The organism is Paracoccus wurundjeri (assembly GCF_030678915.1).
In the GTDB taxonomy this organism is placed as follows: Bacteria; Pseudomonadota; Alphaproteobacteria; order Rhodobacterales; family Rhodobacteraceae; genus Paracoccus; species Paracoccus onubensis_A.
On record NZ_JAUUTZ010000024.1, the window covers coordinates 1 to 57381 of the forward strand.

At 60.3% G+C, this 57381-nt stretch carries 52 protein-coding genes (1 of these 52 only partly in view); 23 read left to right on the plus strand and 29 right to left on the minus strand.

What is annotated here, in order from left to right; translation table 11 throughout:
• Positions 1–208 precede the first annotated feature (208 nt).
• The 9 genes from recR to Q0601_RS19275 form a co-directional block, all read right to left on the minus strand.
• Positions 209–808: a recombination mediator RecR gene (gene recR / locus Q0601_RS19235; protein ID WP_305291537.1), complete on the minus strand. Its 600-nt coding sequence runs from the start codon at positions 806–808 to the stop codon at positions 209–211.
• A 4-nt stretch (positions 809–812) separates the two neighbouring features.
• A complete protein-coding gene (locus Q0601_RS19240) occupies positions 813–1157 on the minus strand; it encodes a YbaB/EbfC family nucleoid-associated protein (protein WP_305291538.1) in 345 nt (114 codons plus the stop codon).
• 3 nt (positions 1158–1160) lie between these two features.
• Positions 1161–2954, minus strand: a complete 1794-nt coding sequence (locus Q0601_RS19245; protein WP_305291539.1) for a DNA polymerase III subunit gamma/tau — start codon at positions 2952–2954, stop codon at positions 1161–1163.
• A 56-nt stretch (positions 2955–3010) separates the two neighbouring features.
• A complete protein-coding gene (locus tag Q0601_RS19250; protein WP_305291540.1) occupies positions 3011–4495 on the minus strand; it encodes an inorganic phosphate transporter in 1485 nt (494 codons plus the stop codon).
• A gap of 107 nt (positions 4496–4602) precedes the next feature.
• Positions 4603–5628, minus strand: coding sequence for an oligopeptide/dipeptide ABC transporter ATP-binding protein (locus Q0601_RS19255; RefSeq protein ID WP_305291541.1), 1026 nt, complete (start codon positions 5626–5628; stop codon positions 4603–4605).
• Positions 5625–6650, minus strand: coding sequence for an oligopeptide/dipeptide ABC transporter ATP-binding protein (locus Q0601_RS19260; RefSeq protein ID WP_305291542.1), 1026 nt, complete (start codon positions 6648–6650; stop codon positions 5625–5627). The genes Q0601_RS19255 and Q0601_RS19260 overlap by 4 nt, the downstream gene beginning before the upstream one ends.
• 1 nt (position 6651) lies before the next feature.
• Positions 6652–7575, minus strand: a complete 924-nt coding sequence (locus tag Q0601_RS19265) for an ABC transporter permease subunit (protein WP_305291594.1) — start codon at positions 7573–7575, stop codon at positions 6652–6654.
• 6 nt (positions 7576–7581) lie between these two features.
• Positions 7582–8505 (minus strand): oligopeptide ABC transporter permease OppB, encoded by a 924-nt coding sequence (oppB, locus tag Q0601_RS19270; RefSeq protein WP_305291543.1) that lies wholly within the window; start codon positions 8503–8505, stop codon positions 7582–7584.
• A 113-nt stretch (positions 8506–8618) separates the two neighbouring features.
• Positions 8619–10223: a peptide ABC transporter substrate-binding protein gene (locus Q0601_RS19275; protein ID WP_305291544.1), complete on the minus strand. Its 1605-nt coding sequence runs from the start codon at positions 10221–10223 to the stop codon at positions 8619–8621.
• A gap of 126 nt (positions 10224–10349) precedes the next feature.
• On the opposite strand from Q0601_RS19275, the gene cobU reads away from it, so the two are divergent.
• The 5 genes from cobU (at position 10350) to Q0601_RS19300 (ending at position 15156) form a co-directional block, all read left to right on the plus strand.
• Positions 10350–10880, plus strand: a complete 531-nt coding sequence (gene cobU / locus Q0601_RS19280) for a bifunctional adenosylcobinamide kinase/adenosylcobinamide-phosphate guanylyltransferase (protein ID WP_305291545.1) — start codon at positions 10350–10352, stop codon at positions 10878–10880.
• Entirely contained in the window at positions 10867–11820 is a 954-nt protein-coding gene (cobT, locus tag Q0601_RS19285; protein WP_305291546.1) for a nicotinate-nucleotide--dimethylbenzimidazole phosphoribosyltransferase, read from the plus strand. The genes cobU and cobT overlap by 14 nt, the downstream gene beginning before the upstream one ends.
• Entirely contained in the window at positions 11813–12526 is a 714-nt protein-coding gene (cobS, locus tag Q0601_RS19290) for an adenosylcobinamide-GDP ribazoletransferase (RefSeq protein WP_305291547.1), read from the plus strand. Before cobT ends, cobS begins: the two co-directional genes overlap by 8 nt.
• Positions 12527–12655: 129 nt before the next feature.
• Complete coding sequence (locus Q0601_RS19295) at positions 12656–13297, plus strand: TRAP transporter small permease subunit (protein ID WP_305291548.1); 642 nt, start codon at positions 12656–12658, stop codon at positions 13295–13297.
• Positions 13294–15156, plus strand: a complete 1863-nt coding sequence (locus tag Q0601_RS19300; protein WP_305291549.1) for a TRAP transporter large permease — start codon at positions 13294–13296, stop codon at positions 15154–15156. Before Q0601_RS19295 ends, Q0601_RS19300 begins: the two co-directional genes overlap by 4 nt.
• 164 nt (positions 15157–15320) lie before the next feature.
• Here Q0601_RS19300 and Q0601_RS19305 read toward each other — a convergent pair whose 3' ends face one another.
• Positions 15321–16151, minus strand: coding sequence for a phosphogluconate dehydrogenase C-terminal domain-containing protein (locus tag Q0601_RS19305; protein ID WP_305291550.1), 831 nt, complete (start codon positions 16149–16151; stop codon positions 15321–15323).
• Between the two features lie 98 nt (positions 16152–16249).
• Between Q0601_RS19305 and Q0601_RS19310 the strand changes: the two genes are divergently transcribed.
• On the plus strand, positions 16250–17638 hold the full coding sequence (locus Q0601_RS19310) for a four-carbon acid sugar kinase family protein (protein ID WP_305291551.1): 1389 nt from the start codon (positions 16250–16252) through the stop codon (positions 17636–17638).
• Positions 17639–17680: 42 nt separating this feature from the next.
• Here Q0601_RS19310 and nanR read toward each other — a convergent pair whose 3' ends face one another.
• From nanR to Q0601_RS19345, 7 genes are all read right to left on the minus strand, one after another.
• Positions 17681–18400, minus strand: coding sequence for a transcriptional regulator NanR (gene nanR / locus Q0601_RS19315; RefSeq protein ID WP_305291552.1), 720 nt, complete (start codon positions 18398–18400; stop codon positions 17681–17683).
• A gap of 33 nt (positions 18401–18433) precedes the next feature.
• Positions 18434–20185 (minus strand): hypothetical protein, encoded by a 1752-nt coding sequence (locus tag Q0601_RS19320; RefSeq protein ID WP_305291553.1) that lies wholly within the window; start codon positions 20183–20185, stop codon positions 18434–18436.
• A complete protein-coding gene (locus Q0601_RS19325; RefSeq protein ID WP_305291554.1) occupies positions 20182–21204 on the minus strand; it encodes a Gfo/Idh/MocA family protein in 1023 nt (340 codons plus the stop codon). The genes Q0601_RS19320 and Q0601_RS19325 overlap by 4 nt, the downstream gene beginning before the upstream one ends.
• Before the next feature lie 14 nt (positions 21205–21218).
• Positions 21219–22286: an ABC transporter permease gene (locus tag Q0601_RS19330; RefSeq protein ID WP_305291555.1), complete on the minus strand. Its 1068-nt coding sequence runs from the start codon at positions 22284–22286 to the stop codon at positions 21219–21221.
• Positions 22283–23851 (minus strand): sugar ABC transporter ATP-binding protein, encoded by a 1569-nt coding sequence (locus Q0601_RS19335; protein ID WP_305291556.1) that lies wholly within the window; start codon positions 23849–23851, stop codon positions 22283–22285. Before Q0601_RS19335 ends, Q0601_RS19330 begins: the two co-directional genes overlap by 4 nt.
• Position 23852: 1 nt before the next feature.
• Positions 23853–24497 carry a DUF2291 family protein gene (locus Q0601_RS19340; RefSeq protein WP_305291557.1) on the minus strand — a complete coding sequence of 215 codons (645 nt, stop codon included), beginning with the start codon at positions 24495–24497 and terminating at the stop codon, positions 23853–23855.
• A 74-nt stretch (positions 24498–24571) separates the two neighbouring features.
• Positions 24572–25519 (minus strand): D-ribose ABC transporter substrate-binding protein, encoded by a 948-nt coding sequence (locus Q0601_RS19345; RefSeq protein WP_305291558.1) that lies wholly within the window; start codon positions 25517–25519, stop codon positions 24572–24574.
• Positions 25520–25652: 133 nt separating this feature from the next.
• Here Q0601_RS19345 and oiaX point away from each other — a divergent pair, with 133 nt between their 5' ends.
• Positions 25653–26912 carry a 3-oxo-isoapionate-4-phosphate decarboxylase OiaX gene (gene oiaX, locus Q0601_RS19350; RefSeq protein ID WP_305291559.1) on the plus strand — a complete coding sequence of 420 codons (1260 nt, stop codon included), beginning with the start codon at positions 25653–25655 and terminating at the stop codon, positions 26910–26912.
• A 246-nt stretch (positions 26913–27158) separates the two neighbouring features.
• Here the strand turns inward: oiaX and Q0601_RS19355 are convergent, their stop codons facing one another.
• Positions 27159–28961, minus strand: coding sequence for an ABC transporter transmembrane domain-containing protein (locus Q0601_RS19355; protein WP_305291560.1), 1803 nt, complete (start codon positions 28959–28961; stop codon positions 27159–27161).
• A gap of 70 nt (positions 28962–29031) precedes the next feature.
• Positions 29032–29664: a 5'-methylthioadenosine/S-adenosylhomocysteine nucleosidase gene (locus Q0601_RS19360; RefSeq protein WP_305291561.1), complete on the minus strand. Its 633-nt coding sequence runs from the start codon at positions 29662–29664 to the stop codon at positions 29032–29034.
• Positions 29665–29763: 99 nt separating this feature from the next.
• Here Q0601_RS19360 and zapE point away from each other — a divergent pair, with 99 nt between their 5' ends.
• The 3 genes from zapE to pnp all read left to right on the plus strand — a co-directional run bounded on the left by zapE (position 29764) and on the right by pnp (position 33543).
• Complete coding sequence (zapE, locus tag Q0601_RS19365) at positions 29764–30876, plus strand: cell division protein ZapE (protein WP_305291595.1); 1113 nt, start codon at positions 29764–29766, stop codon at positions 30874–30876.
• Between the two features lie 140 nt (positions 30877–31016).
• Positions 31017–31286 carry a 30S ribosomal protein S15 gene (gene rpsO / locus Q0601_RS19370; protein WP_305291562.1) on the plus strand — a complete coding sequence of 90 codons (270 nt, stop codon included), beginning with the start codon at positions 31017–31019 and terminating at the stop codon, positions 31284–31286.
• 112 nt (positions 31287–31398) lie between these two features.
• On the plus strand, positions 31399–33543 hold the full coding sequence (gene pnp, locus Q0601_RS19375; protein WP_305291563.1) for a polyribonucleotide nucleotidyltransferase: 2145 nt from the start codon (positions 31399–31401) through the stop codon (positions 33541–33543).
• A 51-nt stretch (positions 33544–33594) separates the two neighbouring features.
• Here the strand turns inward: pnp and Q0601_RS19380 are convergent, their stop codons facing one another.
• Positions 33595–34500, minus strand: a complete 906-nt coding sequence (locus tag Q0601_RS19380; protein ID WP_305291564.1) for a glycosyltransferase family 8 protein — start codon at positions 34498–34500, stop codon at positions 33595–33597.
• Positions 34501–34620: 120 nt separating this feature from the next.
• On the opposite strand from Q0601_RS19380, the gene Q0601_RS19385 reads away from it, so the two are divergent.
• Both Q0601_RS19385 and Q0601_RS19390 read left to right on the plus strand, forming a co-directional pair.
• A complete protein-coding gene (locus Q0601_RS19385; RefSeq protein WP_305291565.1) occupies positions 34621–35400 on the plus strand; it encodes a hypothetical protein in 780 nt (259 codons plus the stop codon).
• Positions 35397–36224, plus strand: a complete 828-nt coding sequence (locus tag Q0601_RS19390) for a glycosyltransferase family 2 protein (protein WP_305291566.1) — start codon at positions 35397–35399, stop codon at positions 36222–36224. Before Q0601_RS19385 ends, Q0601_RS19390 begins: the two co-directional genes overlap by 4 nt.
• Positions 36225–36297: 73 nt before the next feature.
• On the opposite strand, the gene Q0601_RS19395 is transcribed toward Q0601_RS19390, so the two are convergent.
• The gene (locus tag Q0601_RS19395; protein ID WP_305291567.1) at positions 36298–36954 is read right to left on the minus strand and encodes a peroxiredoxin; all 657 of its coding nucleotides are present in this window, start codon (positions 36952–36954) and stop codon (positions 36298–36300) included.
• A 179-nt stretch (positions 36955–37133) separates the two neighbouring features.
• Between Q0601_RS19395 and Q0601_RS19400 the strand changes: the two genes are divergently transcribed.
• Positions 37134–38579, plus strand: coding sequence for an aldehyde dehydrogenase family protein (locus tag Q0601_RS19400; protein ID WP_305291596.1), 1446 nt, complete (start codon positions 37134–37136; stop codon positions 38577–38579).
• A 78-nt stretch (positions 38580–38657) separates the two neighbouring features.
• Here the strand turns inward: Q0601_RS19400 and Q0601_RS19405 are convergent, their stop codons facing one another.
• On the minus strand, positions 38658–39311 hold the full coding sequence (locus tag Q0601_RS19405; protein WP_333473094.1) for an OmpA family protein: 654 nt from the start codon (positions 39309–39311) through the stop codon (positions 38658–38660).
• Between the two features lie 264 nt (positions 39312–39575).
• On the opposite strand from Q0601_RS19405, the gene hisD reads away from it, so the two are divergent.
• Genes hisD through Q0601_RS19420 form a run of 3 tightly spaced genes read left to right on the plus strand, consistent with a single transcriptional unit; the run spans position 39576 to position 41842 of the window.
• Positions 39576–40889, plus strand: coding sequence for a histidinol dehydrogenase (gene hisD, locus Q0601_RS19410; protein ID WP_305291568.1), 1314 nt, complete (start codon positions 39576–39578; stop codon positions 40887–40889).
• The gene (locus Q0601_RS19415) at positions 40886–41365 is read left to right on the plus strand and encodes a UPF0262 family protein (RefSeq protein WP_305291569.1); all 480 of its coding nucleotides are present in this window, start codon (positions 40886–40888) and stop codon (positions 41363–41365) included. Before hisD ends, Q0601_RS19415 begins: the two co-directional genes overlap by 4 nt.
• 3 nt (positions 41366–41368) lie before the next feature.
• Positions 41369–41842, plus strand: a complete 474-nt coding sequence (locus Q0601_RS19420; RefSeq protein WP_305291570.1) for an arsenate-mycothiol transferase ArsC — start codon at positions 41369–41371, stop codon at positions 41840–41842.
• 14 nt (positions 41843–41856) lie between these two features.
• Here the strand turns inward: Q0601_RS19420 and Q0601_RS19425 are convergent, their stop codons facing one another.
• The gene (locus Q0601_RS19425; RefSeq protein WP_220475286.1) at positions 41857–42066 is read right to left on the minus strand and encodes a DUF1127 domain-containing protein; all 210 of its coding nucleotides are present in this window, start codon (positions 42064–42066) and stop codon (positions 41857–41859) included.
• Between the two features lie 158 nt (positions 42067–42224).
• On the opposite strand from Q0601_RS19425, the gene Q0601_RS19430 reads away from it, so the two are divergent.
• Entirely contained in the window at positions 42225–43091 is an 867-nt protein-coding gene (locus tag Q0601_RS19430; RefSeq protein ID WP_305291571.1) for a LysR family transcriptional regulator, read from the plus strand.
• Between the two features lie 95 nt (positions 43092–43186).
• Here Q0601_RS19430 and ade read toward each other — a convergent pair whose 3' ends face one another.
• Positions 43187–44917 carry an adenine deaminase gene (gene ade, locus Q0601_RS19435; RefSeq protein WP_305291572.1) on the minus strand — a complete coding sequence of 577 codons (1731 nt, stop codon included), beginning with the start codon at positions 44915–44917 and terminating at the stop codon, positions 43187–43189.
• Between the two features lie 289 nt (positions 44918–45206).
• On the opposite strand from ade, the gene trkA reads away from it, so the two are divergent.
• The 4 genes from trkA to hflX all read left to right on the plus strand — a co-directional run bounded on the left by trkA (position 45207) and on the right by hflX (position 49903).
• Positions 45207–46583 (plus strand): Trk system potassium transporter TrkA, encoded by a 1377-nt coding sequence (gene trkA, locus Q0601_RS19440; RefSeq protein ID WP_305291573.1) that lies wholly within the window; start codon positions 45207–45209, stop codon positions 46581–46583.
• Positions 46584–46653: 70 nt separating this feature from the next.
• Positions 46654–48222 (plus strand): TrkH family potassium uptake protein, encoded by a 1569-nt coding sequence (locus Q0601_RS19445; RefSeq protein ID WP_305291597.1) that lies wholly within the window; start codon positions 46654–46656, stop codon positions 48220–48222.
• A gap of 109 nt (positions 48223–48331) precedes the next feature.
• On the plus strand, positions 48332–48565 hold the full coding sequence (hfq, locus tag Q0601_RS19450) for an RNA chaperone Hfq (RefSeq protein WP_106689381.1): 234 nt from the start codon (positions 48332–48334) through the stop codon (positions 48563–48565).
• The gene (gene hflX / locus Q0601_RS19455; protein ID WP_305291574.1) at positions 48566–49903 is read left to right on the plus strand and encodes a GTPase HflX; all 1338 of its coding nucleotides are present in this window, start codon (positions 48566–48568) and stop codon (positions 49901–49903) included.
• A gap of 234 nt (positions 49904–50137) precedes the next feature.
• Here the strand turns inward: hflX and pyrF are convergent, their stop codons facing one another.
• Complete coding sequence (pyrF, locus tag Q0601_RS19460) at positions 50138–50830, minus strand: orotidine-5'-phosphate decarboxylase (protein ID WP_305291575.1); 693 nt, start codon at positions 50828–50830, stop codon at positions 50138–50140.
• 160 nt (positions 50831–50990) lie between these two features.
• Here pyrF and clpB point away from each other — a divergent pair, with 160 nt between their 5' ends.
• A complete protein-coding gene (clpB, locus tag Q0601_RS19465; RefSeq protein WP_305291576.1) occupies positions 50991–53630 on the plus strand; it encodes an ATP-dependent chaperone ClpB in 2640 nt (879 codons plus the stop codon).
• Positions 53631–53702: 72 nt separating this feature from the next.
• Here clpB and Q0601_RS19470 read toward each other — a convergent pair whose 3' ends face one another.
• The 4 genes from Q0601_RS19470 to Q0601_RS19485 form a co-directional block, all read right to left on the minus strand.
• Positions 53703–54917 carry a winged helix-turn-helix domain-containing protein gene (locus Q0601_RS19470; RefSeq protein WP_305291577.1) on the minus strand — a complete coding sequence of 405 codons (1215 nt, stop codon included), beginning with the start codon at positions 54915–54917 and terminating at the stop codon, positions 53703–53705.
• An 83-nt stretch (positions 54918–55000) separates the two neighbouring features.
• Positions 55001–55432, minus strand: a complete 432-nt coding sequence (aroQ, locus tag Q0601_RS19475; RefSeq protein WP_305291578.1) for a type II 3-dehydroquinate dehydratase — start codon at positions 55430–55432, stop codon at positions 55001–55003.
• 18 nt (positions 55433–55450) lie between these two features.
• Positions 55451–56656: a nucleotide sugar dehydrogenase gene (locus Q0601_RS19480; RefSeq protein ID WP_305291579.1), complete on the minus strand. Its 1206-nt coding sequence runs from the start codon at positions 56654–56656 to the stop codon at positions 55451–55453.
• On the minus strand, positions 56653–56784 hold the full coding sequence (locus Q0601_RS19485) for a hypothetical protein (RefSeq protein ID WP_305291580.1): 132 nt from the start codon (positions 56782–56784) through the stop codon (positions 56653–56655). The genes Q0601_RS19480 and Q0601_RS19485 overlap by 4 nt, the downstream gene beginning before the upstream one ends.
• Before the next feature lie 431 nt (positions 56785–57215).
• On the opposite strand from Q0601_RS19485, the gene Q0601_RS19490 reads away from it, so the two are divergent.
• A protein-coding gene (locus Q0601_RS19490) for a hypothetical protein (RefSeq protein WP_305291581.1) crosses the window boundary here: on the plus strand, positions 57216–57381 show its 5' end (the start). 1019 nt of this gene lie beyond the right edge of the window; the window shows 166 of its 1185 coding nt (coding positions 1–166); it begins with the start codon at positions 57216–57218; the stop codon falls past the right edge of the window.

The window sequence follows — 57381 nt, forward strand, 5'->3', positions numbered from 1 at the left end:
GGGCGGCTTCTTCTTTTTTTTAAACGCCCCTGGCCGTACTGGTGGGGGTCCCCCTACTGGGGGCGGTCTTGAGGGGTCTCTTACGCTCCAAGCCCCCACCCGGGGGGGGCCCGCCCCCCGCACCCCCGAGGTATTTACCACAAAGAAGAAAGAGGCGGTTGTCGGACCGCCTTTTGTTTTTTCGGATCGCGTTTTCGGGCCGATGATCCTACAGGCTGCGGCGCGCCCTTAAGGCGGCACTGATCGTGCCGTCGTCAAGATAATCGAGTTCCCCGCCGATCGGCACGCCTTGCGCCAGACCGGTGACGACGACCTCATTGGATTCCAGTGCGTCGGCGATGTAATGCGCCGTTGTCTGGCCATCCACGGTCGCATTGAGGGCGAGGATCACTTCCCGGATGCCTTCGCTCGCGATACGGTCGATCAGGCTGGGGATACCGAGATCTTCGGGACCGATTTCGTCCAGCGCCGAAAGCGTGCCGCCAAGGACGTGATAGCGACCACGAAAGGCGTGACCGCGTTCGAGCGCCCAAAGGTCGGCCACGTCCTGCACCACGCAGATTTCGCCATTGGCGCGGGCCGGATCGGAGCAGATCACGCAGATGTCGCGGTCGGTGATATTACCGCAGGTCAGGCATTCGCGCGACGCATTGGCGACGCTGTCCAGAAGCTGGGCAAGCTGGATCATCTGACCGTTGCGTTTGCGGATCAGGTGCAACACGATCCGCCGGGCCGAGCGGGGCCCAAGGCCGGGCAGCCGCGCGATCAGCGCGATCAGCGCCTGAATGTCGTCGCTGCCCTCGGTCATGCGCCTAGAAGGGCAGTTTCATATCGGCGGGCAGGCCAAGTTCCTGCGTGATACGCGACATTTCGGATTGCATCTTGTCCTGCGCACGGCGCTGCGCGTCCTTGATGGCGGCAAGGATCAGATCCTCGACCACTTCTTTCTCGCTTGGCTGAAAGATCGAAGGATCGATATCGAGTGCCGTCAGCTCGCCCTTGGCGGTGCAACTGGCCTTGACCAGACCCGCGCCGGATTCGCCGGTCACGATGATCTTCTCCATGTCATCCTGCATCTGCTGCATGCGGTCCTGCATGTCCTTGGCGGCTTTCATCATCTTGGACATGTCGCCAAGCCCGCCCAATCCCTTGAACATTATTTAATCCTCATCTTCGAAAGGGTCCCATTCCTCGACTTCGGCGACGGGGCCGTCGATGTCATGCGGGTTCGCCGCGCCTTCGGCTGCTATTTCCTCGGTCTTCGCAGTCTCAGATACGAAGCGGGTGACGTTTTTCAACTCGGCTTCCGGAAAAGCCGCGAAAATCTGCTGCACGATGGGTAGTTGCAATGCCCTTTCGCGGGCCTCTTTCGCGTCCGCTTCGCGGGTTTCCGCGATTGTCGAGGCGCCGCCGCTATTCGAGACAGTGACAACCCAGCGCGCGCCCCCGGTCCAGCCGCGCAACCGCTCGGCCAGTCGCTGCGCGAAATCGGCAGGCGGGTTGGCACGGGGCTCGAACTCGATCCGGCCGGGGGAATAGCGGATAAGCGCGACATGACGCTCGACCTGCATGAGCAGCAGCATGTCGCCCATGCGCCGGATCATCTCGATGACCGAGGCGAAGTCGGGATAGGCTGCGAAAACATCCGGCGACAAGGCAAACGCGGTTGCCGCGCCCGAAGGTTGCACCATTGTCGACGGGGCAGGGCGCGCGGCACGCGGCGCCTGGCTGTTCGGTGCCTGACCGTTCATGGGAGGGGGGGCATTGCCGCGCGCGAATTCGCCCGCGCTCTGCGCCTGCTGAACCTTGCGGATCAGTGCCTCGGGGTCGGGAAGGTCGGCCACATGCGTCAGGCGGATGATCGCCATCTCGGCGGCCATCATGGCGTTGGGCGCGGCAGAGACCTCTTCCAGCGATTTGAGCAGCATCTGCCACATCCGGGTCAGCACCCGCATCGGCAGGCGGCCGGCCAGATCCTGACCGCGTGTGCGCTCATCCGGAGAAATGGTCGGGTCCTCCATGGCTTCGGGCGTGATCTTGACTACCGAGATCCAATGCGTGATCTCGGCCAGATCGCGCAGCACCGCCATCGGATCGGCGCCATCGGCATATTGCGATTGCAATTCGGTCAGGGCGCTTGCGGCATCGCCGCGCAGGATCATTTCGAACAGGTCGATGACCCGGCCGCGATCCGCCAGCCCAAGCATCGCGCGGACCTGATCGGCCCCGGTTTCGCCCGCACCGTGGCTGATCGCCTGATCCAGAAGGCTGGTCGCATCGCGTGCGGAACCCTCGGCGGCGCGGGTGATCAGGGCCAGCGCCTCATCGGTGATCTGCGCCTCTTCCGCGGTGGCGATGCGGCGCAGAAGGGCGATCATCACCTCAGGCTCGATCCGGCGCAGGTCGAAACGCTGGCAGCGCGACAGGACGGTGACGGGCACCTTGCGAATCTCGGTGGTGGCGAAGATGAATTTCACATGGGGCGGCGGCTCTTCGAGCGTTTTCAAGAGCGCGTTGAAGGCGCTGGTCGACAGCATGTGGACTTCGTCGATGATGTAGATCTTATAGCGAGCTGAGGCTGCCCGGTAATGCACCGAATCGATGATTTCGCGGATATCGCCGACGCCGGTGCGCGAAGCCGCGTCCATTTCCAGAACATCGACATGGCGGCCTTCGGTGATCGCGGCGCAATGTTCACATTGTCCGCAGGGTTCTGTCGTCGGTCCGCCCTGACCGTCGGGGCCGATACAGTTCATGCCCTTGGCGATGATCCGGGCGGTGGTAGTCTTCCCGGTGCCGCGGATACCGGTCATGATGAATGCCTGCGCGATGCGGTCGGCGGCAAAGGCATTCTTCAGGGTGCGCACCATCGCATCCTGCCCGACCAGATCGGCGAAGGTTTCGGGCCGGTATTTGCGGGCCAGCACCTGATATGCGGGTTTTTCGTCGCTCATGCGTTCCTCGGCAGTCGTGCCACTCTAGCCATGGCGGCGATGGCGGGCAACAGGGCTTACGATGCGATCAGCCTGATCCCAAGGAAAATGACGCTCGACAGCAGCGCGGCGGCGGGAACGGTGACGATCCATGCAGCTGCGATGGTTAGCACATGAGAGCGGCGGACCAGTTTGCGTCGGCGGCGCTCATTCGGGGCAAGCCGGGGGCGGTCGGGGATCGCAAGATGCGCCATGCGCAGCCGGCGCTCGGAATCCCATTCCCGGAAAAATCCGACACCGAACACGGCGCCGACCGCGATATGGGTGGAACTGACGGGCAGGCCAAGCCAGCTTGCCAGGATCACGGTGATTGCCGCTGACAGGGCGACGCAATAGGCGCGCATCGGGTTCAGCTTGGTGATCTGGCTTCCAACCATGCGGATCAGCTTCGGTCCGAACAAAAACAGCCCGAACGAGATTCCGAATGCGCCGATCAGCATCACCCAGAGGGGAATGCTGACGGATTCGGTGAAGTTGCCGGTGGCAGAGGCCGAGACGATGGCGGCAAGCGGTCCGACCGCATTTGCAACATCATTCGCGCCATGGGCGAAGCTCAGCAAAGCGGCCGAGACGACCAGCGGGATGCCGAACAGTACTTTCAGCGATTTGTTCCGGTTTTCCAGCCCATGCGACTGATAGCGGATGATCGGGATCATCGCCAGCCAGACCAGCAGGCCCAACGCGACGCCGATCAGCATTGCCGTGCCCATCGAGATCGTAATGACATGATTCAGGCCCTTCAGCGCAAGATAGGCGGCGAAGGTGCCCGCCATGATCCCGACCAGCACCGGAACCCAGATCCGCGCGGCGGCGATCTTGTCGTCGCGATAGATGATCCGTGCCTTGATGAACCACAGGAATCCGGCAGCGCATAATCCCCCAAGGGCCGGTGAGATCACCCAGCTTGCCGCGATTGCGCCCATTGTGCCCCAGCTGACCGCAGTTATCCCTGCGGCCGTGATTCCGGCCCCCATGACACCACCGACAACGGAATGGGTGGTCGAGACCGGCGCGCCGATCCATGTCGCCAGATTCACCCATAGCGCCGAGGCCAGAAGCGCCGCCATCATCGCCCAGATGAAGACCGCGCTGTCGGCCATGCTGGAGGGCGCAATGATCCCCTTGGAAATGGTCGAGACGACATCTCCTCCGGCAATCAGGGCGCCCGCGCTTTCGAAGATCGCGGCGATGGCGATGGCGCCGCCCATGGTCAGCGCATTGGCGCCGACCGCCGGGCCCATATTGTTGGCAACATCGTTGGCGCCGATATTCAGTGCCATATAGGCACCGAAGCCCGCAGCGATCGTTACGATCAGGGCGTTGTTCTCATGCCCAAGGAACAGCAACGCGGCAAAGCCGGCCAGCACGATGAAGACCAGGGCAATGCCCGGACCGATCAGCGAACGGCCGATATTGGCCGTGGCCATTTCGAGATTGGAGAACCGGCCAAGATCGCGGTCCAGCGTCTCGAGATGACGCGCTTCGAAATTCTTGTCCGCCATAACAGCTCCTTGCAGACGAATGTTCTGCCTATGAGTGATTCACCCCGGTGGCAAGTGGTGCCTGCGCATTGGCCGGTTGTTGCCGATGGCGATGGCGTTATTTCCGGTTAGGCGGTTTCGACACGCCGTGCCACTGCGATCTCCTCTTCGGTCAGAGGGCCGGGGAAATGACATGCGGTCCGATGCGAGTCGCCGAATGGAACCGGTGTTTCTGTGGCGCATTTCCCGGTCGCGCGCGGGCAGCGCGTGCGGAAGACGCAACCGGAGGGAGGCGCGAAGGGCGATGGCAGATCGCCCGCCAATGGCACGATTGAGGCGGCCATGTCATGGGAGGGATCGGGAATCGGCACCGCTGACAGAAGCGCCTGAGTATAGGGATGCAGGGGTGCGGAATAAAGTTCGGCCGTCGCGGCGGTTTCCATGACCTTGCCCAGATAAAGCACCAGCACCCGATCGCTGATATACTTCACTACCGACAGGTCATGGGCGATGAAGATCAGTGCGAGGCCGAATTCCTTCTGCAACCGGATCAGCAGATTGATGACCTGCGCCTGAATCGAGACATCCAGCGCGCTGACCGGCTCGTCGCAGATGATCAGCTTCGGTTCCACGATCAGGGCGCGGGCAATGCCGATCCTTTGGCACTGTCCGCCGCTGAACTCATGCGGATAGCGGTTGATCTGGTTGGATAGCAGGCCGACCTTTTCCATGATCGCCTTGACCCGCTCTTTCACCTCCGGGCGTTTCAGCCGGGGATTATGCGTGATCAATGGCTCGGCGATGATCTGGCCCACGGTCATGCGCGGATTCAGCGAGGCCAGAGGATCCTGAAAGATCATCTGGATATCGTTGCGGTATTTCATCATCTTGCCGGGTGACAGCCCGATGAGATTCTTCCCGTCGATCCATTCTGCCTGACCTTCGGCAGGCACCAGCCCGATCAATGCGCGCGCCAATGTCGATTTCCCGCAGCCGGATTCGCCTACGATTCCCAGCGTCTCTCCGGGGTTGAGGCTGAAATCGACTCCGCTGACGGCATGCAGATTGCGCGGAGGGGTCCACGGCCAGTCGCCTTCGCCGCGCAGGTGAAACGTCACGCGCAGATCGCGCACGTTCAGCAGGGGGCGGGTCATGCCTGTCCTCCTTGCGTCACATGTTGGGGTGCCGGCGTTCGGGGCAGGCGGTACTGCAACACGTCGTCCAGGGGAACAAAGCACGCGCGAGACCGTGCTTCCGCGAAGGGTTCCAGCACCGGACGGCTATTTGCGCATTCCTCGCGCGCATAGGGGCAGCGCGGCTCGAAGGCGCAACCCGCCGGTGGGCATGTCATATTGGGCGGGGCGCCGGGGATGACGGCAAGCTCGTCGCCGTCATGGTCGATCCGCGGGATCGCATGCAGCAATCCTTGCGTATAGGGATGGGCGGGGCTGGCGAAAAGCGGGCCGACCGGGCCGGTCTCGCGGATACGGCCGCCATACATGACCGCTACCTGCTTGCATGAACTGGCGACGACGCCCAGATCATGGGTGATAAGGATCATCGCCATGCCTAAATCGCGCTGCAATTCCGCCAACAGCGTCATGATCTGCGCCTGCACCGTCACGTCAAGCGCCGTCGTCGGTTCATCCGCAATCAGCAATTGCGGGCGGCATAGCAACGCCATCGCAATCATGACCCGCTGCCGCATCCCGCCCGAGAACTCATGCGGATACAGCCGCACCCGCCCTCTGGCATCGGGGATATGAACGGCATCGAGCATGCGGATGGATTCGGTCACGGCGTCGCGCTTGCTCATGCCCTTATGCAGGGTCAGAACCTCTGCCATCTGGTCCGAGACGCGCATATAGGGATTCAGAGAGGTCATCGGGTCCTGAAAGATCATCGCGATCTTCTCGGCCCGGATGCGGTTCAGGGTTTTCAGCGGCGCGTTCAGGATTTCCTGCCCGTCAAAGCGAACCGAACCCGTCGCCCGGCCATTCCGCGCCAGAAGCCCCATGATGGCGAAAGAAAACTGCGACTTGCCGCTGCCGGATTCGCCCACCATGCCCAGCGTTTCGCCCGGCTTCACCGACAGATTCACGTCATTGACCGCGTGAACCGTGCCGTCATTGGTCTGAAAGCTTACATTCAGATCGGTTATGTCCAGTAAAGCCATATCAGCGATCCTTCGGATCAAGCGCATCACGCAGCCCGTCTCCGATGAAGAAAAAGGCGAAAAGCGTGATGACGAAGAAAAACAGCGGGAAGGCAAGCTGCCAGATCGTGCCGTAGGTGATCGTATCGGCGCCTTCCGAGATCAATGCGCCCAGCGAGGTCAGCGGTTCCTGTATCCCAAGCCCAAGGAAACTGATGAAACTTTCAGTCAGGATCATCAGCGGCACCAGCAAAGTGGCATAGACGGCCACCACCCCCAGAAGATTGGGAACGATATGGCGGGTGATGATCTTCCAGCCCGGCACGCCCGTGGCGCGGGCGGCCTCGATGAATTCGCGGTTCTTCAGGCTCAGGGTCTGGCCGCGCACGATGCGCGACATTTCCAGCCAGGAAATCATGCCGATGCCCAGAAACAGCATGCCGATCGAACGTCCGAACATCACCAGCATCAGGATCAGAACGAACATGTAAGGGATCGACATCAGGATATCGACAAGCCGCATCATGAACTGATCCACGCGCCCGCCGATGAAACCGGCCGCCGCGCCGTAAAGCGTGCCGACGATCATTGCGATGGCCGCGCCGACGACGCCTACCATCAGCGAGATCTGGGTACCCTGTACGGTGCGCGAAAACAGATCCCGGCCCAGATCGTCGGTGCCGAAGTAATGGCCGTTCTCGATCGAGGGCGCGCCCATCTGGGCCACTTGCCCCATGACGGCGAAATCCAGCTCTTCATTCGACCAGACCGCGAAGAATTCTCCGAGCAATGCGAACAGAACTACCAGCACCAGCAGCAGCAGCCCGACAATCGCCGCCTTGTTGCGGAAGAACCTCTTTCGGGCATCGGCCCAGGGACTGCGGCCCTTGACGTCGTCCCGGACCATCCGATCGGCGAGGCTTTGCATCTTGGCTTGCTCGATCATCATGGTTCAGTACCGGATCTTGGGGTCGATCCATACGTAAAGGATATCGACCAGCAGGTTGAACAGGATCGTCAGCGTCCCCAGCAGGATGGTTACACCCATCATCACCGCATAATCGCGGTTCAATGCGGAATCGACGAAGGATTTCCCGATGCCACCGGTCGAGAAAAACATGTCGATCACGACCGAGCCCGTGATCATCGAGACAAAAACCGGGCCAAGATAGCTGATGACCGGCAGCATGGCAGGTTTCAGAGCATGCCGCAGGATTACCCGGCGCTCTGGCATGCCTTTGGCGCGGGCGGTGCGGATATGGTTCGAGCCCAGCACCTCGAGCATGGACGAACGGGTGATGCGGGTGATCGAGGCCATGTAGCTTGTCGCAAGTGCGATGACCGGCATGATCCAGAATGTCGGATCGCTGAAGCTCCAGCCGCCGCCGGGCAAAAGCCTGTACCACAGCGTGAAGATCAGCAGAAGGATCGGCGCCATCACGAAATTAGGCAGTACCTGTGCCCCGATCGAGATGCCGACAGCCAGATAATCCAGCCAGCTATTGTGCCAGATCGCGGCTGTCACGCCGAGTATGACACCGACGAGGACCGCAAGGAGGAATGACAGAATCCCATAGGTCAGAGTGACCGGAAAACCCTTGGCGATCAACTGGTTCACCGTTAGATCGGGATAGACGAAGCTTGGGCCGAAATCGAAATGCACGACGATGCCGTAAAGATAATCCCAGATCTGTTTCCACAGCGGGTCGTCAAGCCCGTATTTCGCATTCAGATTGGCCAGAACCGCCGCCGGAACCTCGCGGTCCTTCGAGAAGGGTCCGCCGGGGGCGAAATGCATCAGGATATAAGAGATGACGATCAGCAGCAGCAGCGTAGGTATCGCTACGGCCAGCCGTCGCAAGACATATGCCAACATCCGGGAGCCTCCCTGAAAATTAAAAGATCGGTACCTGCACAGTTGTTAGGTCAGGGCTTATGACCGAAACCGGGAAGGGAAGAAACCCCTCCCGGTGGATTCATTGGATACGATTACTCGGCCACGCGATAAAGTTCCTTGGCGTACCAGTCGCCCATCACGTTATCCAGCGGAACACCACGCAGATCGGGTTTGATCATGTTCGGCTGCGCATAGTGATAGACCGGGGCCAAAGCCATGTCGCCAATCAGAAGCTGTTCCATCTTTTTGTAATTCTCGGCCGGGTTTTCCTCGGTGGCGGCATCTGCCAGCAACTGGTCGTATTCTTCGTTCGACCACATGCCGTTATTGTCGCCATCGGTTCGGAACCAGTCGAGGAAGGTCGAGGCTTCGTTGTAATCCGCGCACCAGGCATAGCGCTGAACCTCGAAATCCTGATTGTTGCCCTTGTCGACGAATACCTTCCATTCGTAGTTTTCCAGCGTCAGTTCCACGCCGATGGCCTTCCAGAACTGCTGCACCGCGATGGCGATCTTCTTGTGATCCTCTGACGTGTTATACATCAGCTTGAGTTTCAGCGGATTGTCGGGACCGTAACCTGCCTCGGTCAGCAATTCCCGGGCTTTCTCCATTCGTTCGGGCTGCGTCCAGTTTGCCATTTCGATCTCGGGCTCTTCGAAACCCTCCATCGCCCAATGGGTCCAGTAATAGGCCGGCTTCTGTCCGCCCTGAAGTACCTTGTCCACGATGATATCGCGGTCGATCGCATAGGATAATGCTTGCCGCACGCGCAGATCCTTCAAGGCTTCGGGGCCTTTTTCCGAAAGATTGAAGACGTAACCATAGGAGCAAGCCCAGGGGACCGAGATCGCCTCGTCGGGAAATTCCTCCTTGAGCTTGGGGTATTGCCCGGCGGGGATCAGGTTGAACCAGTCGATCTCGCCTGCCTGATAGCGGGTCAGCGCGATGTTCTGGTCGTTCACGGTGATGAAGTTCACCTCATCGATGATCGTGTTTTCGGCATCGTAATACTGATCGTTCTTGACCGCCGTTGCCTTGACGCCAAGATCGTGGCTTTTCAGCACATAGGCGCCGTTTCCGACCAGATTGCCGGGTTGGGTCCATTGCTGACCATGCTCTTCGATCACTTTCTGCGGGACAGGGTAGGTCGTGGCATGATCCAGTGTTTTCAGGAAATAGGGGGTGGGCTTTGACAGCTTGACCTCAAGCGTCTTGTCGTCAATTGCCGTTACGCCCAGTTCTTCGGGCGATGCCTCGCCCTTCACCACTGCGGTTGCGTTCTCGAGATTCATCAATTCCACGAACCACGCATATTCCGAAGCTGTCTCGGGATCCGCGGCGCGGCGCCACGCATAGACGAAATCGCCTGCGGTGACCGGGTCGCCATTCGACCATTTCGCATCGCGCAGATGGAAGGTATAGGTCAGCTTATCGTCGCTGATATCGTGGCTTTCGGCCATGCCCGGCACCATCGCCCCGGTGTCGTCCTGTGTCATCAGCCCTTCGAAAAGCTGCCGGATCATGTCCGAGTCGGTGCGCGACTCGGTCAGTTGCGGGTCCAGTGTTTTGATCGCATCCAGAATCCAGAAGCTCAGGCTTTGATCCTCGGCCAGTTTTTCCCCTTCGGCGGGCTGGGCGGCATAAACGGGCAAGGACAACACGGTCACAAGCGCCGTTGTTGCGAAGAACTTGGTCATGGGGTTCCTCCATGTTGATTATCGGCGCTTCTGCGCCTTGATGAACCCAATGCTAAAACATCGGTTCGCGCGGTAAAGCCGATTTGTCGCTTTCCTATTAAAGGCGATTGTGGAAAAGAGAGCCTGATGACGACATTCAGGCATATCACGCTGGTTACCGGCGGTGCGCGATCGGGCAAATCTGCATTGGCCGAACGGTTGGTCGCGCGCCATGATCTGCCTCGCATCTATATCGCCACGGCACAAGGAGGCGATGATGAGATGAAGGAAAGAATCAGGCAACATCAATTGCGTCGCGGGGAAGCTTGGAATTTGGTTGAAGAGCCGGTCGCACTTGCCGGGGCGTTGCGCAAGACCGACGATCAGGGCGTCCGGCTTGTCGATTGCCTGACCTTATGGCTTGCGAACTGTCTGGACAGCGCGGATATGCAGGAACTGATAATAACCTTACGTCAACAAGTCTCGCCGGTGGTGCTGGTGACGAATGAACTGGGGCAAGGGATCGTGCCCGCGAACGTGACGGCACGGCGATTCCGCGATCTTCATGGCTGGATGAATCAGGCCGTGGCCGAGGTCGCGGATGAGGTCTGGATGGCGGTCAGCGGTCAGCCTCTCAGGCTGAAACCCGGGCGGGAGGACATCGATGAGATCCTTTGACGAAGGGGTGGCCGCCGCCGCGCTGGCGCGACAGAACAATCTGACCAAACCTCCGGGTTCTCTGGGCAGGCTTGAAGAACTGGCCGTGTTCATGGCCGGCTGGCAGGGACGGGAAGATCCCAGGATCGATCGGGCGCAGGCCATTGTGTTCGCAGGCAATCACGGCATCGTCGCGCAGGGCGTGAACCCGTTCCCGGCCGAGGTAACGGCGCTGATGGTTCAGAATTTCCGCGCTGGCGGAGCGGCGATAAACCAGCTTTGTCGCGTGGCGGGGGCGGAACTGTCGGTTTTGCCGCTGGACCTGGAGCGTCCGACCCGTGATTTCACCCAAGGCCCCGCGATGGATCTATCCGAGGTCGAGGAGGCGATGACGGCGGGGGCGGGCGCGGTCGATCCGGATGCGGATGTGCTTTTGCTGGGCGAGATGGGGATCGGCAATTCCACCGTTGCGGCGGTGCTTGCCGCCTGGACCTTCGGAGGAGGCGCGGAAGACTGGGTCGGACCGGGAACCGGTGCCGAGGGCGAGGTTCTGGCCAGGAAACAACAGGCAGTTGAAGCGGGGCTGGCGCTGCATCGCCCGGCCACTGCCCGCGAGGCTTTGTCGGCCTTTGGCGGACGCGAGCAGGCGGCGATCTGCGGCGCCGTGCTGCGCGCGCGCGACTTGGGGTTGCCGGTGCTGCTGGACGGGTTCATCTGCACGGCTGCGGCGTCGGTTCTGACGCGCGACGATCCGGGTGCGCTGCGCCATTGCCTGATCGGACATGAAAGCGCCGAGCCGGGGCATCACAGCCTGATCGAGGCACTGGGGATGAAGCCGGTATTGTCGCTGGACATGCGCTTGGGCGAAGGGTCGGGTGCTGCGGTGGCGTTGATGTTGCTGCGGGCTGCCATCGAGTGCCACAATGGCATGGCAACATTCGCGGAGGCCGGCATTGGCTAGGTGGCATCAATTCGTTCTGGCGCTGGTCTTTCTGACACGTCTGCCTCTGGAGCGTCTGCTGCCCCGGCATATCCTGTCTCTGGCGAAAAGCAGCTGGGCATTCCCGTTGGTCGGAGCCATTGTCGGCGCGGCGGCGTCGCTGACCTTTCTGCTGCCGGGTCCGTCGCTGCTGCACGCTGCGCTGGCGCTGGCGCTGGCGGTCTGGCTTACCGGGGCGCTGCACGAGGACGGACTTGCCGATTTCGCGGATGGCGCGGGCGGTCGCGACCGCGAAGACCGGCTAAGGATCATGCGCGATTCGGCGATCGGCAGTTACGGTGTGATCGCATTGATCCTGACCAGCCTGATCCGGGTGGCGGCGATCAGCGTGCTGAGCCCGTGGCATCTTATCGCCGCCGCCGCCTGCGGCCGTACGGCGATCATTCTGGTTCTGGGCGGGCTTTTGCCTGCCCGTCCGGATGGGTTGGGTCATGCCGCCGGCACGCCCGGCGCGCGCAATGTCGGCATGGTTTCGATCATTGCGCTTCTGTTTCTGCTGCTGGCCGGAGACGGCGCGATGTTTGCCCTGATCGCCGGTTTGCTGGCAACCGCGGTAACGATCCGTCAGGCCCGGGTCTGGCTGGGCGGGCATACCGGAGACGTGTTGGGCGCGACGTCAGTCCTGACCGAGACCGCGGTTCTTGCCGCTTTTGCGCTCTGGATCTGAGAGTTCAGGACGGTTCAGAGATTTTCTTGACGCCTGCATATGCTTAACGCATACCCCCTGCACCATTCATAAGAGCCGGAAAACCGGTGAACCCGCAACCAGCGGGTAAGACATAAAAGGGGGGAACCGATGGGCGGGCTACTTGTTTTGTCGCGCGGCATCGACCGCGTGAACAGCCTGATTGGGCGCGCTGCGTCATGGCTGATCCTGATCGCCATATTCGTTAGCGCGGTAAATGCGGTGATCCGCAAGGTTTTCAATGAATCATCAAACGCCTGGCTGGAACTGCAATGGTATCTTTACGGTACCGCGTTTCTGCTGGCAGCGGCCTATACTCTGATGGAGAACGAGCATATCCGCATCGATATCCTGTATGGAGGCCGCTCGCGGCGCACCCAGCACTGGATCGATCTGATCGGGCATGTGCTCTTCCTGATGCCGCTGGTGATTCTCACGCTTTGGCTGGCATGGCCGTGGCTGATTATCAGCTATGAGCGGCACGAGATGTCGATGAACGCGGGCGGTTTGGTTCGCTGGCCGGCAAAAGCGGTGCTTGTCGCAGGATTCGTGCTGCTGTTCTTTCAGGGCATATCCGAAATCATCAAGAAAATCGCGGTGATGCGTGGATTGATCAAGGATGATCACGTGCCTACCGGGCATCAGGTGCCGCTGGATGTGGATCCGGAGCTGCTGGCGCAAGCGGGTCTGGGCCCCGAAGCCGACAGGAAGGACGACGTGACCAGCAAGCCGGGCGAGGAGACACGCAAATGATGGAGCTCATCGCCCAGAACATGGCGCCGATCATGTTCGTTTCGCTGATCATCTTCCTGCTGTTGGGATATCCGGTGGCGTTTTCGCTGGCCGCGAACGGCCTGTTGTTCTTCATCATCGGGGTAGAACTCGCGCCACTGTCCGGAGGCAATATCTATCTGGACTGGCCGCTTCTCCGCGCCTTGCCCGACCGGTTCTTCAACGGCGTGGTCTCGAACGAGACGTTATTGGCGGTGCCATTCTTTACCTTCATGGGGATCGTGCTTGAGAAATCCGGTATGGCCGAGGATTTGCTTGATACGATCGGCCAGCTTTTCGGACCCATCCGGGGCGGGCTGGCCTATGCAGTGGTCATTGTCGGCGCGCTTCTTGCCGCGACCACCGGCGTCGTGGCGGCATCGGTCATCGCCATGGGGCTGATTTCGTTGCCGATCATGCTGCGCTACGGCTATGATCGCCGTCTCGCGACCGGTACGATCGCGGCCTCGGGCACGTTGGCGCAGATCATTCCGCCCAGCCTCGTATTGATCGTGCTGGCCGATCAGCTGGGGCGCTCGGTCGGGGATATGTATAAGGGGGCGCTGATTCCCGGGCTGGTGCTGACCGGGATCTATCTGCTCTATATCTTCGTGATGTCGATTATCCGCCCGAAATCTCTGCCCGCATTGCCGATAGAGGCAAGAACATTGGGTTCGGGGGTGACCTCTCTTCTCGTCGCGCTGGCAGCGGGCGTGGCGATTTTCTATCTGGTGCTGAAATGGCTTTACCCGACTCATGGGAACGACGCCGATATTCTGGCGGCCGCGGTGGCGGTGATCGCCATATACCTTGTCGCGGTGCTGGACAGGATGCTGAAAATAGGCGTGATGTCGCGTCTGGCTCAGCAGGTGGTCATCGTGCTGATCCCGCCGCTGGCGCTGATCTTTCTTGTGCTTGGCACGATCTTCCTGGGTATCGCCACCCCAACCGAGGGCGGCGCCATGGGGGCGGTCGGCGCATTGGTGCTTGCGGCAGGCAAGGGACGGCTGAACCTTCAGGTAATCAGTCAGGCGCTTTCCGCGACAACCCGTCTGTCGGCCTTCGTGATGTTCATCCTGATCGGGGCAAGGGTGTTTTCGCTTACCTTTTACGGTGTGAATGGCCATTTGTGGGTCGAGCATCTGCTGACCTCGTTGCCGGGGGGGGAATATGGCTTCCTGATCGCCGTCTCGCTATTGGTATTCTTCCTTGCATTCTTCCTTGATTTCTTCGAACTGGCTTTCATCATCGTGCCATTGCTTGCGCCTGCGGCGGAAAGCCTTGGCATCGATCTGATCTGGTTCGGGGTGATCCTGGGTGTGAATATGCAGACCAGTTTCATGCATCCTCCGTTCGGGTTTGCACTTTTCTACCTGCGTTCTGTCGCGCCGCGGGAATCCTATATTGACAGGATCACCGGGCGGTCGATTGCACCGGTCAAGACCAGCCAGATCTATTGGGGCGCGGTGCCCTTCGTTGGTATCCAGATCCTGATGATCGTAATTGTGATCAGCTTCCCGCAATTGGTGATGCATTACAAAGGAGCGCCGATCGATCCTGCGAGTATCACCTATGAGGTACCTTCCGGCGGAATGAGTCTTGGCAGCGGAAGCGGCTTTGGTGAGCTTGGAGGGCTGGGTGGTTCTCCCTACGGTCAGTCTGGCAGTGACGCCCCTGCAGAGGCGGCCCCGGGCGGTTCAGGCGCGCTGGACGGTCCTCCGGATTTCGGCGCATCGGCAGATGACGGGCAGGAACCGGCACCTGCCGAGGAGCAGCCCGCCGGTGATCCGGGCGGCGGGTTGAGTCTGGATGGCCCGCCACCAGGGCTTGGCGGGAACTGAGGCGTCCCGGATTTGACATGAGATAACGACAGCGAGGCCGGGCAATCTGCCCGGCCTTTTTTAAAGTTTATTCAGTTTCATCGATTGGATCGCTTCAAATGAGCCAGCCTGAAACGTGACAGTCCGGTATTTCCCTACATAGTGGGCTGCGCAACCAAGACCCGTCAGGTGATCCGCCGGATGCTGTCGGCGATTTCGTCCCATTCAAAGACCCGCTTCCAGTCGTCGCGCATCAGTACCGGCTTGCCGAATTCGATGGCCTTGTTGCAGGCATCGGAAAAGGCGCCCTCGCGCTCTTCGAAGATCACGGCGCCCAGGATGTTCATATGTCCAAGCAGGAAGTCCCGTGCGCATTCCTTACTGACGCCGCTGCGGCGGACGCATTCGTCCATTGCTTCCCGCATCACGCTGAGAAGCGAGGCGCAAACGGTCTCGGACAGGCCCGGCTCCAGCATCGCCATCTGTTTGACGGTGACTTCATATGTCCGGGCAACGGGGGCGTAGATAGCGCGGGCGATCCGCTCGCCCAGTTCGTAATGCTCACGCGGACCCTGCATCAATGCGTTCACGACGCCTTGTTTTGCCGCGATTCCGCCGAAATGGTCACGGCGGCCCTCTTCGGTGGTTTCGTCGTTGAAGATCGGCGGGTGGCAGGGATGGGTGACGAAATAGGTGATATCGTCACGTTCCGGCAGATGTCCCGCGAAAGGGGCGGCCGCATCAAGAATGACAATCATCGTGCCCGGAGCGACCGCCGGGACGACCGTCGAAGCGACCTTGCCGATCACCGTGTCCGGCACCGCAAGGATCACCACCTCGGCCCCATCAAGCGCCTGATCCTGATCGATGCAGTCAAATCCCAGTGCGTCCTTCAGCCGGGAGCGGCCATTTTCGCTTGGCTCGACATGGCGAACCTGAAAACCGGTTTTCGCCAGATTGGCGGAAAGGCGCAGGCCCATTTTGCCACCCGCTCCGAACAACGCGATATTTGTCATCTGATCTCGATCCTTTCGGGAAATAGCCGCTTGCTTAACTGGTATGATAAGATGATAATGATATGAATATGTCAAGGGCTTCGAGGAAAGGAGACAGGATGACCGGCTCGCAAGCGCCTTGGGTGACGTGGTTTGGTGACGATTTCACCGGCTCGGCGGCGGTGATGGAGGTTCTGGCCTTTGCGGGCCTGCCTTCGGTCCTGTTCACGGATATTCCGTCGTCGGGGATGCTGGCGCGATTTGCGGATTGCCGTGGGATCGGTATCGCCTCGACGGCCCGCAGTCACGATCCCGGCTGGATGGAGGCAAATCTTCCCGCGCCGCTGCGTTTTCTGCACGGGCTGGGGGCGCCGATCCTGCATTACAAGATCTGCTCGACCTTCGATTCGACGCCGCAGACCGGCTCGATCGGGAAGGCGATAGAGATCGGGCTTGGCATCCGGCAAGCGGCTGCGGTACCGCTGTTGACCGCTGCGCCCGCGATGCGCCGCTATCAGGCTTTCGGGAACCTGTTCGCAGCGACGCTGGACGCTGTTCACCGGCTGGATCGTCACCCGGTCATGGCACATCATCCGGTTACGCCAATGGCGGAAGCGGACCTGTTACGGCATCTTTCGGCCCAGACCGATCTGCCGGGCGGGCTGATCGATCTTGAAGCACTGAATGGCGATCCGCAAACCTGTCTGATGCGCCTTGTCAAAGAAGGCGCCCGGATCCTGTCGCTGGACAATATGGATGCGGTGTCCGAATTGGCAGCGGGTAAGCTGATCTGGGAAAACCGCGATATGCTTGGCTTCGTTGCCGGTAGTCAGGGCGTCGAATACGCGCTTGTGCGGTATTGGCAGAAAAGCGGGATGCTTGCGCCGCCCCCCACGGCACAGGGCGCGGGCAGCGCGGATCGGATCGTTGCCGTTTCCGGCTCTGTCTCGCCGGTCACGGCGCGTCAACTGGACTGGGCTGGTCGCAATGGTTTTACGCTTCTGGCTTTCGATGCCTCCGCTGCATGCGCGGATCCTTGGATACTTGCGGCAGAAGAGGCGCGACTGATCGACGCTGCTATACAGGCCGCCGAACATGGTGCCAGCCCGTTGGTTCATTCCGCGTCGGGGCATGACGGACCCGAAATAGCGAGATTTCGCGCGGCATTGGCCCGAGGCGGGGTTGATCCCGGAACCGCCAACCGCCGGGTTGGCGAGGCATTGGGACGAATCCTCGATGCGGTTCTGCAAAGGACGGGCATTCGTCGCGCGGTCATTTCCGGCGGCGATACCTCGGGGCATGGGATGCGGCAACTGGGCCTTTCGGCATTGGTGGCCAGGGCGCCGACCGTACCGGGCGCGGCGCTTTGCACGGCCTATGGCGATGGTCCGCATGACGGGCTTGAGATCGCATTGAAGGGTGGCCAGATGGGGTCCGAGGATTATTTCGGCTGGATCCGCGATGGGGGAGGGGAAAGATCATTCCCTGCCGGAAGCCAGCCGACGTGACCCTTGCCGAAACGAGAGCCGCCAGAGCTTGAGATCAAGCCGTCATTCATGCGGCTCGAACGCCACCCGGGCGCGTTCCAGATGGCGGCGCATTTCGTTAATAGCCGCGTCGAGATCGCGGGCCTCGATATGATCGACGATCTTGGCATGTTCCAGCAGGGTGATCTCTTCGCTGTCCGAGCGGTGCAGCAGGCTGACGTGATATTCGAACAACCAGCCCAGCATCGCGTCCGAAACGGAAAGGATGATCGGGTTGTCGCAAAGCGAGGCAAGCTTGCGGTGAAAGGCCATGTCGATCGAGATGAAGGCCGTGGGATTGCCCAATTCGCTCCGCTGCCGCTCGACCAGTTCCCGGAGACTAGCGATATCGGACGCCGTCGCCTTTTCGACCGCGACCCGCACCATGCCCATTTCGAACATCTGCCGCGCATGTTTGAGATGATCCAGATTGCCGGGTGCCGAACTCAGCACCAGCCGGGCAAGCTCATCCGACTGGTGCAGGACCGTGGCGGGATTGATCTCGTTCACGCGGGATCGTTCGCCGTGATTGATGGTAATCAGCCCGCTGTTATGTAATGATTGCAGGGCTTCGCGCACCGCAGGACGGCCCACCCCGAAACGGTCCATCAGGGCGCGTTCGGACGGCATGAAATCGCCGGGTTTCAATTCGTGGCTGCGGATCATGTCATGCAGGCGCTCAAGCACCTGATCGGACAGCTTTCGCCGGACAATCTTGTCGTCGTTGAGCGCTGTCCTTGTCATCGCTTTCCTCCTGCCATTCCGCTTGCGGACAGGTTAGCCGCCTTCGCGCGGCTTCACAATTCCCGCAGCTTCCCAGCCGAAGGCGTCAAGCCCGTCATTTTCCTGTGCCGTTAGATTGGCGCGAAGCTGATGGTCCCCGACCGCCAGCGTGGCGATGCCATTCCCGATCCGGGCGTATCTGACGGGTTGTCCCGCCAAAGCGGCAAGCTGCCGCAGGACATCCGCGATGGGCCAGGAACCGGATATGCCGCGCGGTCCCAGTACCGCCGCCGGGGTCCAGACCGCGATGTCATGAGGTGCAAGCGCTGTGGCCAGCCCCAAAGCATAGGCCGCGCCGAATGCGCCGTGATGGCGTGGATCGTCATCCGTCATGCAAACCCGGCCATGATCGGGATTCGGGATAGTGCGCGAGCCATACGGGTTCTGACGCATGGCAATCGTCGCCGGACCGATACGGTATTCCCGACCTGCGGCGATTGCCCGGGCAGAGGCTGCGATATGGGGAACGGCTTCCAGCGTTTCCATGACCGACAGATCATCCGCTGCGTGAACGATGGGGCAGAGACCGTGCATGATGAAATCAAGCAACTCGGCGGGGGGCCTTTTCCGGTTCAGTTCGGGAAAGAAGCTTGCCATACCGCCACCGCGCGGAAGATCGGGGAAGGCGCGGGCGGCCGCCGCGTGAATTTCCGCCAGTGGCGGGCATTCCGGCCATTCCGATCCCGGCGGCGTCGACTGCCGGTCGACCGAGGGGCAGACAAAAACCGATGCCGGCGTGAAACCGGACTGCGACATGGTGCGGGCATGATCCGTCAGTTCTGCTGCTGGTGTTTCGGTGCCATCGAAGCGGCAGATCAGTTCAAGATCGAAGGACAGATCGGGAAATTCCGACTGAAGCGCTGCGAAAGCCGCGAATTGCGGGGCCACCTGACCCGCTGCCGCATCGACATGACATAACAACGCTTGCGGTCCGACGGTTTCGACAGCTGCGATTGCCTGATCCTTCAGCAAGGCATCATCGGCGGAAAGCGCCAGCGCCATCCGGGGAAAGCGCGGTTCGGCTGGCAAAGCGGGCCATTCGGCAGGTTTCGCGGAACCGGTTTCCCGCCAATTGATATCTACCGTTTGTCGCAGTTTTTCACCGTCTTTCAGCAGATAGGGCCAGGGCAGGGCCAGCGGACGGTTATAGGTCTTGAATGAGGCGTCGCCCCACTGCCGCTGATCCTCCATCTCGAATATGTCGCCGGAAAATGCGCATCTGATCGCCAGCCCGTTTGCCTGATGTTCCAGCGCGGCGATATCCATGAAGGGCTGCCAGGGCTCGATCAGCAGCGGAAAACTGCCCGCCTCCTGTCTGCCATCCGAATGTGTGACGATTGCCGGAGCGCCTGCGACCCCATCGATGGGATGCAGAAGCGTGAAGCCCGCGCGATTGGTTTCGAAATCACCCTTGGCCTCACCCTCGGCGGTTACCGTCAGACCCGTGCTCGTGATGCGGGTGGTCACGATGACCGTCAGTTGCGAGCTTCCATTGCGAAAGCGCATCGGTTGGGTCAGGCGCAGATCGTCCCCGCGCGTCTGGATGATTTCACCCAGTTCCGGCTGGATCGTCCCCCAATCCCGGTCGCGGACCAGAAAAGCGACGTTACGTATCGCCTCTATACCGTTGACGCGGATGTGCCTTAAAGCCCCTGACTGGAAGCCCAAACTGACGCCGCCATATGTAATGGTTTCGTAATCGTCGGGCGACTGTTCGGTGCCGTAGAGGTGCGCCGATCCGATCATAGCGCTTCGGGCCGGATACAGCGCCCTTCGGCGGCAGAGCGATAGGCCGCTTCGACAAGCGCGAAAGTTCCAAGGTTGTCGCGCCCCGAGGTCTCGGGCTGTTTCCCGTCACGCAGGCAGGCGATGAAATCCCGCTGAATGATCGCGACGCTTTCCTGAATATTGTGCCAGGGTTTCCCGGTCCAGGGAAGCAGCGGAGGGCTGACATCGAGCGTCTCGTTACGGTCGCCATTCTGGATCGTCAGGTGGTAGCCTGCATCCAGTCTTAAGCTGCCCTCGGTTCCGTCGATCTCGATCAGGGTTTCGGGAAAGGTCTCGGGCTCCCGTTTCGTCGCATAGGAGCAATCCACGACCGAGGTCACGCCGCTTTTGTGCCGCAGAAGCATGGTGGCGACATCCTCGCCGTTTATGTTCGGATTGATGCGGCGGGTTTCGGCGGTGATCCGTTCGGCATCGCCGAACAACGCACGCGCGATATCGAGGATATGGATGCCCAGATCCTCGATGATGAACCTTTCGCCCTCTGCCAGATATGGCTGTCCCGAGAACACGTCATAACCCGAGCGAAAGGAAATCCGCCCGAAAAATGGCGTACCGATCGCGCCCCCGCGCAGCGCATTGATCACCGCCCGGACCGGGGATTGCCAGCGGAAATTTTCATGCACCATCATGATCCTGCCGGCGCGTTCCACGGCCTTGACCATGTGGCGGGCGTCAGTCAGCGTCGGCGCGACGGGTTTCTGACAGATGACATGCTTGCCCGCATCCGCTGCCATCTCGACCAATGCGCGGTGGGAGGGAACGGTTGTCGCGATATCGGCTACGTCGAATCCGCCCTCGGTGAACATGGCCGCGGCATCCGTATAGCGGCGGGCGATGCCGAAACTGTCCCCAGCATCCTTCAGGCGGGCCTTGTTCCGGTCGCAAAGCGCCACAACCTCGGCTCCCTCGATCCCGGCCCATGCGTGCAACTGGTTTCTTGCGAAGAATCCGCAACCGATTACGGCGATTTTGATCATCCGGCCTCTCCGCCCTATTTCCCAAGCGCTGCCTGAGCCTGCAATGCGGCCCGTGCCTCGACGCGCTGCTGCGCCTGATCGATGACGACGGCGGCGATGATGACGATCCCCTTGATGACCGTTTGCCAGAAAGCCGAAACCCCCATCATCACCAGCCCGTCGGACAGGACTCCGATCACGAAGGCCCCGATGATCGTGCCACCAATCCGGCCCCTGCCGCCCGACATCGAGGTGCCGCCCAGCACCGCCGCCGCGATCGCGTTCAGTTCGAACGTATCGCCCGTGGCCGGATGTGCCGCCACAAGCTGCGAGGCGATGATGATTCCGACAAGCGCGGCGCAGAAGCCCGAGAACATATAGACGAAAAACTTGATTCGGGTCACGCGTACGCCCGACAGTCCTGCGGCCTTTTCATTCCCGCCCACGGCATAGATATACCGGCCCAAAGGCGTGCGCCGCGCGATATAGGCCGCTGCGACACCCACAATCACCAGCATCCAGATCGAGACCGGGATTCCAAGGATGTTGCCGGTACCGATCCAGCGGAACGTGTCCGAGCCGTATTCCGGATTACCGCTGAGATTGGGGAAGGTGCGTCCGTCCGAGGACAGCATGGCCGCGCCGCGCGCGATATATAACGTCCCCAGCGTGGCGATGAATGGCGCGACATTCAGCTTGGTGATCAGAAAGCCGTTCAATGCCCCGATCGCGACACCGACCGCGACGACGATCAGGCAAATCTCGAATGTGTTGAACTGAATCGACCAGCCGAAACCCGGATTGATGCCGTGAAGCACCAGCCAGCCTGCAACCATCCCGCATAGCCCCACGATCGATCCGACCGACAGGTCAATGCCCCCCGATACGATGACGAATGTCATGCCGATGGCCAGAAAGGCGTTCAGGGCGACATGTTTCGACATGATGACCAGATTTGCCGCCGACAGGAAATTCGGCGCGAAGACGGAAAAGAACAGCAGCACAAGGATCAGGGCGATAAAGGTTCGCGCCTTCAGCAATAGCAACAGCGCGCTGCCTGAAGCTGCCTGTCCGCTGGAAGTTGGTACGGTTGAATCACTCATCCTGTAGCGTCCTTGGGTTCAGGATCCGCAGGAGCGTCGGGCGCGTGGCCTTTGGCCGACGCTTCGACCAATGCGGTTTCGGTTGCGGTGCCATGGGTGAATTCCCCGCTGATACGCCCGTTCGACATGACGATGATCCGATCGGACAGCGACATGACCTCTTCAAGATCCGAGGTGACGAAGATGATGCCCAATCCCTCCGCGGCCAGTTTGCGCATGACGCGGAAGACCTCGGCCTTGGCGCCGATATCGATCCCGCGCGAGGGTTCGTCCATCAGCAGGATCTTCGGTTGGGTCATCAGGGCCTTGGAAATCACCACCTTCTGCTGATTTCCTCCGGAAAGCGAAGAAACCTCGTATTCCGGTGAGGCGACCTTTACCGTCATTCGATGGATGAAGTCCCGCACCGTCTCGGCTTCGCGCTTCAGCGACAGATGAACGCCGCGTGTCAGGGTTTTCAGGCTGGACAGGGTCATATTTTCGCGGATCGACAGGATCTGAACCAACCCGTCGGATTTTCGATCCTCGGGGATAAGGGCGATGCCTTTGGCGATGCGCCCGGCGACCGTCCGCGATGTCAGGCGTTCGCCATTCACAAAAAGATCGCCCCGGTAATCCCGTCTGTCACCGATGATGCATTCCAGCAATTCCGAGCGACCCGCGCCCATCAGGCCATAGATGCCCAGTATTTCTCCCGCCCGCAGCGAGAATGACACATCCTGTACATCGAAACCGCCATGGCGGTTCGGGGCGGTGATTTGCTCGGCGCGGAAAATCTCGGGACCGTATTCATGGTGAATCTCTTTGGCGAAATCCTTCGATGCCTGGCCGATCATATGTCGGACGATCCAGGGGATATCGACGCCTTCCATCGATTGCGCGCCGGCGATGACGCCGTCGCGCAGCACCGTGATGTAATCGCCCACCCGGATCAGCTCTTCCAACCGGTGCGAGATATAGACGATGCCGACGCCCGAGGCGCGCAGATCGTCGATCACCCGGAACAGGATCTCCACCTCTGCCGCTGACAGGGCCGAGGTCGGCTCGTCAAGGATCAGGATGCGGGCATCCTGCGCAAGGCTTTTGGCGATCTCGACGATCTGCTGCTGCCCGACCTTGAGATCTCCGACAAGGATATCGGGATCGATATCATGTTCCAGCCGTTTCATCAGGGCACGGGTCATATCGCGTTGCGCGGCCATGTCGATATCGATCCCCAGCCGGGTCTTTTCGCGGGAGATGAAGATATTCTCGGCGACGGTCATGTTGGGAAACAGGTTCAGTTCCTGAAACACGATCCCGATCCCATGCCGCGCTGCATCCTCGGTCGAGCGGAACTGAACCTCCGGTCCGTCGAGGATCAGCTTGCCGCTGGTCAGTTGCTCGACGCCCGCGATGACTTTCATCATTGTGGATTTGCCGGCGCCGTTCTCTCCCACAAGCACATTGACCGCGCCCATATGCAGGTCGAAATCCACATCCTTCAGTGCGACGGTGCCGGGATAGACCTTGCTGCCGCCTCGGATCGACAGGCCGACGGGGTGGATTTTCTCGGGCTGCTTCATCTCAGCCTCCGATCTCCAGCATGACGGGCACGAGTTCGATCATGGCCGGGTCGCGCAGGGTAAAGACGCCTTCGAAACGCAGATCCTGGCCGATGACGTCGCCTTCCGGTTTGGAAATGCTGGCATGCGCCATGCCGTTCAAGGCAGTTGCCAGCTTGGCGAATTCGATCTGATCACGGAAATCGGTGAAATCGATAAAAGGCATCGCATCGCGCAGGGCCGTGCCGCGAATGACCGGGCCAAGCTGCACGGTCACGTCCGCCGCGCCGTCGCCGCTCGTATCGACGCCAAGCTTGGCGGCCCGGCTGTCCAGTTTGGCCTCGATGATCTTTCCCTGCCCCGAGACGGCGAAGTTCCACGGATTCGCCTCGCCCTTGGGGCGCAAGCCATATTTCTCGCCTGCCGCATCGGCACCTGTGGCAAGTGCTGTCCGTAAATCATCCACCGGGACAAGGTTTTCCTGAATGACCGGAAGGACTTTGGTTTCCCAGTTTTCCTGCGCGAACGCCTCCATTCGAGTCTCGTCCGACTGACCAGCCCCAGAGGATTCAGTCTCGGCGGGATCCGGATCAGGAACGATCTTGCAGCCGGTCACTGCAATCCCGGCCACCAGGCAGAGTACGGAAAGCTTTAAGACGTCGCGCATAAGGCGTCACATCCTTTTCGGGATCGAATTAATATACGGCGCGCCTGAAAGTTTCTGGCGCGCCGCAAATGGAATCATTCGCTTAACGCGAATGTTTCCAGTTTGTCGGCATTGGTTTCGTCGATCAGCACGCAATCCATAAGCTGCTTTTCATCCTGCCCGGTCGAGCCGGTGGTCAGGTATTGATCGGCCTGCTCGACCGCCAGTTGCGCCTGTCGATAGGCCGGTTGCAGCACCGTTGCCTTGATCCCGCCCGCTTTGATCGAATCGCGAACGTCATTGGAGCCGTCGAACCCGACCACGATGACATCGGTGCGCCCTGCGGCCTCAAGCGCGGCCCATGCGCCCATCGCCATCGTGTCATTGCCCGAGATGACGCCCTTGATATCGGGATTGGCCTGAAGGATCGATTCCATCTTGCCATAGGCCTCGGTCTGCGACCAGTTGGCGGATTGCTGGGCAACCATGTTCAGGTCGGGATATTGATCGATGATATCGTGATATCCCGATGATCGGATTCCGGCATTGGTATCCGACTCGCGGCCAAGAAGTTCGACATAATTGCCCTCTTCGCCCATCAGTTCGACGAATTTCTCGGCGCCAAGCTGGGCGCCTTGGTAATTGTTCGAGACGATCTGGCTGACGGCGATGCCGCTTTCCTTGATCTCGCGGTCGATCAGGAAAGAGGGGATGCCTGCATCCTTGGCCCGCTGGACCGGGGCGACCGTTGCATCGGCACCGGCGTTGTCGAGAATGATTGCATTGGCCCCGCGTGCGATGGCGGTGTCATACATCTCGGATTGTTTGTTCGGATCGTCGTCATGAACAAGCACGAGTGTTTCATAACCCAGTTCTTGCGCCCGCTTTTCCGCGCCCACAGCCTCGGCTTTGAAGAACGGGTTGTCATGGCTCGGCGTGATGATCGCGATCAGGCCCTTGTCCTGCGCATGAGCCGCAAAGCTCACCGACAAGGCCGTAGCCACGGCAAGCGATGAAACGAAAATTCGACGTGTGATGGTCATGGACCTTTAACCTCCCTGAACTCAGCCGACCGGTCTTGGCCGCTCCTCGCTGATATGCGCAGCCTGTGATATCATAATTTTGTTGTCAACAGGTATAATGAGTATTACATGATATAAGGCAAGGGAGATATTCATGGCCGAAGATCTGATCCGCGTGACTTACCGCATCGAATGCGAGGGTGATGTAGAGCAGATGGCGTCAAGGATCGCATCGGATCAATCGACCGGCACGTTCACGGAATTGCCCGGCGAAACCGACGATATCCGCCGTCGCTGCGCCGCACGGATTGAATCGGTCACTGCCCTGCCGCCAGCGGATCATCCGTCATTTCCGCATTCCGGCACGGGCGGACCAGTGAACCGGGGCGATGCGGTGATCGCCTATCCGCTTGACGCGGTAGGAACCGATTTCGCGGCTTTGATGACGATCGCCGTCGGCGGTGTGTTCGCGATCCGGGGATTGACGGGAATCAGGGTGATGGATTTCGACCTTCCCAAAGCCTTCGCCAGCCATCCGGGTCCACAATTCGGCATCGACGGTTCGCGTCGCCTGACCGGAGTCGCGCAAGGGCCGATCATCGCCTCGATCATAAAGCCTTCGCTTGGCCTTGCGCCGGATGAGACGGCCCATCTTGTCGCGGAACTATGCGAGGCGGGCGTCGATTTCATCAAGGACGACGAGAAACTGATGAGCCCGGCATATTCACCCTTGTCCGAACGGGTCGCCGCGATCATGCCCGTGATCCGCGATCACGAGCAGCGGACGGGCAAGCGGGTCATGTATGCTTTCGGGATTTCCTCGGCAGATCCCGACAGGATGATGCGCAACCATGATCTTGTCGCGGATGCGGGTGGTAATGCGGCTGTCGTGAATATCAATTCGATCGGCATCGGCGGCATGAGTTTTCTGCGCAAACGCTCGCGTCTCTGCCTGCATGCGCATCGCAATGGTTGGGATATCCTGACCCGGCATCCCGGCCTTGGAATGGAATTCCGCGCCTATCAGAAAATCTGGCGGCTGCTTGGTGTGGATCAGTTCCAGATCAATGGAATCCGCGCCAAATACTGGGAGCCGGATGACAGTTTCGTCCGGTCGTTCCATGATTGCATGACGCCGATCTTTTCACCGGCGGACCGCCCTCTGCCGGTGGTCTGTTCGGGGCAATGGGGCGGGCAGGCGGTTGAAACCTATCAGCGGACCGGCCGCACCCTGGACCTGATGTATCTTGGTGGGGGTGGCATTCACGGCCATCCCATGGGTCCTGCGGCAGGCGTGCGCGCGATCCGGCAGGCATGGGTTGCGGCCGAGCAGGGTATGTCACTTGAGGCGGCGGCGAAAACCCGGCCCGAACTTGCTGCTTCACTGGCGAAATTCGGGGGCGATGCGGTTTAACCCGCTGCCTGCGCTCTTGATGACCAATGAGATGGCTCCACAACCGCGGGCCAATGCGCGATCTGTCCGGCATTCAGTCCCGGCTGATAATAAGCTGATCAGTTGACCGCCGTTTTAGGCAACGCCTCACAGTCGCTTTCCCCATAGCGGTAAAGAGTTTTGCAGGGGCAGGATCTGAAAGCATGATCGAATGAGGGCGTCCGATCAGAATTCTTGCCGATTATGTTAATGACCAGCCCACTATCATCAAAGCGCTTCGGGCGCCGGTGTAAGCGGACCATCGGTGAATTGCATCCGCGCAAGCCGTGCATACAATCCACCTTCGCGAACCAGATCTTCGTGGCAGCCTTGTGCGACAATGCGCCCCTGATCAAAGACCACGATCCGGTCAGCCTTTTTGACGGTCGCAAGGCGATGGGCGATGACCAAGGTCGTGCGTCCTTCCGACAGGCGTGTGACGGCGGCCTGAACAAGAGCTTCGGACTCGGCATCCAGCGCGCTTGTCGCCTCGTCCAGCAGCAGCACCGGAGCGTCGCGCAGAATGGCGCGGGCGATCGCGATACGCTGGCGCTGTCCGCCCGATAGCATCACGCCGCGCTCGCCCAGTGGCGTGTCATAGCCTTGGGGCAGAGCCGCGATGAATTCATGGGCATGTGCTGCGCGGGCCGCTTGTTCTATCTGCGCATCACTTGCCCCGGGATCGCCCAGCGCGATATTTTCGCGTGCCGATGCGGCAAAGATCGCCGGATCCTGGGGAACAAGCGCCATTGCCCTCCGGAAATCGTCGCGCCGCATCTCGCGCAGGTCGATACCGTCCAGCGTTACCCGGCCCGTCATCGGATCCCAGAACCGCTGAAGCAATTGGATAACGGTGGTTTTCCCCGCGCCTGAAGGGCCGACCAGTGCAACCGTCTCTCCGGGCTGAATGGTCAGGCAGACATCTTCAAGGGCCGATATATCGGGACGGGTCGGGTAGTGAAACACGACTTCTTCCAGCGTGATCCGGCCCTGAACCGGGCGGGGCAGGGCGACGGGATCGACCGGGTCGGCAAGGTTATCGCGGGCTGTCAGCAATTCCGCCAGACGCTCGGTCGCGCCTGCCGCCCGCTGCAACTCGCCCCAGATTTCAGACAGGGCGCCGGTCGAGCTGGCGACGAGAATCGCATAGATCACGAATTGCACCAACTGTCCGGCGGTCATCGCTCCTTCGCGGACATCCCGCGCTCCGATCCACAACACGCCGATCACTCCGGCAAAGATCAGGAAGATCACGATCGCGGTCATCAGGGCGCGGGTCCGGATCCGGATCAGGGCAACGTCATAGGATTGTTCGGTGACATCGGCAAAACGTGCGGCGGCCCGTGCCTCGTTCGTATAGGATTGCACTGTCTGCGCGGCCAGCAGGCTTTCCGACGCCGCACCGGAACTGGAGGCGATCCAGTCCTGATTGCTGCGTGACAATTGGCGCAGCCTTCGGCCAAGGGTGACGATGGGCAGGATGATCACCGGCACGATCAGCAGCACCAGCCCGGTCAGCTTGGCGGATGTCAGTGCCAGCATCGCAAGCCCCCCCGCGAGGATCAGCATATTGCGCAGGGCGATCGACAGGGACGAGCCGATTACGGACTGGATCAGTGTCGTATCGGTGGTGATGCGCGACAGGATCTCGCCGGTCATGATCCGCTCGAAGAAGCCGGGGCTAAGGGTGATGACGCGGCTGAACACTGCCTTGCGGATATCGGCGACGACACGTTCGCCCAGCCGGGTGACGAAATAGTAGCGGGCGGCGGTCCCCACCGCCAGAAGCGCCACGATGGCGAGGGCGGCGGCAAAATACTGGTCCAGCAGCCCTGCGCCTTCATCGAAGCCGTCGACGACCCGGCGCACGGCCACGGGCAGGATCAGGCTGATGCCCGCCGTCAGAACCAGTGCGATCAGTGCAAGAAACCCCTGTTGCCGATAGGGGCGGACAAAGGGCCACAACGCACGCAGCGCGCCGACCTTTTTGCTGGTTGGCCGATCCTCGGTGATGCTGTTGCCGCGCGCCATGTCTGCCTGTCTTTAAAATTGATCCGACAGCCGGTTTAGGCGTAGCGGCGCGCGAGGTCCAGCGGAAGGGCTAAAGGACAAGACTTCCGTCTGCCAATGCGGCTTCAAGCAGGTCCACCGCGGCGGCGAGTTTTTCGTCGATCACGTGCAGATATTGCGTCCAGCTTGACAGATCGCGCAGTGCCTCATCGCCATCCGAGATGCCGCGCAGACCGATCAGCGGAATCCCGAAATGCTGGGCGCTGCGCAGAATGGCGAATGTTTCCATATCCACCATATCCTCGGCAATGTCCTGATATGCCGCGCCGCTGACGACGCTTGCCCCAGTCGCCAATGTAGCGGCAGGCAGTCCGGGGATGTGATAGGGCAGGTCCACAAGGGCAGGCAGGTCGAGAAGCGGGGTCCGCCCGCGCTCGAACCCAAGGGCGGAGGCGTCCATATCGCGATAGGCCACGGCACTGACCTGATAGATCTCGGCCTGTGCCAGCCGGTTCGATCCCGCGGAGCCCAGCGAGATGATCAGCCGTGGTTTCTGCGCCATTCCCGCCAGAGCCGCCGTCAGTTGCACGGCGGATTCGACCGGCCCGATACCGGTCATCAGCGGCGTGATCCGCTTGCGCAGATGCGGGCCATATTCCGGCTGGGCTGCCATGACGAACAATACGGGCTGACCGGCGATCTGGTCGGGATGAAACTCTGGCATCTGGTTCTCCTTCGAGTGCCGGACGTTGCATGCGTCCTGCATGGGGTCAAGCGCCGCATGGCTCTTGCGGGCAGGCATGGGTCGTGGCAGTTGGACGAAATGGGTATTGTGTCAGAGATTTATCGGCGGCATGCGACGGAAGGGCGGATCAAACCCGATCCCGCCCAGGAAGCGGTATTGCCGGAGCTTGACCGCGTGGTTGCAGGTCTGCACGAAACGGATAAGGCACAGCAGCGCCGGAAAACCGGCTGGCGGGCCCTGTTCGGCAGCGCGGCGCCCGAGTCGGTTCCGGCGCAAAGGGGGCTTTATCTTTGGGGCGGAGTCGGGCGCGGCAAGTCCATGCTGATGGATCTGATCGTGGAGGCTACGCCCGGAAAAGCGGTCCGCCGGGTGCATTTCCATGAATTCATGCAGGAAATCCAGTCCGGCCTGAACGAGGCCCGAAAGCGCGGGGATCAGGACACGGTGCGCCCGGTGGCCGAAGATGTTGCATCGAAGGTCAGGCTGCTTTGTTTCGACGAGATGCAGATCACCGATATCGCCGATGCGATGATTGTCGGGCGGCTGTTCCAGATCCTGTTCGATCTGGGCGTCGGTATCGTGACCACCTCGAACCGGGTGCCTGAAGATCTGTACAAGCACGGATTGAATCGCCAGCTTTTCCTGCCCTTCATCGACCTGATCCGCGAACGGATGGAGGTAGTCTGCCTGGACAGCGAAACCGATTACCGCCAGAACCGCATCGGTGACCGGTTGGTCTGGTTCGTGCCCGCGAATGATCAGACCCATGCTGCGCTGGATATGGTGTGGGATAATCTGACCGGAAGCGCGACGCCCGAAGCCTGCGAGATCCAGATGAAGAACCGAAGCTTCCAGCTTTCGGCCTGTGCAGGCAGGGTCGCGCGCTCGGGCTTCTGGGAACTTTGCGGCCAACCGTTGGGTGCGGCGGATTATCTGGAACTGGCGCGCCGGGTCGATGTGCTGATCATCGACGGCATTCCCCGGCTTGGAATCTCGAATTACAACGAAGCCAAACGTTTCGTGATCCTTGTGGATGCATTATATGAAGCGAAGGTCAGGCTGATCGCCAGCGCCGCGGACGAGCCCGAACAGCTATATAACGAAGGCGAGGGCAGTTTCGAATTCGAGCGTACGGCCAGCAGGCTACGCGAGATGCAGGATGCCGATTGGGGCCGGCGCGAAGGGGCGTGACGAAACGCTTTTCTTTTGCGGCAAAACCTTTTATAGGCATGCATCCGCTTGGCATGCGCCACAGCGGCGATACTCCATGGGCCAATGCTGGACGACATCCCGGCTTGTGCCATAACTCTCTGATATGAAAGGAGACCCCGGTGTCGATTACTGTTGAGGAAAAGGCCAAGGTCATCAAGGATTATGCCACCAAGGAAGGCGATACAGGTTCGCCCGAAGTGCAGGTGGCGATTCTCACGTCGCGTATCTCGACGCTGACCGAGCATTTCAAGACGCATAAGAAAGACAACCACTCGCGTCGTGGTCTGCTGAAGCTGGTCGCGCAGCGCCGCAAGCTGCTGGACTATCTGAAGCGCAAGGACGAAGCGCGCTATACCGCACTGATCAAGAATCTGGGGCTGCGCCGCTGATCCAACTGGAACGCGCCCGCCGGTCGGGCGCGTTTTCATATGGTGCCGGGCAATGGGGTCTGGCGCCCGCATGATGAAGGCGCGGCAGGGGCCGTGCCGGTAAGGAAAACAGATGTTTGATGAAGTGAAAAAATCGATCCAGTGGGGGCAGGAAACCCTGACGCTGGAAACGGGCAAGGTTGCCCGTCAGGCCGACGGTACGGTCATCGCCACTCTGGGCGAGACGAGCGTCATGGCCAATGTCACCTTTGCGAAGGAACCGAAGCCCGGCCAGGACTTCTTCCCGCTGACGGTGCATTACCAGGAAAAATATTACGCCGCCGGCAAGGTGCCGGGCGGCTTTTTCAAGCGCGAGGCCCGTCCGACCGAGAAAGAGACGCTGACCGCTCGCCTGATCGACCGGCCTTGCCGTCCGCTGTTCGCGCCGGGCTTCAAGAACGAAGTGCTGGTAATGTGCACCGTGCTGTCGCATGATCTGGTCAATGATCCCGATATCGTCGCGATGATCGCGGCATCGGCTGCGTTGACGATTTCCGGCGTTCCCTTCATGGGACCGATCGGTGCGGCTCGGGTCGGATTCGTGGATGGCGAATATGTCCTGAATCCCGAAGTCTCGGATATGGACAAGCTGCGCAACAATCCCGAGCAGCGTCTTGATCTGGTCGTCGCGGGCACCAAGGACGCCGTGATGATGGTCGAGTCCGAAGCCTATGAGCTGACCGAGGAAGAGATGCTGGGTGCGGTCAAATTCGGCCATGAGGCGCTTCAGCCGGCGATCGACCTGATCATCCAGCTTGCCGAAGCCGCCGCCAAGGAGCCTTTCGACTTCCAAAGCCCGGACTATTCGGTGCTTTACGCGCGTGTGAAGGAACTGGGTGAGGCCGATATGCGCGCCGCCTATGCCATCCGCGACAAGGCTGAACGTCAGGATGCCGTGGCTGCGGCGAAGACGAAAGTCAAGGAAGCGCTGAGCGAGGAAGAACTGGAAGATCCGAATCTCGGTTCTGCTTTGAAGAAACTGGAATCGGGCATCCTGCGCGGCGATATCATCAATGGCGGTGCCCGGATCGACGGGCGCGACACGAAAACCGTCCGCCCGATCGTCAGCGAAGTCGGCCTGCTGCCGCGCACCCATGGCTCGGCGTTGTTCACCCGCGGGGAAACGCAGGCTCTGGTCGTGACCACGCTGGGTACCGGCGACGATGAGCAGATCATCGATGCGCTGCACGGCAATTTCCGCAGCAACTTCCTGCTGCATTACAACTTCCCTCCCTATTCGGTCGGTGAAGTTGGCCGCGTCGGTTCCCCCGGTCGTCGCGAGATCGGGCATGGCAAGCTGGCATGGCGTGCGCTTCAGGCGGTGCTGCCCGCAGCTACCGATTTCCCCTATACGATCCGCGTCGTTTCCGAGATCACGGAATCGAACGGTTCGTCGTCGATGGCCTCCGTCTGTGGCGGTTCGCTGTCGATGATGGATGCCGGCGTTCCGCTGAAATCGCCGGTTGCCGGTGTTGCCATGGGCCTGATCCTGGAAGATGACGGCAAATGGGCGGTTCTGACCGATATCCTTGGCGACGAGGATCACCTGGGCGACATGGATTTCAAGGTTGCCGGAACCGAAGCCGGGATCACCTCGCTGCAGATGGATATCAAGGTCGCGGGTATCACGCCCGAGATCATGGAGCAGGCTCTGGCGCAGGCCAAGGACGGCCGGATGCATATTCTGGCCGAGATGGGCAAGGCCCTGACCGAAGGCCGCAACGAGTTCAGTGCTCATGCTCCGCGTATCGAGACGATGACCATCCCGACCGACAAGATCCGCGAAGTGATCGGGTCGGGCGGCAAGGTGATCCGCGAGATCGTCGAAACCTCGGGTGCGAAGGTCGATATCAGCGATGACGGAGTGATCAAGATCGCTTCGGCAAATGCTGAATCGATCCAGAAGGCCTATGACATGATCCACTCGATCGTGGCCGAGCCTGAAGAGGGCCAGATCTACACCGGCAAGGTGGTGAAACTGGTCGATTTCGGCGCCTTCGTGAACTTCTTCGGCAAACGCGACGGGCTGGTCCATGTCAGCCAGATCGCCAATCGCCGTCTGGGTCATCCTTCGGAAGTGCTGAAGGAAGGTCAGGAAGTGAAAGTCAAGCTTCTGGGTTTTGACGACCGTGGCAAGGTACGCCTTGGCATGAAGATGGTCGATCAGGAAACCGGTGAGGAAATCACCGAAAAGAAAGAAGAGGCAGCCGAGGAGTAAGTATCTTACCCTTGGTTGTTGAAGGAAGGGCGTCAGGATTGGCGCCCTTTTTCATTCCGGCCTGAGATCGGGAAAATCGGCCGAGAATTGCTGCAGCTGGCGGCGATAATGGAAGGTCGCCTTTCCTTTGCTGGACCAGATATCCTTTCGCGGATTTCTCCAGGGCTTTTGCGGTCCATGATAATGAATGATGCGCGGCTCATCCGGCAGCAGTTCGTATTCGGGCAGATCCAGTTTACGGAAAATCTCTCTGTGACGTTTGCTGCGGCCCCAGGATAAATTCCACATGATATCCAGAAAACGAACATTTTCCTTGAACAGAACGTTCAGGTGATCCTGATCTCCATGCGACATGTCCGAGGCGGTGCAAACGTCCTCTACATTCTGCATAAGCTCTGGTTCGCTGCGGATCTGATCGCAGTTGAAAAGCATGATACCCGCATTGAAATAATCCGTCGGCGGCGTCGGGTGCAGAAGAGTGGTAACTTCGGATATCCGCGCCCTGCCATCGTGACACGCCGTTTTCGGGTTCGCGAGCCAGTGAAGCAGGGTGTAATCCCTGATGACCCCCGCATAGGCCGAACCAAGATCGATCTCGAATAGTGGCGTGACATCGTTCACCACCAATGTGTCACCATCGATATACAGCGCGTAACCGTCGATATATGCGGGAATGAACAATCGCCCCATTGTCGCGGCCGAGATGTAATCTTTGGGGCCATGCGCGCCTTTGAGATGCTCGGCTTCCAGGTTTTTCGTCAGCAACGTCACATCGGGATTGATCGCCGCCACGCGTGAGATGCTCTGCCAGTGCTCGTCATCGAGGTTGTCGCCCCATATATGCAATTCAGCCTTGCCGGATATGGTTTTGAGCAAGCTCCAGACCGAGACGAGCGTGGGTTTCAGAAACCCCGCGTCGGTCACGTAGACGATTTTCGGAGAAGTCATCGGTGTCATGCGCTTTAACATTCCTGCTACTGGTTACATGGGTTAACGATGGTTTGCGGGGATGGGTTCCGTAATGACTTGGGAAGAGCTAGGGTGACGAGGCCGTCAGAACACCGTCCGGGAGGCGCAATGGAGAACATACCCAGCATCCTCACCATGAAATGGGGCACTCTTTACAGTTCCGAGGATGTGAACCGGCTTTACCGTCAGGTCAGTCGTAACCTCGCGCGTCCGCACCGCTTTATCTGTTTTACCGACGATGCCGAAGGGCTGGATCCGGGGATCGAGGCGCAGGCTTTGCCCGAACTCGGTCTGCCCGAGGGACATGCGGATACCCGCTGGCGGAAACTGGCATTGTTTCGCCCCGATCTGGGCGGGCTGAGCGGAACCGCGCTGTTTCTGGATATCGATCTGGTGGTGGTGGATGATCTGTCGCCCTTTTTCGATCATCCGGGCGATTTCCTGATTATCCGCGATGATGACCTGTTCCGGACCAAACCGCTGCGCAAGCTGAATCCTGACCGTGACCGTTTTCTGCACAGCGTCGGAAATTCCAGCGTCTTCCGCTTCGAGATCGGCCAGCATGGTTATATTCTGGATGCTTATCTTGCAGACCCGGCCGCGGCGACCGCGAATTACGAGATCAGTCAGCAATTTCAATCAGCTCAACTGGCCGCGCAAGGGCATCTGAACTACTGGCCGCGTGGCTGGTGCGTCAGCTTCAAAAATGATTGCGTGCCACGTAACCTCCTTAGCTATCTGAAGGATCCCGCCTTGCCCGAGGGCGCAAAGATCGTCCTTTTCGCCGGAGAGCCGAAAATGGCGGATGTGTTTGCCGGAACTGGAAACCGCTGGTATCGCCGGATCGGCAATATAGATTGGCTGCGAAAAGCGTGGCAGGGGTTATGATCAGCGATTGGATCCGAAGTTTCAAACACGGGCAGCGGCAAAAGCGCGCAATCTCCGAGATCGCTTCGCGTTCCACCGCGCCGGGCATTGCGCATGGTCTGCCCGCGCCGCTGATCGTGTCGCTTACCAGCTATCCGGCACGTTACGGCACGCTGTCATTGACCCTTGCGGCGCTGCTGCGGCAATCAGTCCAGCCTGACAAGGTCATTCTCTGGCTGGACGAGGGGGACGAGGCCAGCCTGCCCGCAGAGGTCGTGGCCTTGAAATCCGAAGGTCTTGAAGTGGCGATCTGTCCCGACTGGCGTTCCTACAAGAAGATCATACCGACACTAAGCGCATGGCCCGAGGCGTTCATCGTGACCGCCGATGATGATGTCTATTACCCGCACGACTGGCTGGAAGCTTTGGTGGCCGCTGTCTCTGATACCACAGGGATCGCCTGCCACCGTGCCCATCGAATCAATCTTGGCGCCGACGGGTTGCCACTGCCATATGAGGAATGGGTGCATAATATCCCCCAACCCGACCGCTCGTCGCTGGTTTTTCTGACCGGGGTGATGGGGGTCATCTATGCGCCGGGGGTCTTTCATCCGGATATCCTGCGGGACGATCTGTTCACGGAACTAAGCCCCGGCAGTGATGATGTCTGGTTGTACTGGATGCACCGGCTTGCCGGAACAGAGGCGCAGAAGATCGGAAGCCGTGCCCGGATTCTTGAATGGGGGGGCAGTCAGATCCAAAGCCTGCGGGCGGAAAACGTGACCGGGCTTGGCAACGACCGCGCGATAAAGGCAATGCTGGGCAGATATGGCTGGCCCGGCTAGGGCGAATTTACCGGCCCAATCGTCAGGCGCAGGCGTCACCCCGACAGAAGCTGCCGGGGCAACCGCTGGTCATTTATGCCGGATCCTTGGCAAAGCGCAGATAGGGCAGCTTGATGTCCAGCGCGCCATATTTCTCTTCTGCGGCCTTGTCGTCCAGCGACAGCGCCACGATCACATCCTGTCCGGGCACCCAGTTCGCGGGCGTGGCCAGTGCCGCTCCGTCGGTTTTCTGCACCGCGTCCAGAGCGCGGACGATCTCGGCAAAATTGCGTCCGACCGACATCGGATAGGTCATCGTCAGGCGCACCTTCTTGTCGGGGCCGATGATGAAGACGGTACGCACCGTGGCGGAATGCTGCGGCGTGCGTCCCTCGGTCGGCAGGTAGTAATCGGCAGGCAGCATGTCATAGGCCTTGGCCACCGTCAGACTGCTGTCGTCGATGATCGCGAAATTCGCGGGGCTGCCGGCGACCTGTTCGATATCGCGTTTCCATTTCTGGTGATCGTCCACGGAATCGACGGATACGCCGATAACCTTGGTGTTCCGCTTCTCGAACTCCGGAATGAGTTGCGCAACGGCGCCGAACTCGGTCGTGCAGACGGGGGTGAAGTCGCGCGGATGGCTGAACACGATGCAATAGCTGTCGCCCAGCCAATCGTGGAAACGGATTTCTCCTTCGGTGGAACTTGCAGTGAAATCAGGCGCGGTATCGTTGATTCGCAGAGACATGGGCCATCCTTTCAATTGATTCCGTCAACTTAACATAGGCGCGCCACGACGGATTGCCAGCCCGGCTTTTTGCGATATTTCGCCCGTGCCCGGACACCGTGCTGTCTGATTGACCTTGCAGTGACGGATAGGCGGTGCCACCTTCCCTTCATACATCTCAGGAGGACGCGATGAGCACGCTGTTGGACAAGCGCAAATTCTATATTGGCGGTCAGTGGGTCGATCCGGTCAAGGCAAATGATCTGGAGGTGATCGATCCGTCGAATGAAGAGCCGGTTGCGGTCATCAGTCTGGGCGGTCAGGCGGATACGGATGCAGCGGTTGCCGCCGCGAAGGCCGCTTTCCCGGCGTGGTCACAGACCAGTAAGGCGGAAAGGCTGGCCTATGCCGAGAAGATCGCCGAGATCTATCAAAGTCGTGCCGGGGATATGGCATGGGCGATCAGCCACGAGATGGGAGCCCCGGAGGATATGGCCCTGAACAGCCAGACCGGCGCGGGTTTGTTCCATATTCAGACCTTCATCGCGGCCTTCAAGGATTTCGAGTTTCTCCGCCCGCTGGGCGATCATGCCCCCGGCACCATGATCGCATGGGAGCCGATCGGTGTCGTCGGGCTGATAACGCCGTGGAACTGGCCGATGAATCAGGTCACGCTCAAGGTGATCCCGGCGATCATGGGCGGTAATACCTGTGTGCTGAAACCGTCCGAGATCGCGCCGCTGTCTTCGATGGTATTCGCGGAAATCCTGGATGAAGCTGGTTTGCCGGAAGGCGTGTTCAACCTTGTGAATGGCGATGGCGCGGGTGTGGGTACGCAGCTTACCACGCATAAGGATGTCGAGATGATCAGCTTTACCGGCTCGACCCGTGCCGGGATTGCGATCAGCAAGGCAGCGGCGGACAGTCTGAAGAAAGTCGTGCTGGAACTGGGCGGCAAGGGCGCGAATATCGTCTTTGCCGATGCCGATGAAAAGGCGGTGGTCCGGGGCGCCAAGCATTGCTTCAACAATAGCGGCCAGTCCTGCAACGCGCCGACCCGGATGCTGGTCGAGCGTTCGATCTATGACAGCGCGGTCGAGACAGCGGCAAGAGTGGCCGAGGAAACGGCGGTGGCGACGGCGCATCAGCCCGGAAAGCATATCGGTCCGGTGGTCAGCAAGCAGCAATGGGACAAGATCCAGGATCTGATCCAGAAAGGGATCGATGAAGGCGCGCGTCTGGTTGCTGGCGGTCCCGGCCTGCCCGAAGGCGTCAATCGCGGCTATTTCGTGCGCCCGACGGTCTTTGCCGATGTGCGCAATGACATGACGGTCGCGCAACAGGAAATCTTCGGCCCGGTCCTGTCCATCCTGCCTTTCGACAGCGAGGAAGAGGCTGTCGAGATTGCGAATGACACGCCTTACGGGCTGACCAATTACGTGCAATCCCAGGATGGCGAGCGGCGCAATCGCGTCGCCCGTCAGTTGCGTGCCGGCATGATCGAGATGAATGGCGAAGCACGCGGCGCCGGATCGGCATTCGGTGGTGTGAAAGCCTCGGGGCGCGCGCGGGAAGGCGGCGTCATGGGGCTTGAGGAATTCATGGATTCCAAATTCATCAGCGGATGGGATCGCAGCGCCGGTTGAGCCTTGCCGGTCACGACTGCAATAAAAAAGGGGCGGTGATAGCCGCCCCTTTTTCCTTTGGTTTCGGGTTCTGCCGGATTACTGCGTCGGGCGAATAAGGATCTCGACCCGGCGGTTCTGGGCGCGTCCCTGCTCGGTTCCGTTCGAGGCAACGGGCTGCGACTCGCCGCGGCCCACCGCGACCACACGGTTCGAGGACACGCCAGCGGCGGTCAGGATGCCGGCGACGGATTGTGCACGGCGCTGCGACAGATCCTGGTTGTGATTGGCGCTGCCGGTATTGTCGGTATGACCGATCACCTCGACGCGGCTGTTCGGATATTGGTTCAGGTTGCGCGCAACGGCGTAAAGATCGTTCTGCGCCGGGCCGGACACGGCCGCCGAGTCGGTGGCGAACAGGATGCCTTCGGGCAGGATGACCTGCAGGTAGGAACCATGATTGACGATCTGGACATTCGGGTTGCTGATCGCCTGATCCAAAGCGGCAGCCTGACGGTCAAGAATGTTGCCCGCGACAGCACCGGCCGCCGCACCCAGGATCGCACCTCTGGCGGCATCGCGGCCCTGATTGTTCTTGTCGTCATCGCGGGTCGCGCCAAGAACGGCACCGACCGCCGCGCCTGCCAAAGCGCCCTGCTGCGTACGGGACATGCCCGTACCCGTTCCGGTCCCGTCGGTTGGGGCGCATGCGCCAAGGGCGATCAGGCCCGACGTGGCGAGAATTGTGGTCATTCGGAGATTCATCTGTCTCACTTTCCTGTTGGTTGGCGGCAGGGGCCATGCCGCGCAGATGTTGACGTCCCTTAACGTCCCGTTGCCGGGCCGTTATTCTAACGCCGCATAGGCTGACGCAGTTCCGCGTGAAAGGGAAGAGGGATGATATCATACCCTGATGACCTCTGGCATCGTGTTGCAATTCGATTGTGACGTCTCGCCGGGATGCGCTTGAGGCTGCGCAATCAAGCCGCTAACAAGGCGTGATTGCGAGGGGATGTCATGCCGGTCACATTGAATACTACCGATCCCGAATTCGAACGCCGCTTTGCTGAATTGCTGTCGGCCAAGCGTGAAGATTCCGTGGATGTGAATGATGCCGTGGCCGCCATCATTGCGGATCTGCGCGCGCGCGGCGATGCGGTTCTGTGCGAGCTGACCTCGAAATTCGACAGGCTCGACCTGACGCCGGACCGGTTGCGTTTCACTGCGGATGAAATTGCCGAGGAAACGGCGAAGGTTTCCCCCGAAGATCGCAGCGCCCTTGCGCTGGCGGCTGAACGTATCCGTGCCTATCACGCGCGGCAGATGCCCGAGAATGTGAGCTGGACCGATCCCGAAGGGGCGACCCTCGGCTGGCGGTGGTCGCCTGTATCTGCGGCGGGGCTTTACGTGCCGGGCGGGCAGGCCGCTTATCCGTCCTCGGTATTGATGAACGCGATTCCCGCACGTGTGGCCGGTGTCGAGCGGTTGATGATCTGTGTGCCGACCCCGGACGGGGTGATCAACCCGCTGGTACTGCTGGCAGCCCAGATTTCAGGTGTGGACGAGATTTACAGGATCGGCGGTGCGCAGGCCGTGGCCGCGATGGCCTATGGCACCGAGACAGTCCGGCCGGTGGACAAGATCACCGGCCCGGGAAATGCTTTCGTTGCGGCGGCCAAGCGGCAGGTGTTCGGGCATGTCGGGATCGACATGATCGCCGGCCCGTCCGAGGTGCTGGTCATCGCGGAAGGCGCGCAAAACCCCGATTGGCTGGCCATGGATCTTCTGGCGCAGGCGGAACATGACGCTGACGCTCAGTCGATTCTGATCACCACCGATACGGCGCTTGGTCATGCCGTTGCAGGGGCCGTGGATCGGATTCTTCCTACCCTGCCACGGGCCGAGATCGCAGGCGCAAGCTGGCGTGATTATGGCACCATCATCTTTGTCCGGAATCTGGACGAGGCCGCGGCGCTGTCCAACCGTATCGCGCCCGAACATCTGGAGCTTTGCGTGGACGATCCCGAAGCTTTGGCGGGGAAATGCATCCATGCCGGCGCGATCTTCCTTGGTGCGCATACGCCCGAGGCGGTCGGCGATTATGTCAGCGGTCCGAACCATGTCCTGCCGACTGCGCGCTCTGCGCGGTTTTCCTCGGGTCTGTCGGTGCTGGATTTTCTCAAGCGCACCACGCTGGCGCGGCTGACGCCCGGAGCATTGGCCGCGATCGGTCCGACCGCGATACGATTGGCCAATGCCGAAGGATTGCAGGCGCATGGCGCCTCGGTTGATCTGCGTCTTGCAGAGTTGAATGAAAGGACCGGGGAATGAACCGGATCACCCGTATCCAGATCGACGATTCCGCGATCCCGCCCGCACTCCCCGAGATGGAGCAGGAACGGAAGGTCGCCATCTTCGATCTGATCGAGGATAACAGCTTTGCCGTCCCCGGGCGCGACGGTCATCCCAGGCCCGAAGGGCCCTTTGCACTTGAACTTGCCGTTCGCGAAGGACGTCTGGTCTTCGACGTGACAACTGAAAAGGGCGGCAAGGTGGCCGAATTTCACCTGTCTCTCGGGCCTTTCCGGCAGACGGTGAAGGATTATTTCCAGATTTGCCAAAGTTACTTCGAAGCCGTGAAGCGCCTTCCTCCGGCGCAGATCGAAGCGATCGATATGGCGCGGCGCGGCATCCATAACGAAGGCGCGCGCATTTTGCAGGAGCGGTTGGAGGGCAAGGCCGAACTGGATATCGATACCGCAAGGCGGCTGTTCACATTGATTTGCGCGTTGATTCCACAGGGCTGACGCATGTCGCAGAACAGAATTCCAGCTTCGGTTCTATTCTGTTGCGATCACAATGCCGTTCGCTCGCCCATGGCAGAAGGCATTATGAAGAAGCTCTACGGTCATGCTGCGTATATACAATCCGCCGGGGTCAAAAACGATCTGGAGATCGACGGTTTCGCAATCTCGGTTTGCGAAGAGATCGGGGTCAGGATTTCCAACCATCAAAGCCGCAGTTTTGACGAGATGAAGGACTGGGGGGACGATCTTGGGGGTTTCGACCTGATCGTTGCACTTTCTCCGGCAAGCCAGCGGCAGGCGCTGGAACTGACGCGGTATTTTCATCTGGATGTCGAATATTGGCCGATCATGGACCCGACGGGACTGGGCGAGGGACGAGAGGATCGTCTTCGCGCCTATCGGCAGACCCGCGATCAGATCATGTCAAACATGATCGAGCGCTTCGGCCCCGCCATCGAAAACAACAGTCGGGGCTGAAGCGCCGGTTTTTATCATCTGCTGCGCCAATGAGCCGGAACATCCCAGATCTTCCGCGCCAATTCGGCCTCGACATCGTCGCGGGTCAGACCTACATCTTTTAATTGATCGTCCGACAGCCGCGATAGATCGATGCGGGTTTTACGGACATCGAACATCGTCAGGATACGTTCAAGCCAGTTCGGGCGCGGAACGATTCCCTGTCCGGTTACGACGCGTAACATTGTAGCGGATTTCTGTGCCATTATTCATCTCCGGTGATCAGCTTCATCAATTCGGATGATGCAACGTGCTGTTTTCATCCTGTATGTTGATATTTAAGGAGAGCTGTCGTATTCGTAAAACGAATGATTTTGATGATATTCATCAGGAGGGTTGAACAATGCGGAATCTCGATATCGCGACGCTCAGATCACTGCAGGCGGTCGCAGAATATGGCGCCGTGACCCGCGCGGCCGAGGCGTTGAACATGACGCAAAGCGCCATGTCCATGCAGATGAAACGGCTGGAAGAGGTTTTCGGCCAGCCTTTGCTGCTCAAACAGGGGCGCGGGGTGGTCCTGTCTGATTTCGGCGAGGAACTGCTGGCCGAGGCGCGCAAGATGGTGGCGATGAACGATTCTATCGTGGCACGATTTACCGGCGTGTCACCGAAAGGGCGGCTGCGGGTCGGGATCAGCAGCGACTGGTTGTTCGAACGGGTGGCGCAGGCGGTGCGCGCGTTCCGGCAGTCGAATCCCGACATCGAGCTTGTCATCGATTATGCACGCAGCAGCGACCTTCGAGCGCAGATGAAGCGGGGCGAGCATGATCTGATCCTCGTGACCGAGTTCGAGGCGCCTCCCGGCGCGACTCATCTTGCCAAGGTCGATATCGTCTGGGCCGGCGCCGTTGGAGGCGAGGCATGGACACATCGGCCGCTGCCAATCGCCAATACGACGCTTTGTGCCTATCATCCGGTTGGGATGCTGGCGCTGGACAAGGCCGGAATCGACTGGACGCTGGTTGCCGGGCAGGGCGGGCATGACACCTGGCATGTTCTTGCTGTCGCGGATCTGGGTGTCACGATCAAGCTTCGCGGCGTGGAGTTGGCGGGGCTGGAGAATATCGAGCATGGCGGTGCGCTTCCGCCTCTGCCTCAGACATGGATGAATGTCTATTATGCCGACGGTCCGGCACGGGCAATTGCGGCTGAGTTTACCGGATATCTGCGTCACGCGATTTGCGAAGTTGCCGCTTTGGCCGCCTGATCGCGGAAAGTCCATCTCTCGTCCCTGCCGGACCCTGTCAGAGCATGCAGCTGTGGCTGTAAATCGCAAGTAACCCCGATTGGTTCAGCGATACCTCAGTCCGCGATGATTTCGAATTTTTCGACATCGACCATCCCCCGGTCGGTGATCTTGAGCGCCGGAATCACCGGCAGCGCCAGAAAGGCCAGCTGCAGGAACGGCTCCTTGAGCGTGACATCCAGATCGCGGGCGGCCTTTCGCAGCGCTTCCAGTTTGCCTCGGACATGCTCGAAGCTTTCCATGCTCATCAATCCGGCCACCGGAAGCGCAAGTTCGGCCAGAATTTTCCCTCCGGCCGCCACGACAAACCCGCCTTCGATCTGGGTAAGGCGGTTGGCGGCCAGTGCCATATCGCCGTAATCCGCGCCGACCACGGCTATATTGTGGTGATCGTGACAGACCGTGGAGGCGATGGCCCCGCGAACCATTCCAAATCCGCGCACGAATCCGGTCGCGATATTGCCGTTTCGCCCATGCCGTTCGATCACCGCGATCCGCAACAGGTCACGCGCCGGGTCCGGGCGCTTGTCGCCACCTTCCGGCGGGATGTCTTCGTGCAGATGTTGCGTGATGATCTTGCCTTCCGTGATCCCGATCACATGGGTTTCGCTGCGATTGCCCGCAAAGCGGAAATCGTCCGGTGAAACTTCCGGCGCCCTGACCGATTGCCGTCCCACCGGGGATACAGAGCCGCGGGCCGCAAACGCCTCTTCGTCCACGATGCGCCCACCGCAAAGGACAAGCTGCGCGTGACAGCCTTGCAGGGAATCCACGGCCACGATATCCGCCCGCAACCCGGGTGCGATCAGCCCGCGATCCTTCAGGCCGAACGCTTCGGCGGCTGACAGCGATGCGGCGCGATAGGCGGCCAAAGGCGGGGTGCCCAACTCGATCAGCCGGCGGATCATATAGTCCAGATGGCCATGCTCGGCGATGTCCAGGGGATTACGGTCATCCGTACACAGGCACATATAGGGCGCGGTGATATCGGTCAGCAGCGGTTGCAGCGCTTCGAGATCCCGCGAGACAGAGCCTTCCCGGATCAGGACGCGCATGCCCTTGCGCAGTTTTTCAAGTGCTTCCTCTGCCGTCGTTGCCTCGTGTTCGGTACGGATTCCCGCGGCGATATAGGCATTGAGGTCGCGGCCCAAAAGTTGCGGGCAATGCCCGTCGATATGACCGCCTTCGAACAGGCGAAGCTTGGCCATGGCCGCTGGATCGCGATGGATCACGCCGGGATAATTCATGAACTCCGCCAGCCCGATACCGGACGGATGCCCCATCACGTGGCGCAGATCATTGGCCTCGATCCGGGCGCCCGAGGTTTCCATCTCGGTCGATGGCACGCAGGATGACAGCTGTACCCGAAGATCCATCAGCAGATGTTCGGAAGCTTGCTGAAAATAGCGGATACCGTTCAGGCCGATGACATTCGCGATCTCATGCGGATCGCAAATGGCCGTCGTGACGCCGCGAACAGTGACACAGCGGTCGAATTCAAACGGCGTGACAAGGCTGCTTTCGACATGCAGATGCGTGTCGATAAAGCCCGGCACCAGTGTAAGACCGGTTACATCGATCACGCGAAGCCCCTCGTAATCGGCATGGACCCCGGCAATCCTGTCGCCGCAGATCGCGACGTCGCCCGCAACCATCGCGCCGGTGACGAGATCCAGAACCTTGCCTCCCCGCAGCACCAGATCGGCGGGGCGATCGCCCCGGGCCTGCGCGATGCGGTTTTCCAGATCGTCGTTCCGCGAATTATCCGTTCGGGTGATTTGGGTCATGCTTATACTCGTTGTAAGATGTTTCGCGGCCAGAGACGGGCTGCTGAACCGGTATTCGTCCTGGCATTTTTCTATTGCGGGTTTCTTTCGGCGCTCAGCGTGAATTTCAGGTCTTTCCATTCATGTCACGGCAGAGGGTTTCAGGCAAATCCGATAAGCGGCAGGCGTTCCGCGAATGATACAGGTTCGGGATAACCCGTCTTGCCCGCGATTCTGGGCAGTTGCGTCCGGCACGCGGGGGGCATAGGCATATTGAACAGCGGAATGCTGCGGCTGGATGAGGGCAGACATGAAGATCATCATCTGCGGCGCGGGCCAGGTTGGCTGGCAGATCGCGCGGCATCTGTCGGGCGAGCGGAACGATGTGACCGTTATCGACAACAAACCCGAACTGATCCGCCGCGCGACCGATTCCCTTGACGTTCAGGGGGTCACCGGCTTTGCAAGCCATCCGGACGTTCTGGACCGGGCAGGCGCCCGCGATGCCGATCTGATCATCGCCGCGACCTATTCGGACGAGGTGAATATGGTCACCTGTCAGATCGCGCATTCGGTCTTTCAGGTGCCGCGCAAGATCGCTCGCCTGCGGTCAAGCGCCTATCTCGACGCGATTTATTCGGATCTCTATCGCACCGATCACCTGCCCATCGACGTGGTGATCAGCCCCGAGCGTGAAGTCGCCAAGGCCGCCTTGCAACGGCTTGACGCACCATCGACCTTTGATGTCGAGACCTTTCTTGGCGGCCGGGTGCATCTTCTGGGCATCGCGCTGGACGATGATTGTCCCGCATTGAATACGCCCTTGCGCGAACTCAATGAGATTTTTTCAAGCCTGCGCGCCATCGTGGCCGGCGTGCGCCGGGATAACAGGCTTTTCGCGCCCGATGCAGGGGATCAGCTTTTCGCGGGGGATCAGATCTATATCTTCTCGCATGCGGATGATGTGGGCAGGACACTGGAAATTTTCGGCAAGCCAGCCCAAAAGCAAGAGCGCGTTGTGATCATCGGCGCCGGGAATGTGGGCCTGTCGGTGGCACGCGCATTGGAGGGGCGGCAACAGCGGATTCGCGCCAAACTGATCGAGCGCGACCGGGAGGTTGCAGAATATGCCGCCGATCAGCTTGAACGCACTATTGTTCTGAACGGCGATGGCCTGTCCGCCGAGCTTCTGGAGGAAGCATCGGTCCCGGTTGCGGATGCCGTTCTTGCGGTGACGGATGATGACAAGACCAATATTCTTGCCGCAATCCGTGCCAAGCAGGCCGGAGCAAGGATGGCGATTACGTTGATCAACGATCCGACGCTGGTGCCGCTGATGGATGTTCTGGATATCGACGCCTATATCAATCCCCGTGCAACCACCGTCTCCACGATCCTGCGCCATATCCGTCATGGTCGGGTCCGCGATATCTATTCGATCGGGGATGCCGAGGCGGAAGTCATGGAAGCGCAGGTCCTTTCCACCTCGCCCATGGCAGGCCGGGGGATCCGCGATATCGAGTTCCCCGAAGGCGTATTGATCGGCGCGGTGCAGAGAGGCGACAGGATCATCAAGCCTTCTTCCGACACAAGGATCGAAGAGGGCGATATCGTCCTGATCTTCGCGCTTACACATGACGTGCCCGAGGTCGAGCGCCTCTTGCAGGTCTCGATCGACTTTTTCTGAGGGCTGCGCGGTGAGGGGTCACAGACGTTTGCCCATCCTGCTGCTGCTGACAGTGATCGCGGCGCTGGCGATGCTGATCCCGGCGGCTTATGCCTCGGCCATCGACGAGGATGCCATCGCCCGGAATTTCTTTTATTCGGCGCTTCTCTGCCTGACATTCGCAGGCATGATCGCATTGGCGACTGCGGCCAATCCCGGAACAAGGCGGTCACGCGACCTGTTGCTGATCTGTGTCGCCGTCATTGGGGCTTTGCCGGTTATCCTGGCCATGCCTTTCGCGGAAAGTCTGCCGGATACCGGCATGTTTAACGCCTGGTGGGAAATGGTCTCGTCGCTGACGACTACCGGTGCGTCGCTTTATTCGGCCGATCTTCTGCCTGCGCCCCTGCATCTGTGGCGGGCCCTGGTCGGCTGGATGGGGGGGCTGTTCATACTGGTCGCTGCGGTGGCAATCCTCGCACCGCTGCGGATCGGTGGGTTCGAAATCATGTCCTCCCCCTACGCGAGAAACGAAAGATTCACGCCACTGCCGGAAAGTGCGAACCCGCGCCAGCCCGTCCCGCATCTGTCCTCGCCAGCGTTCCAGACAGAGTTGACCGATCCCTCTTATCGGCTGATCCGGACAGCACGCGCGGTCTTCCCGGTTTACGCGGGATTGACATTGTTGCTTTGGCTGCTGCTGCTGTTGCTGGGGGACAGTTCATTTATCGCGCTGTGCCGCGCGCTGGGAACCGTTTCCACAAGCGGCATATCTCCTACTCTTGGTCCTGCCGGCGAAAACTCGGGCATGCTTGGGGAAATGGCCGTCTTCCTGTTCCTGCTTCCCGCCCTGTCGCGGCGCTTCTGGCCGGGTGGAGGCGAGTTGAGGGCGACCGAGCGAGCCCGGCACGATCCCGAACTCAGATTCGCGCTGGTGATCGTCCTGCTTGTCGCCACGATCCTGTTCGCCCGTCATTTCTTCGCCGCGATCGACTCGAGCGGAGCAGGTGACGGCACGCAGCGGGCATTGACGGATTTGCGACAGGGGATGTCGGCGCTGTGGGGCGGGCTTTTCAGCGCGCTCAGTTATCTCACGACCACGGGGTGGCACTCGGTTGAATGGCAGAACGCCCGCGCATGGTCTGGCTTGTCGAGTCCGGGGCTGATTCTTGCCGGGCTCGCGATCACGGGAGGCGGAGTCGCAACCACCGCCGGAGGCGTCAAGCTTCTGAGGATCTATGCCCTCGCGCGGCACGGCGAGCGCGAGATGGAGCGAATCATCCATCCGAACTCGGTCGCCGGAGGAGGACGGATGGCCCGGAGGTTGCGGCGGGAAGGCGCCTATCTGGCCTTTATCTTCTTCATGCTGTTCGCCGCGTCGATCGGGGTCACGATCCTTCTGGTTTCGCTTCAGCAAATCGAATTCGAGACGGCGACGATCCTGTCAATCGCGGCACTCACCAATACCGGTCCGCTGGCATCGGCCATTCCGCTTACGCCTGCTTTCGAAGGCACGGCAGGGATTGCCTCTGCCCCGTGGGAGGGATGGTCCGGACTGTCGGTCATGACCAAAACCGTTCTGGCCGGGGCGATGATTGTCGGGCGGCTGGAAATTCTGGCGATCCTCGCTCTGTTTACGCCTGAACTCTGGCGGAGGTGACGAATAGGAAACCTTGCTTCGGATGCGGATGCAGTTTGCTTGCAAGCCTTGCGGCACTCGCATAAATGTTAATTAATGCTCGAACCCAAGAAACGTACTGGAAATTCAAATGGCCAACGATAAGCAAAACCTGCAGGACGCCTTTCTCAATCACGTCCGCAAGGCCAAGGTGCCGGTTACGGTATTTCTGATCAATGGTGTCAAATTGCAGGGCGTCATTACCTGGTTCGACAATTTCTGCGTTCTCCTGCGCCGTGACGGGCAATCCCAGCTTGTCTACAAGCACGCGATCAGCACGATCATGCCGGGCCAGCCGATCTCGCTTTACGAAGGCGAGGATTGATTGGCCGAACCCGCCCCGACCGAGGCAAAACCGACCCGCGCCTATGTGATTCATCCCGATCTGGGCTATGCCCGGACCCAGAGGCGCGAGCCCGAGCATGCCCTGGCTGAGGCTGTGGCGCTTGCTCATGCCTTGCCGGGCATCGAGATGGTCGGCGAAGAAGTGGCGCGCCTGCGCGAACCCAATCCGGGCAGTCTTTTCGGAAAGGGCAAGCTGGCCGAGATCGGTGAACGGCTCGCGGCGGCAGAGGTGGAACTTGTGCTGATCGACGGGCCGGTAACACCGGTTCAGCAGCGCAATCTCGAAGATCGCTGGAAGGTCAAACTGCTCGACCGCACCGGCCTGATTCTGGAAATCTTCGCCGACAGGGCGCGCACACGTGAGGGCGTGTTGCAGGTTGAACTCGCGGCGCTGTCCTATCAACGCACGCGGCTGGTGCGGGCCTGGACTCACCTTGAACGGCAGCGTGGCGGCCTTGGCTTCGTGGGCGGTCCGGGTGAGACGCAGATCGAAGCCGACCGCCGCGCCATCGACGAGCAGATGACCCGCCTGCGCCGGCAGCTTGAGCGGGTGGTCAAGACCCGCAGCCTGCATCGCGCCGCCCGCGCCCGCGTCCCTTATCCCATCGTGGCGCTTGTGGGTTATACCAATGCGGGAAAATCCACGCTGTTCAACCGGCTGACCGGGGCCGAGGTCATGGCCAAGGACATGCTGTTCGCCACGCTCGACCCTACCATGCGGGCGATCCGCCTGCCGGATGCAGGCGGCGGCAGTTCGGGGCGCAAGATTATCCTGTCGGATACGGTCGGCTTTATCTCCGACCTGCCGACCGAACTGGTCGCGGCCTTCCGCGCCACGTTGGAAGAGGTGCTGGAGGCTGACCTGATCCTGCATGTCCGCGATATCAGCCATCCCGAAACCGAGGAGCAGGCGGCCGATGTCGCCGAAATTCTTGGAAATCTTGGTGTGGCCGAGGATGTCGAACTGATCGAGGTCTGGAACAAGATCGATTCCCTGTCCGGGGAAACCCGCGCGGCGTTACGCCGCACCGATGCGCGGACCGAAGGCGTGCAGGCGGTCAGTGCGCTTTCGGGTGAAGGATTGCAGGATCTGACCGCCGCCATCGAGGCGCATCTGACGCGCGCGCTCGACGAGGCCCGGACAAGCGAAACGGTGCTGCTGCCCTTCAGCGATGGCCGTCGCCGCGCATGGCTGCATGAAGCAGGCGTGGTCGAACTGGAAGAAACCACCGAGGATGGGCTGCGCCTGCATCTGAGCTGGACCGGGCGTCAGAAAACGGCCTTTGCCTCACTGGGCGCGAAACCGGAAGATAGCTGAGCGCGCCCTGCGTGGTGTTCCGCCGCCCCGGTATATCGCCGAAGCGCGTTGAACTGATCATATTATAGCGGAGATTGCGTTCCGCGCCGTGGCGGGGGATTTTACATCCCCCGCACCCCCTGCAAGGTATTTGTGCAAAGAAGAAGCGCAAGGGAGGGAGGTGTTTTTGGGGGGGCTGGCAATATAAGGGGCAGGCTGCACAGGGGGCAGGGCGAGGCTGGCCATCTGTGGAGATTATCCCGGGATAGTCGCCAGTTCGGTCAGGATATTCTGCGCGGCCTTTCGGGGATCCTCCGCTTTCCATACCGGGCGGCCGACAACGATGTGATCGGCCCCGGCGCGAATGGCACTGGCCGGGGTTTCAACCCGTTTCTGATCGCCCAGATCGGCGCCTGCGGGCCGTACCCCCGGCGTTACGATCAGCCCCGAGCCCGACAAGGCACGGATCGCAGCCGCCTCTTGGGGCGAGCAGATGATACCATCGGCACCGGCTTCAAAGGCGCGGGCTGCGCGCTCCACGGTGATCTCGTGCAGATCGCCCTCGCGTATCATTCCGGCGTCCAGATCGGGGCGTTCCAGCGAGGTTAGGATGGTGACGCCAAGGATCTTCAGATTGCTGCCCGCAGCACCCTCTTTCGCGGCGCGAACCACATGCGGATCGCCGTGAACGGTCAGGAAGTCCAGATCGAACTGTGCCAATCCACGCACGGCTGCCTCGACCGTGGCGCCGATATCGAACAGTTTCATATCAAGAAAGATGCGCTTGCCATGATCCTGTTTCAGCTCATTCGCCAAGGCCAGCCCGCCGCCGGTCAGCATCCCCAGCCCGATCTTGTAGAACCCCACGGCATCGCCCAGCTTTTTCGCCAGTTCCAGCCCCTCCAATGCGTTCGGCACATCAAGCGCCACGATCAGCCTGTCATCCATCTTCGCCCCCGTTTCATCGTAAAATCGCGCTCTTATTGCACAGGCGTTTGTGGCTTGAAAGCGGCCTGATCCTCCCCATCTTCTATCCGAAGACCCGAACCGCGGCGTGCCTTTACAGGGCGTCTGTCAACTCGGGGGCTAACAAAAGGAGAATATGCCGATGAACATGGAAAAGTTCACGGAACGGTCGCGCGGGTTCCTGCAAGCCGCGCAAACCATTGCGATCCGCGAAGGGAATCAGCGGGTCGTTCCCGAACATCTGCTGAAAGCTTTGATGGATGACGATCAGGGGCTTGCCTCGAACCTGATCAATCGCGCGGGTGGCGACGCCCGGCGTGTCGCCGAGGCTGTGGATCAGGCGGTTGCAAAGCTTCCCAAGGTCAGCGGCGGCGAAGGACAGGTCTATGTCGATCCTTCGATGGTCCGCGTGCTGGATGAGGCTGAGAAACTGGCCAAGAAGGCGGGCGACAGTTTCGTCCCCGCCGAGCGCGTGTTGATGGCTTTGGCCATGGTGAATACGAATGCCAGAGATGCGCTTGAGGCCGGAGCGGTAACGCCGCAGAAGCTGAACTCTGCGATCAACGATCTGCGCAAGGGACGCACGGCGGATTCGGCGAGTGCCGAGGACAGCTATGAAGCCCTGAAGAAATATGCCCGCGACCTGACCGAGGCCGCAGAGCAGGGCAAGATCGATCCGATCATCGGCCGTGACGAGGAAATCCGCCGCGCCATGCAGGTTCTCAGCCGCCGCACAAAGAATAACCCGGTGCTGATCGGCGAGCCGGGCGTGGGCAAGACCGCCATCGCCGAGGGGCTTGCCTTGCGCATCATCGACGGCGACGTGCCTGAATCCCTGCGCGACAAGCGGTTGATGGCCCTGGATATGGGCGCGTTGATCGCTGGCAGCAAATATCGCGGCGAATTCGAGGAACGGCTGAAGGCGATCCTGAAGGAAATCGAGGCCGCCGCCGGTGAAATCGTCCTGTTCATCGACGAATTGCACACGCTTGTCGGTGCGGGCAAGACGGATGGAGCGATGGATGCCGCCAACCTGATCAAGCCGGCGCTTGCGCGGGGTGAGTTGCATTGCATCGGCGCCACCACGTTGGACGAGTATCGCAAATATATCGAGAAGGACGCGGCTCTTGCCCGGCGCTTCCAGCCCGTGATGATCGTAGAGCCGACGGTTGCCGATACGATCAGCATCCTGCGCGGAATCAAGGAGAAATACGAGCTGCACCACGGTGTCCGCATCAGTGATGCCGCGCTGGTTGCGGCTGCGCAATTGTCGAACCGTTACATCACCGACCGTTTCCTGCCCGACAAGGCCATTGACCTTGTGGATGAGGCCGCCAGCCGTCTGCGGATGGAGGTGGACAGCAAACCCGAGGAACTTGATGCGCTGGATCGTCAGATCCTGCAATTGCAGATCGAAGCCGAAGCGTTGAAGAAAGAGGATGACGCGGCCAGCAAGGACCGGTTGGAGACGCTTGAAAGGGAACTCTCCGACTTGCAGGAGCGCAGCGCCGGGATGACCGCCCGCTGGCAGGCCGAGCGTGACCGGTTGGAAGGGTCGCGCAGCCTGAAAGAGCAGTTGGACCGGGCGCGGGCCGAACTGGAACAGGCCAAGCGTGAGGGCAATCTCGCCCGCGCGGGCGAATTGTCCTATGGCATCATTCCTGATCTCGAAAAGCAATTGGCGCAGGCTGAGGAATCCGAGGAAAGCGGGCCGATGGTCGAAGAGGCCGTGCGTCCCGAACAGATCGCCGAAGTGGTCGAGCGCTGGACTGGCATTCCGACGTCCAAAATGCTTGAAGGTGAGCGGGACAAACTACTGAAAATGGAAGAAGAACTGGCAGATCGGGTGATTGGCCAATCCGAGGCCGTTACAGCGGTTTCCAATGCTGTGCGCCGTGCGCGTGCGGGGCTGAACGACGAAAACCGCCCGCTTGGATCCTTCCTGTTCCTTGGCCCTACCGGCGTCGGCAAGACCGAACTGACCAAGGCGCTGGCCGATTATCTGTTCGATGACGATCAGGCCATGGTCCGTATCGATATGTCGGAGTTCATGGAGAAACATTCGGTCGCCCGCCTGATCGGTGCGCCTCCGGGTTATGTCGGCTATGACGAAGGCGGTGTGCTGACCGAGGCGGTTCGGCGCAGGCCCTATCAGGTGATCCTGTTCGATGAGGTCGAAAAGGCGCATCCCGATGTGTTCAACGTGCTGTTGCAGGTTCTTGACGACGGCAAACTGACCGACGGGCAGGGCCGGGTCGTGGATTTCAAGCAGACGCTGATCATCCTGACCTCGAATCTTGGATCGGGAGTATTGTCGGCCTTGCCCGAGGAGGCGGATTCCACCGACGCCCGCCATCAGGTGATGGAAGCGGTGCGGGCGCATTTCCGCCCCGAATTCCTGAACCGGCTGGACGAGATCATCATCTTCCGCCGCCTGACGCGCGAGAACATGGATGGTATCGTCAGCATTCAGCTTGAACGGCTGGAGGCGCGTCTGGCGGGCCGCAAGATCACGCTGGAACTGGACGAAGGTGCCCGCAAATGGCTGGCCGATCAGGGCTATGACCCGGTGTTCGGAGCCCGGCCGCTCAAACGTGTGATCCAGCGTGCCTTGCAGGATCCACTTGCCGAACTGCTATTGTCCGGCGAGGTTCTGGACGGGCAGACCATTCAGGTCAGTGCAAGCGATGATGGGCTGCTGGTCGGCAACCGTGTCGGGCATGCCGGGCATCGGCTTGGCGCGGTCGGTGAAGGGCCAAAATCCGAAGCGACACTGCACTGAATGAAAACCGGGGAGGGCGTCCTGTCCTCCCCGGACTTCATCCGGGAATTCCTGGATATCCTTTGCGGCTGGTTATGCTGCTACGGTATCGCGCTGCCAGCCATCGGCGAATTCGACCGCCGCGCAGCCCGAGAACCGGGCAAGCCGTTCCAGTTCCGCCTCCAGTCGCGCGATGCGTGCCTTGCCCATTGCGATTCCCGCTTCGGGCCAAAAGGCGCGCACGGACAGGCAATTCCTTTCGCGCAGGGCTTTCGCATCGATACGCCCGATCAGGCGCGCTCCTTCCATGACCGGAAAGACATAATAGCCATATGTCCGTTTGGGCTCGGGAACAAAGATTTCGATGCGATAACGAAAGCCGAACAACCGCTCGGCCCGTCTGCGATCGCGCAGCGCCGGATCGAAAGGCGACAGGATACGGATGCGCGTTGACGGAGGTTCGGGGGATCGCGCGGCGGCTTCCATGATGTCCGGACGGGCATAGCTGCGCCAAAGGCGACCATCGGCGCCCATGAAACGCCCTTCAATCAGACGTCCGGCGGCGATTTCGGACAGGCACCAGTCGCGGACTTCGGCCGGGGAAAACACATCCCAGAAGGCCGCAATCTCGCCATGGGTAGCAAAGCCCAATCGGTCGATGGCCGCGCTGCAGGCCCATTCCAGCGTCACGCCGTTTTCCACGGCTGCGCGATGCGGTTCGGGTATGACCTTCTCTGTCAGGTCGTAGAATTTGCGGAAGCCTTCGCGCTTCGCGATGGCAAGCCTGCCGCTGCGCCACAGATATTCCAGCGCAGCCTTGGCAGGGTGCCATTCCCACCAGCCGCCGCCATTGCCCGACTTGCCGCCCCCTGCTTCGCCCGCCGAGAGAGGGCCATATCGGGCGATACGATCCAGCACCTCATCGCATTCACCCATGAAGGCATCGCCCTGCCACTTCGGCCAGCGTTCTTCCATGCGCTTGCGGCTGCGGTGAAATTTCTGGTGCCAATAGGGGAAGAACCGGGTCGGGATCACGGCGGCATCATGTGTCCAGTTTTCGAAGATGCTGCGGTCGCGTTCCAGCAGGCGGGCCAGGGTCGCCGGGCGATAACGCTGCCTGCGTGACCACAGGATCATGTGATGGGCGCGCGCAACGGTCTGAACGCTGTCCACTTGTACGAAACCAAGCCGCTCGATCAGTGCCTGCATTTCGCCGGTGCCAGCGGATCCTGTCGGAGGCTCAATCAAGGCGTGACGGTCAAGGAAAAGATGGCGGGCGAGCCGGTTGTCAAGGTGAAATGCGGTCATCAAAGGCTCCCATATAACGGCCTTGCGCGGAAGCCTTGATGCAGCCGCATATCGTCGATCCGCGCTGTTACGTCGCCCCGCACTCAGTCCCCGATCAGCATCACCGCGCGCCGCACCGCTGCGGCGTAACCCTCGATCCCCAGACCCGCAATCACCCCGTCGGCGCGCAGCGAGACATAAGAATGATGGCGGAATGCCTCGCGCTTGTGCACCTGGCTGATATGAATCTCGAACACAGGGCCATCAAAGGCGTTCAGCGCATCCAGTACGGCAACCGAGGTATGCGTCAATGCGCCCGGATTGATGACGATTGCCGCCGCCTGTTCGCGCGCTTCGTGAATCCAGTCGATGATCTGGCCTTCCCAGTTCGATTGCAGGCAGCGGATCTCATGGCCACCGGCCACGTCGCGGCACAACAGTTCCACATCCTCAAGCGTATCGCGCCCGTAGATTTCGGGCTGACGCTTGCCCAGCAGATTCAGGTTCGGCCCGTTCAGAACATAGATCACAGCCATTCTTTCCCTCCGTTCTCTTTAGTCTGACCCGAAAAGATCGCGCGTAAAGACCTTTTCCGCCACATCTGCCAGCACATCCGTCCGGCGATTGGCAAGGATCAGGTCGGCCTCCGCCTTGAACGCGTCCAGATCGCGGATAACCCGGCTGTTGAAAAACAAATCCTCCTTCAGCACCGGTTCATATACGATGACTTCGATCCCCTTGGCCTTGATCCGCTTCATGATCCCCTGAATGGAGCTGTCACGGAAATTATCCGAGCCAGCTTTCATCACCAGCCGGTAGACGCCGACCACGCGTGGCCTCAGCGCGACGATCCTTTCGGCGATGAAATCCTTTCGTGTCGTGTTCGATTGCACGATAGCCGAGATCAGGTTTTGGGGCACATCCTCGTAATTGGCCAGAAGCTGTTTGGTGTCCTTGGGCAGGCAATATCCGCCATAACCAAAGCTGGGATTGTTGTAATGGCTGCCGATACGGGGATCGAGGCTCACGCCCTCGACAATCTCGCGCGTGCTCAGGCCAAAGCGTAAGGCGTAGCTATCCAACTCGTTGAAATAGGCGACGCGCAGGGCGAGATAGGTGTTCGAGAAAAGCTTGATCGCCTCGGCCTCGGTGGGGCCGGTGAACAGCACGGGCATGTCCTTGCTGATCGCGCCCTCGACCATCAGTTCGGCAAAGCGTCGCGCCGGATCTCCATGATCCCCGACCACGATTCGCGAAGGATGAAGATTGTCGTAAAGCGCCCGGCCTTCGCGCAGGAATTCAGGCACGAAGATGAGATTGTCGAAACCGGTTTCTTCCCGCATCCGGGCCGTGAAACCCACCGGCACGGTCGATTTGATGATGATGGTGGCATCGGGCGCAAGCCTGCGCGCATCGGCTATGACCGCCTCGACAGTCGAGGTGTCGAAACGGTTGGTTCGGGGGTCATAATTGGTTGGCGTCGCGACCACCACGAATTCGGCGCCTTCCATAGCCTGCATGGCATCGGTCGTGGCGGTCAGGCTTAACGGTCTGTCGGCCATGAACTCCGAGAGTTCCGGATCTTCGATGGGCGATTGGCGATTATTGACCATATCCACCCGTGCGGGGTCGATATCAAAGGCGCGCACATCGTGCTGTTGTGCCAGCAGCACCGCATTGGAGAGGCCGACATAACCAAGCCCGGCTACGGCGATGGCGGTAGGCATGGGTTCTGGCGAGGTGGTTTTTTCGCTGCTCATCTCTCTGTCGCCTCCTGAATGGTCGCGTTATCGCTGCTGTCGCAGTTCCAACGCAGCCGAAGCGATTTGGTGACCGCGTTCCGCGCCTGCAATCTGTCGCGTCGCGCGACGCCAATCGGTTTTGTCATGATTGCCCGTATTGAAACAGCAGAGACCCGGCGGTTTTCGAGAGTGGACAGGCCCGTTGCTCATCGCGTTGGAATGTCGTGTAGCGACCTTTAAAATCCATTATGATCGGTTGCTTATATTCATTATCGCAGGATTTTCCGGTCGTGTTTCAGGCTGAAACTTTATCAGGGCGCCAATCTCGTTGACAAGTGCCAACACGCGTGGAGGTTGGGGAACCATTCAACCTCAAGACGAAGTCGAGGCATGGGTGACGAAGGCTTGAATGGGCTGCTTTTCGCCTCTAATGATTGTGCATGAGCGATTTTTCGCTTCAAGCCTCTCCGGGCTGCTACGAATAAGGCGCAAGAATATTAAGGTGTATTTTCTGATGCCGGATTTCCCCTCTGATTTGCCTGTGTTTGTTGACCCTGACAATCAGGGCAATGCGTGGATGGCGATGAGAAGCGCGGATGGTACGATCCGGTATATGTCGGATCAGTGGGAGGGCCGCGTTTTCGGGTTCGAGAAGAGGAATGGCGTCACGCTTGCGCAATCACCTGATCCCGCGATTGCGATTGTCGCATTCGGGGGCGGCAGTATCGGCGTTTCACGCCCGC

Coding starts and splice junctions, on each gene's coding strand:
- Q0601_RS19330 (WP_305291555.1), bottom strand. CDS start 22,286: ATGAGTGATTCAACCGTACCAACTTCCAGCGGACAGGCAGCTTCAGGC.
- Q0601_RS19360 (WP_305291561.1), bottom strand. CDS start 29,664: ATGCCAGAGTTTCATCCCGACCAGATCGCCGGTCAGCCCGTATTGTTC.
- Q0601_RS19295 (WP_305291548.1), top strand. CDS start 12,656: ATGGGCGGGCTACTTGTTTTGTCGCGCGGCATCGACCGCGTGAACAGC.
- Q0601_RS19470 (WP_305291577.1), bottom strand. CDS start 54,917: ATGACCGCATTTCACCTTGACAACCGGCTCGCCCGCCATCTTTTCCTT.
- Q0601_RS19260 (WP_305291542.1), bottom strand. CDS start 6,650: ATGGCTTTACTGGACATAACCGATCTGAATGTAAGCTTTCAGACCAAT.
- cobT (WP_305291546.1), top strand. CDS start 10,867: ATGAGATCCTTTGACGAAGGGGTGGCCGCCGCCGCGCTGGCGCGACAG.
- cobU (WP_305291545.1), top strand. CDS start 10,350: ATGACGACATTCAGGCATATCACGCTGGTTACCGGCGGTGCGCGATCG.
- Q0601_RS19345 (WP_305291558.1), bottom strand. CDS start 25,519: ATGACCATCACACGTCGAATTTTCGTTTCATCGCTTGCCGTGGCTACG.
- pyrF (WP_305291575.1), bottom strand. CDS start 50,830: ATGGATGACAGGCTGATCGTGGCGCTTGATGTGCCGAACGCATTGGAG.
- trkA (WP_305291573.1), top strand. CDS start 45,207: ATGAAGATCATCATCTGCGGCGCGGGCCAGGTTGGCTGGCAGATCGCG.
- Q0601_RS19275 (WP_305291544.1), bottom strand. CDS start 10,223: ATGACCAAGTTCTTCGCAACAACGGCGCTTGTGACCGTGTTGTCCTTG.
- Q0601_RS19335 (WP_305291556.1), bottom strand. CDS start 23,851: ATGAAGCAGCCCGAGAAAATCCACCCCGTCGGCCTGTCGATCCGAGGC.
- Q0601_RS19300 (WP_305291549.1), top strand. CDS start 13,294: ATGATGGAGCTCATCGCCCAGAACATGGCGCCGATCATGTTCGTTTCG.
- Q0601_RS19250 (WP_305291540.1), bottom strand. CDS start 4,495: ATGGCGGACAAGAATTTCGAAGCGCGTCATCTCGAGACGCTGGACCGC.
- oppB (WP_305291543.1), bottom strand. CDS start 8,505: ATGTTGGCATATGTCTTGCGACGGCTGGCCGTAGCGATACCTACGCTG.
- pnp (WP_305291563.1), top strand. CDS start 31,399: ATGTTTGATGAAGTGAAAAAATCGATCCAGTGGGGGCAGGAAACCCTG.
- Q0601_RS19240 (WP_305291538.1), bottom strand. CDS start 1,157: ATGTTCAAGGGATTGGGCGGGCTTGGCGACATGTCCAAGATGATGAAA.
- Q0601_RS19340 (WP_305291557.1), bottom strand. CDS start 24,497: ATGCGCGACGTCTTAAAGCTTTCCGTACTCTGCCTGGTGGCCGGGATT.
- Q0601_RS19320 (WP_305291553.1), bottom strand. CDS start 20,185: ATGATCGGATCGGCGCACCTCTACGGCACCGAACAGTCGCCCGACGAT.
- Q0601_RS19390 (WP_305291566.1), top strand. CDS start 35,397: ATGATCAGCGATTGGATCCGAAGTTTCAAACACGGGCAGCGGCAAAAG.
- Q0601_RS19480 (WP_305291579.1), bottom strand. CDS start 56,656: ATGAGCAGCGAAAAAACCACCTCGCCAGAACCCATGCCTACCGCCATC.
- nanR (WP_305291552.1), bottom strand. CDS start 18,400: ATGACAAGGACAGCGCTCAACGACGACAAGATTGTCCGGCGAAAGCTG.
- Q0601_RS19255 (WP_305291541.1), bottom strand. CDS start 5,628: ATGACCCGCCCCCTGCTGAACGTGCGCGATCTGCGCGTGACGTTTCAC.
- Q0601_RS19425 (WP_220475286.1), bottom strand. CDS start 42,066: ATGTTACGCGTCGTAACCGGACAGGGAATCGTTCCGCGCCCGAACTGG.
- Q0601_RS19310 (WP_305291551.1), top strand. CDS start 16,250: ATGACCGGCTCGCAAGCGCCTTGGGTGACGTGGTTTGGTGACGATTTC.
- Q0601_RS19305 (WP_305291550.1), bottom strand. CDS start 16,151: ATGACAAATATCGCGTTGTTCGGAGCGGGTGGCAAAATGGGCCTGCGC.
- Q0601_RS19355 (WP_305291560.1), bottom strand. CDS start 28,961: ATGGCGCGCGGCAACAGCATCACCGAGGATCGGCCAACCAGCAAAAAG.
- zapE (WP_305291595.1), top strand. CDS start 29,764: ATGGGTATTGTGTCAGAGATTTATCGGCGGCATGCGACGGAAGGGCGG.
- Q0601_RS19265 (WP_305291594.1), bottom strand. CDS start 7,575: ATGATCGAGCAAGCCAAGATGCAAAGCCTCGCCGATCGGATGGTCCGG.
- hisD (WP_305291568.1), top strand. CDS start 39,576: ATGCCGGTCACATTGAATACTACCGATCCCGAATTCGAACGCCGCTTT.
- Q0601_RS19380 (WP_305291564.1), bottom strand. CDS start 34,500: ATGACACCGATGACTTCTCCGAAAATCGTCTACGTGACCGACGCGGGG.
- recR (WP_305291537.1), bottom strand. CDS start 808: ATGACCGAGGGCAGCGACGACATTCAGGCGCTGATCGCGCTGATCGCG.
- Q0601_RS19420 (WP_305291570.1), top strand. CDS start 41,369: ATGTCGCAGAACAGAATTCCAGCTTCGGTTCTATTCTGTTGCGATCAC.
- Q0601_RS19430 (WP_305291571.1), top strand. CDS start 42,225: ATGCGGAATCTCGATATCGCGACGCTCAGATCACTGCAGGCGGTCGCA.
- Q0601_RS19405 (WP_333473094.1), bottom strand. CDS start 39,311: ATGACCACAATTCTCGCCACGTCGGGCCTGATCGCCCTTGGCGCATGC.
- Q0601_RS19445 (WP_305291597.1), top strand. CDS start 46,654: ATGCTGATCCCGGCGGCTTATGCCTCGGCCATCGACGAGGATGCCATC.
- Q0601_RS19385 (WP_305291565.1), top strand. CDS start 34,621: ATGGAGAACATACCCAGCATCCTCACCATGAAATGGGGCACTCTTTAC.
- ade (WP_305291572.1), bottom strand. CDS start 44,917: ATGACCCAAATCACCCGAACGGATAATTCGCGGAACGACGATCTGGAA.
- aroQ (WP_305291578.1), bottom strand. CDS start 55,432: ATGGCTGTGATCTATGTTCTGAACGGGCCGAACCTGAATCTGCTGGGC.
- clpB (WP_305291576.1), top strand. CDS start 50,991: ATGAACATGGAAAAGTTCACGGAACGGTCGCGCGGGTTCCTGCAAGCC.
- hfq (WP_106689381.1), top strand. CDS start 48,332: ATGGCCAACGATAAGCAAAACCTGCAGGACGCCTTTCTCAATCACGTC.
- oiaX (WP_305291559.1), top strand. CDS start 25,653: ATGGCCGAAGATCTGATCCGCGTGACTTACCGCATCGAATGCGAGGGT.
- Q0601_RS19485 (WP_305291580.1), bottom strand. CDS start 56,784: ATGACAAAACCGATTGGCGTCGCGCGACGCGACAGATTGCAGGCGCGG.
- Q0601_RS19415 (WP_305291569.1), top strand. CDS start 40,886: ATGAACCGGATCACCCGTATCCAGATCGACGATTCCGCGATCCCGCCC.
- Q0601_RS19325 (WP_305291554.1), bottom strand. CDS start 21,204: ATGATCAAAATCGCCGTAATCGGTTGCGGATTCTTCGCAAGAAACCAG.
- Q0601_RS19245 (WP_305291539.1), bottom strand. CDS start 2,954: ATGAGCGACGAAAAACCCGCATATCAGGTGCTGGCCCGCAAATACCGG.
- Q0601_RS19395 (WP_305291567.1), bottom strand. CDS start 36,954: ATGTCTCTGCGAATCAACGATACCGCGCCTGATTTCACTGCAAGTTCC.